This is a genomic window from Thioalkalivibrio sp. ALJ21, assembly GCF_000378605.1.
In the GTDB taxonomy this organism is placed as follows: domain Bacteria; phylum Pseudomonadota; class Gammaproteobacteria; order Ectothiorhodospirales; family Ectothiorhodospiraceae; genus Thioalkalivibrio.
In genome coordinates, this window is sequence record NZ_KB905158.1 from 57,672 (window position 1) to 115,342 (window position 57,671).

General features: G+C 58.9%; 48 protein-coding genes (2 of these 48 cut by a window edge). 32 read left to right on the forward strand and 16 right to left on the reverse strand.

Going from position 1 to position 57,671, the window contains the following annotated elements; all coding sequences use genetic code 11:
* The 8 genes from F579_RS0113095 to F579_RS0113130 all read right to left on the reverse strand — a co-directional run.
* A protein-coding gene (locus F579_RS0113095) for a hypothetical protein (RefSeq protein WP_019025500.1) crosses the window boundary here: on the reverse strand, positions 1–256 show its 5' portion. 221 nt of this gene lie to the left of the window's left edge; the window shows 256 of its 477 coding nt (coding positions 1–256); the start codon lies at positions 254–256; its stop codon lies off the left edge, out of view.
* Between the two features lie 39 nt (positions 257–295).
* Positions 296–748 carry a hypothetical protein gene (locus F579_RS0113100; RefSeq protein WP_019025501.1) on the reverse strand — a complete coding sequence of 151 codons (453 nt, stop codon included), beginning with the start codon at positions 746–748 and terminating at the stop codon, positions 296–298.
* A 73-nt stretch (positions 749–821) separates the two neighbouring features.
* Entirely contained in the window at positions 822–3,434 is a 2,613-nt protein-coding gene (locus tag F579_RS0113105; RefSeq protein WP_019025502.1) for a type II toxin-antitoxin system HipA family toxin, read from the reverse strand.
* 459 nt (positions 3,435–3,893) lie between these two features.
* On the reverse strand, positions 3,894–4,991 hold the full coding sequence (locus F579_RS0113110; protein ID WP_019025503.1) for a tyrosine-type recombinase/integrase: 1,098 nt from the start codon (positions 4,989–4,991) through the stop codon (positions 3,894–3,896).
* A gap of 104 nt (positions 4,992–5,095) precedes the next feature.
* Positions 5,096–5,407 (reverse strand): hypothetical protein, encoded by a 312-nt coding sequence (locus tag F579_RS0113115; RefSeq protein ID WP_019025504.1) that lies wholly within the window; start codon positions 5,405–5,407, stop codon positions 5,096–5,098.
* A gap of 1 nt (position 5,408) precedes the next feature.
* Positions 5,409–7,454: a DEAD/DEAH box helicase gene (locus tag F579_RS0113120; protein WP_231365831.1), complete on the reverse strand. Its 2,046-nt coding sequence runs from the start codon at positions 7,452–7,454 to the stop codon at positions 5,409–5,411.
* A gap of 134 nt (positions 7,455–7,588) precedes the next feature.
* A complete protein-coding gene (locus F579_RS0113125) occupies positions 7,589–8,683 on the reverse strand; it encodes a hypothetical protein (protein ID WP_019025506.1) in 1,095 nt (364 codons plus the stop codon).
* Positions 8,680–9,279: a hypothetical protein gene (locus F579_RS0113130; protein WP_019025507.1), complete on the reverse strand. Its 600-nt coding sequence runs from the start codon at positions 9,277–9,279 to the stop codon at positions 8,680–8,682. Before F579_RS0113130 ends, F579_RS0113125 begins: the two co-directional genes overlap by 4 nt.
* A 94-nt stretch (positions 9,280–9,373) precedes the next feature.
* Between F579_RS0113130 and F579_RS0113135 the strand changes: the two genes are divergently transcribed.
* Positions 9,374–9,937, forward strand: coding sequence for a hypothetical protein (locus tag F579_RS0113135; protein ID WP_019025508.1), 564 nt, complete (start codon positions 9,374–9,376; stop codon positions 9,935–9,937).
* A gap of 429 nt (positions 9,938–10,366) precedes the next feature.
* On the opposite strand, the gene F579_RS0113140 is transcribed toward F579_RS0113135, so the two are convergent.
* Entirely contained in the window at positions 10,367–10,855 is a 489-nt protein-coding gene (locus F579_RS0113140) for a hypothetical protein (RefSeq protein ID WP_019025509.1), read from the reverse strand.
* Positions 10,856–10,977: 122 nt separating this feature from the next.
* Here F579_RS0113140 and F579_RS0113145 point away from each other — a divergent pair, with 122 nt between their 5' ends.
* Genes F579_RS0113145 through F579_RS0113170 form a run of 6 tightly spaced genes read left to right on the forward strand, consistent with a single transcriptional unit; the run spans position 10,978 to position 17,763 of the window.
* Entirely contained in the window at positions 10,978–11,544 is a 567-nt protein-coding gene (locus F579_RS0113145) for a hypothetical protein (RefSeq protein WP_019025510.1), read from the forward strand.
* Between the two features lie 17 nt (positions 11,545–11,561).
* Positions 11,562–12,782 (forward strand): hypothetical protein, encoded by a 1,221-nt coding sequence (locus tag F579_RS0113150; RefSeq protein WP_019025511.1) that lies wholly within the window; start codon positions 11,562–11,564, stop codon positions 12,780–12,782.
* Complete coding sequence (locus tag F579_RS0113155) at positions 12,779–13,876, forward strand: hypothetical protein (protein ID WP_019025512.1); 1,098 nt, start codon at positions 12,779–12,781, stop codon at positions 13,874–13,876. Before F579_RS0113150 ends, F579_RS0113155 begins: the two co-directional genes overlap by 4 nt.
* Positions 13,877–13,882: 6 nt before the next feature.
* Complete coding sequence (locus F579_RS0113160) at positions 13,883–14,941, forward strand: hypothetical protein (RefSeq protein ID WP_019025513.1); 1,059 nt, start codon at positions 13,883–13,885, stop codon at positions 14,939–14,941.
* Between the two features lie 41 nt (positions 14,942–14,982).
* Positions 14,983–16,257, forward strand: coding sequence for a hypothetical protein (locus F579_RS0113165; RefSeq protein WP_019025514.1), 1,275 nt, complete (start codon positions 14,983–14,985; stop codon positions 16,255–16,257).
* A 39-nt stretch (positions 16,258–16,296) separates the two neighbouring features.
* On the forward strand, positions 16,297–17,763 hold the full coding sequence (locus F579_RS0113170; RefSeq protein ID WP_019025515.1) for a hypothetical protein: 1,467 nt from the start codon (positions 16,297–16,299) through the stop codon (positions 17,761–17,763).
* A gap of 48 nt (positions 17,764–17,811) precedes the next feature.
* Here F579_RS0113170 and F579_RS0113175 read toward each other — a convergent pair whose 3' ends face one another.
* From F579_RS0113175 to F579_RS0113190, 4 genes are all read right to left on the reverse strand, one after another.
* The gene (locus tag F579_RS0113175; RefSeq protein WP_231365832.1) at positions 17,812–20,238 is read right to left on the reverse strand and encodes an AAA family ATPase; all 2,427 of its coding nucleotides are present in this window, start codon (positions 20,236–20,238) and stop codon (positions 17,812–17,814) included.
* A 164-nt stretch (positions 20,239–20,402) separates the two neighbouring features.
* On the reverse strand, positions 20,403–20,813 hold the full coding sequence (locus F579_RS0113180) for a hypothetical protein (RefSeq protein ID WP_019025517.1): 411 nt from the start codon (positions 20,811–20,813) through the stop codon (positions 20,403–20,405).
* Entirely contained in the window at positions 20,797–21,912 is a 1,116-nt protein-coding gene (locus tag F579_RS0113185) for a ParB/RepB/Spo0J family partition protein (RefSeq protein ID WP_019025518.1), read from the reverse strand. The genes F579_RS0113180 and F579_RS0113185 overlap by 17 nt, the downstream gene beginning before the upstream one ends.
* On the reverse strand, positions 21,905–22,813 hold the full coding sequence (locus F579_RS0113190; protein WP_019025519.1) for a ParA family protein: 909 nt from the start codon (positions 22,811–22,813) through the stop codon (positions 21,905–21,907). Before F579_RS0113190 ends, F579_RS0113185 begins: the two co-directional genes overlap by 8 nt.
* Positions 22,814–23,052: 239 nt before the next feature.
* Here F579_RS0113190 and F579_RS0113195 point away from each other — a divergent pair, with 239 nt between their 5' ends.
* The 15 genes from F579_RS0113195 to F579_RS0113265 all read left to right on the forward strand — a co-directional run bounded on the left by F579_RS0113195 (position 23,053) and on the right by F579_RS0113265 (position 43,872).
* Positions 23,053–24,375, forward strand: coding sequence for a replication initiation protein (locus tag F579_RS0113195; RefSeq protein ID WP_019025520.1), 1,323 nt, complete (start codon positions 23,053–23,055; stop codon positions 24,373–24,375).
* Between the two features lie 3,171 nt (positions 24,376–27,546).
* Positions 27,547–28,410 carry a hypothetical protein gene (locus tag F579_RS0113200; RefSeq protein WP_019025521.1) on the forward strand — a complete coding sequence of 288 codons (864 nt, stop codon included), beginning with the start codon at positions 27,547–27,549 and terminating at the stop codon, positions 28,408–28,410.
* A complete protein-coding gene (locus tag F579_RS0113205; RefSeq protein WP_019025522.1) occupies positions 28,407–29,876 on the forward strand; it encodes a replicative DNA helicase in 1,470 nt (489 codons plus the stop codon). The genes F579_RS0113200 and F579_RS0113205 overlap by 4 nt, the downstream gene beginning before the upstream one ends.
* 58 nt (positions 29,877–29,934) lie before the next feature.
* Positions 29,935–30,705, forward strand: coding sequence for a DotI/IcmL/TraM family protein (locus F579_RS0113210; protein WP_019025523.1), 771 nt, complete (start codon positions 29,935–29,937; stop codon positions 30,703–30,705).
* A gap of 14 nt (positions 30,706–30,719) precedes the next feature.
* The gene (locus F579_RS0113215; RefSeq protein ID WP_019025524.1) at positions 30,720–31,712 is read left to right on the forward strand and encodes a DotH/IcmK family type IV secretion protein; all 993 of its coding nucleotides are present in this window, start codon (positions 30,720–30,722) and stop codon (positions 31,710–31,712) included.
* Positions 31,712–32,896 carry a DotG/IcmE/VirB10 family protein gene (locus F579_RS0113220; RefSeq protein WP_019025525.1) on the forward strand — a complete coding sequence of 395 codons (1,185 nt, stop codon included), beginning with the start codon at positions 31,712–31,714 and terminating at the stop codon, positions 32,894–32,896. Before F579_RS0113215 ends, F579_RS0113220 begins: the two co-directional genes overlap by 1 nt.
* A 12-nt stretch (positions 32,897–32,908) precedes the next feature.
* A complete protein-coding gene (locus F579_RS0113225; RefSeq protein WP_019025526.1) occupies positions 32,909–34,456 on the forward strand; it encodes a hypothetical protein in 1,548 nt (515 codons plus the stop codon).
* Between the two features lie 40 nt (positions 34,457–34,496).
* The gene (locus F579_RS0113230; protein WP_019025527.1) at positions 34,497–35,078 is read left to right on the forward strand and encodes a hypothetical protein; all 582 of its coding nucleotides are present in this window, start codon (positions 34,497–34,499) and stop codon (positions 35,076–35,078) included.
* Positions 35,079–35,166: 88 nt separating this feature from the next.
* Entirely contained in the window at positions 35,167–35,559 is a 393-nt protein-coding gene (locus F579_RS0113235; RefSeq protein WP_019025528.1) for a hypothetical protein, read from the forward strand.
* On the forward strand, positions 35,540–36,220 hold the full coding sequence (locus F579_RS0113240) for an HNH endonuclease (protein ID WP_231365833.1): 681 nt from the start codon (positions 35,540–35,542) through the stop codon (positions 36,218–36,220). Before F579_RS0113235 ends, F579_RS0113240 begins: the two co-directional genes overlap by 20 nt.
* A 22-nt stretch (positions 36,221–36,242) precedes the next feature.
* Complete coding sequence (locus tag F579_RS0113245; RefSeq protein ID WP_019025530.1) at positions 36,243–37,505, forward strand: hypothetical protein; 1,263 nt, start codon at positions 36,243–36,245, stop codon at positions 37,503–37,505.
* A 331-nt stretch (positions 37,506–37,836) separates the two neighbouring features.
* The gene (locus tag F579_RS0113250; protein WP_231365834.1) at positions 37,837–40,755 is read left to right on the forward strand and encodes a hypothetical protein; all 2,919 of its coding nucleotides are present in this window, start codon (positions 37,837–37,839) and stop codon (positions 40,753–40,755) included.
* Between the two features lie 37 nt (positions 40,756–40,792).
* Positions 40,793–42,136: an ATP-binding protein gene (locus F579_RS0113255; RefSeq protein ID WP_019025532.1), complete on the forward strand. Its 1,344-nt coding sequence runs from the start codon at positions 40,793–40,795 to the stop codon at positions 42,134–42,136.
* A 6-nt stretch (positions 42,137–42,142) separates the two neighbouring features.
* Positions 42,143–43,264, forward strand: coding sequence for a hypothetical protein (locus F579_RS0113260; protein WP_019025533.1), 1,122 nt, complete (start codon positions 42,143–42,145; stop codon positions 43,262–43,264).
* Between the two features lie 35 nt (positions 43,265–43,299).
* Entirely contained in the window at positions 43,300–43,872 is a 573-nt protein-coding gene (locus F579_RS0113265) for a PH domain-containing protein (RefSeq protein ID WP_019025534.1), read from the forward strand.
* 24 nt (positions 43,873–43,896) lie between these two features.
* Here the strand turns inward: F579_RS0113265 and F579_RS0113270 are convergent, their stop codons facing one another.
* On the reverse strand, positions 43,897–44,493 hold the full coding sequence (locus tag F579_RS0113270; RefSeq protein ID WP_231376173.1) for a hypothetical protein: 597 nt from the start codon (positions 44,491–44,493) through the stop codon (positions 43,897–43,899).
* Positions 44,494–44,542: 49 nt separating this feature from the next.
* Here F579_RS0113270 and F579_RS0113275 point away from each other — a divergent pair, with 49 nt between their 5' ends.
* Positions 44,543–45,025, forward strand: coding sequence for an endonuclease domain-containing protein (locus F579_RS0113275; RefSeq protein ID WP_231365835.1), 483 nt, complete (start codon positions 44,543–44,545; stop codon positions 45,023–45,025).
* The gene (locus F579_RS0113280; RefSeq protein ID WP_019025537.1) at positions 45,022–46,803 is read left to right on the forward strand and encodes a DHH family phosphoesterase; all 1,782 of its coding nucleotides are present in this window, start codon (positions 45,022–45,024) and stop codon (positions 46,801–46,803) included. The genes F579_RS0113275 and F579_RS0113280 overlap by 4 nt, the downstream gene beginning before the upstream one ends.
* On the opposite strand, the gene F579_RS0113285 is transcribed toward F579_RS0113280, so the two are convergent.
* The gene (locus F579_RS0113285) at positions 46,800–47,750 is read right to left on the reverse strand and encodes a hypothetical protein (RefSeq protein ID WP_019025538.1); all 951 of its coding nucleotides are present in this window, start codon (positions 47,748–47,750) and stop codon (positions 46,800–46,802) included. The two genes, F579_RS0113280 and F579_RS0113285, sit on opposite strands and share 4 nt — an antisense overlap.
* A gap of 82 nt (positions 47,751–47,832) precedes the next feature.
* On the opposite strand from F579_RS0113285, the gene F579_RS0113290 reads away from it, so the two are divergent.
* The 8 genes from F579_RS0113290 (at position 47,833) to F579_RS0113325 (ending at position 55,221) form a co-directional block, all read left to right on the forward strand.
* Positions 47,833–48,204, forward strand: coding sequence for a hypothetical protein (locus F579_RS0113290; protein ID WP_231369429.1), 372 nt, complete (start codon positions 47,833–47,835; stop codon positions 48,202–48,204).
* Positions 48,205–48,260: 56 nt separating this feature from the next.
* Positions 48,261–49,007, forward strand: coding sequence for a TIM barrel protein (locus F579_RS0113295; protein ID WP_019025540.1), 747 nt, complete (start codon positions 48,261–48,263; stop codon positions 49,005–49,007).
* Positions 49,004–49,789 carry a phosphatase PAP2 family protein gene (locus F579_RS0113300; protein WP_019025541.1) on the forward strand — a complete coding sequence of 262 codons (786 nt, stop codon included), beginning with the start codon at positions 49,004–49,006 and terminating at the stop codon, positions 49,787–49,789. Before F579_RS0113295 ends, F579_RS0113300 begins: the two co-directional genes overlap by 4 nt.
* A complete protein-coding gene (locus F579_RS0113305; protein WP_231365836.1) occupies positions 49,779–50,786 on the forward strand; it encodes a hypothetical protein in 1,008 nt (335 codons plus the stop codon). Before F579_RS0113300 ends, F579_RS0113305 begins: the two co-directional genes overlap by 11 nt.
* 10 nt (positions 50,787–50,796) lie before the next feature.
* Positions 50,797–51,879, forward strand: a complete 1,083-nt coding sequence (locus F579_RS0113310; RefSeq protein WP_019025543.1) for a hypothetical protein — start codon at positions 50,797–50,799, stop codon at positions 51,877–51,879.
* A 159-nt stretch (positions 51,880–52,038) separates the two neighbouring features.
* Positions 52,039–52,860, forward strand: coding sequence for a hypothetical protein (locus F579_RS0113315; protein ID WP_231365837.1), 822 nt, complete (start codon positions 52,039–52,041; stop codon positions 52,858–52,860).
* A 54-nt stretch (positions 52,861–52,914) separates the two neighbouring features.
* Complete coding sequence (locus F579_RS0113320) at positions 52,915–54,159, forward strand: ribonucleotide-diphosphate reductase subunit beta (RefSeq protein WP_026301144.1); 1,245 nt, start codon at positions 52,915–52,917, stop codon at positions 54,157–54,159.
* Positions 54,160–54,180: 21 nt separating this feature from the next.
* The gene (locus F579_RS0113325; protein WP_019025242.1) at positions 54,181–55,221 is read left to right on the forward strand and encodes a hypothetical protein; all 1,041 of its coding nucleotides are present in this window, start codon (positions 54,181–54,183) and stop codon (positions 55,219–55,221) included.
* A gap of 195 nt (positions 55,222–55,416) precedes the next feature.
* Here F579_RS0113325 and gyrA read toward each other — a convergent pair whose 3' ends face one another.
* A protein-coding gene (gene gyrA, locus F579_RS0113330) for a DNA gyrase subunit A (protein WP_019025243.1) crosses the window boundary here: on the reverse strand, positions 55,417–57,671 show its 3' portion. It continues 235 nt past the right edge of the window; only the last 2,255 of its 2,490 coding nucleotides appear in the window; its start codon lies off the right edge, out of view; its stop codon occupies positions 55,417–55,419.

Consider the following 57,671-nt stretch of genomic DNA (forward strand, 5'->3'; position numbering starts at 1 on the left):
CAAGCCGGAAGCGGACCTGGGGATCGACATCCTCTGGAAGCGAGAACTCGATTTCCTGAGCGTCGTCCTGCTTGGCCTCAGCCTTGGGTTCGTCCGTCCATGCATGCCCCTCTAGGGCGGCTCTAACCCTCAGCGCCGCCTCGGACCCTTGCTCGGAAGATAGCGTCTGAACCCAGTCGAGCTCCGCCGCCCTGCCCACCGCAGCAGCGAGTTCACTGCGGACAACCTCCCGTTCGTCCCCTAGAAGATTCCTCATCTCACCTTCCTATGGCCACAGTTTCGAAATATGGCCTAGCTACCCAGCCACAAACCGCTCAATGCGCTTGCACCCGCGCCCGGAGTCGTAGGAAGCCGGGTCGATCTGCGAGCACTCTTCCACATGGGGGTGCACTACCAGAGACGAGCATTCACTGACTTTCGTCAATTCGTTCCCCTTGAGCGTGATCACCAAAGACCAGAAGCGGCCTTCAATGCGCGACTCCGCCCACAGCACCAGTTTCGACCCCTGAATCTCGAAGCTCGTCCAGCGATACGAAAGCAGCTCATCAAACATTGGGGGAAGAACGAAGATCACTTCATTCGGGTTAACAGAGCCATCGACACAGATCCCAGTCGATTCCGAAAGCTTGTCTTGAGCATAGAAGACGCCCTGACCCTTCTCGTCAGCGTCCGCGACCACATACTCACTCTCGACCATCATGACGAGAAACGCTTCTTGCCTTGAAAAACCTTCGTTTTCTCTCGACATTATTCGTGCTGCTCCTGAATCTGGCATTTTGCCCTCCCTTAACTGATGCAAGCTAAATAACTGGCTGCGCCGATCAGCCTCCTTTTTTATGGATTACGTTGGCGAGGTTTTCCTCGAGCCTGTAGGGGTTCATCAGTCCGTCCGGACCAAACACCCCCTCCATAACCAGGTCTGCATCAGTCGCCTCCTCCGCATTACTCTGGAGGCGCACTTTATCGGCGCTACTCTCGGTGTCCCTGTTACCCAGGAATCGCCCAAACTTCTCCGAAGCGCCGAAGAGATGTACCTCTTTATCGGCGCCGCTTTTTTCTGTGTCGGGCTGAAAATTTGGCCCCAAAATCTTCTCGATCTTAGATTTCGCAATAATGGCCGCCCTGCCGACGGCCTCTCGAGATGGCGCGTGCTCCTGAATGCACTTCGGAGCTGACTCGGAAATCAAATCCGCGCACGTAAAAATCCGTGAGGCCACGTCTTGGACGTGCATCCTAGCCTCAACTTCATCCATGCCGCAACCCTGTATTCCGAATTTTATCAAATCCTGACTATCGGGGTCCGTCTTTCCGTTTACCCGAAGAGCTAACTGATCCCCTGATTTCCCGAGAACTCCCGCTGTCACAACTATGTCGTAACCCGGAGACAGAATCGTCTCTTCCCACTTATTTAGTCCGTGAGAGGCCCTGGATAGCATCGAGAAGTTCTTTGCGTGGGCGTCCCCATTTCCGATCAGTGTGTTCACAATGGTTTGCCGAAAAAGCTGCCGTGCATCCCGATACCAGTTGCTCGAAGCTGACTTCACCGCTTCGGCGCAGTCTTCCATGGTTCCCCGATACTTGTGCTCCGCTGCGATACCCCTAACCGAGCAAAGATCTTCCGCCAAGAGCATGCGCCCATCTTCCGGGTTCGGAATATCAAACCGCTCAACGATTAGTGCTGGCATCGGTTCTTTGAGGGCTGGCGCCGAGCTCAAGACACCGCGATCACCGGAATCCAGGGCCGATTCGAAAATCTCTCGACCCGTCATCTCTTTTTCGCTGATCGTCCACCCATTTACTTCTGCGTCCTCCAGCCCAGGTCCCCCATCATCCGCGCACTCGGCTTTCGATAGATCGACAATGCACGACGCTGCGACGCCGATTCCAGCGGCTCTCGCGAGCTCCATTCCGTACCATTCCAATGCTGGAAGCGCGTTGTACGCACCCGGCCCCGGCAGCTTTAGGATATGGGTAAAAGGCGAGTCGATCGCCGGCTTTAGCACTCCCCGCAACGTCATGCTCATCGGTATCTTCGTTTGCGCCCCGGAGATCTTTGCTGCTGACTCAAGAGCAGCCATCTTCTGAGCCCCTAGCTCGAAATCACTTCGAGACGGGTCCGGTATTCCCTCGACCTTTCCTTGGAACTCTCCTTTGCTCGCAAGTGCAATCAAGGGCTCACCAATGTGCCGATCCTCTAGGACAATCAGCGCGCTCTCGTCCCGGTCCACGATGGACAGGTTGGACATAAGACGATTATTTCTCTGTAAGAATTGGGCCTTCGAACTGTGCGAGGGGCCCGGCTCAGGAAGAAGATTGTCGACAAACGCCGGGAATCCACGGACCGGCGATGTGTTCGCCCACATGGGCAGGACCCACCCCTTCTCGTATGAGAAACGCCATCCCCCACTCTTAGTTCCCCTGAGTCTTCCAACGTGCATGTTTGCCCACCGGACAATCATTTCAGTGGGATTACGCAGTTCCGGACGGCCATTCTGACGAGAGGGAACAACCTCGAGGTCTCGCTTGCTGGAATAAAGGAGCCCCTGGTCGGCGAGCGAATACAGCTTGCTCCTGATCCGCTCGAGAGCCCGATCGGATCGGGAATCGGACAGCTCTCTCTCAATTTGATTTACCCAAGCTTCGATCCTGGGCTCGATGGCTCGATCATCCGGCCCCAGCAGGAGCCGATTTCGCCTGAGAAGCCCTGCAATCTCCTCGTCGCTCAGGCGCGCCTCCTCGGTGTCGCGCACGAGGACAACATCGTGAAGCGTCTTGGCAAGTGTCGTTACCGGGATTTCCTGGATCAGAAACTGGCGCGCTTCGTTCGTAGAGACGCCATTCTTTGAGGCCATTGCGAAGTCCAGCACCTCCGGGTGCTCAATCAGCCGGTCGGGGGGCGACCGGTAAGCAACCTCCGCGTCCATATCGACGTCTTTCTTGTACGTCTTGATCTTGACTGGTTCGACAAGTGAAGCCACATCCGAAGCACCCAGACGACTGAGACCTTCGATGATCTCCTCGCCGAGGACTCGCTCGTGAAATCGTTTTAGATTCGGGTCTGACATGAACACGATCCCACCCCGCGGCCGCAGAAGGTAAGCCGAGGAATGGCTCACCACTGCTTCGGGGCGGTAGTAGGAAGCGATCCGAAGCGCGCAATCATGGAGGGTGCGATTGATCGCTCCAGCCGCATACTCAGGGGGCGCGGAGAGGTCCTCCAGGATCTCCCTGGGTGTGGACATGTACACGCCCGGGCAGACCTTCAGGATCTTCCCCTTCGACTCCAGCCTTCGGGCTGGTGACCGACTGATCGTACCGTCGACGAACAGCACGATCAGCGGCGTATGGGCGTCATCCTCCCACTTTTCCGTGCCTGCCGAACTCCCGCCTTCCTGGGCGTCCGGAACCAAGCTGGGATCTAGTTCTTCTGGCATCGAATGACTCAAAAATTAACTTTGCAGTTGAGACTAGCAGCCCATCACCCTCCGGGCAAGCCAAAAAACGCACCATTAGCCAGAAAACGCACCATGTGGATACCCCTAATCATTCTGGATTGACCAGAAAACGCACCATCAACCAATAAACGCACCTTGATGCTGCTGTCGGCCGCGTCACTGGATGCCACCAAGTCGGGGTGAGCGCAAAGTCAAACCAGAAAACGCACCATCAGCGCAGAAATGCACCATGAGCTGGCTCGCCACAGGGGGCCAAGGGGGATCGGCGACGACCTAGACCAATCCGAGCGACCAGCTTTCGCACCATAGGCCAGATTTCGCACCATGACGCCCCCCCCGCGCGCGCACCCCAAGGAGGGCAAACCAAAAAATGCACCTTTTGCGGATGCCGGTGACCGAAATGATTGCCGGAAACGGCGGTCAAGCGCCGCGCCCATCTCACAATGTCCTAACGACGCTCTCGAGGTCCTCGATATCCTTGTGGATGTACTGGGCGGTGGTTTCGTATCTCTCATGTCGCCCAAACTTTTGAACCACCTTATCGGGCATGTTGAGGGCTCTGGCCCGATCGGAGAAACGTGTGATCCCCGTGTGACGAAACCAATGGGGAGATGCCTCCGTCATCATGTTTGCGCGATCTTCCTCGCCCTTTGACCGAAGGATGTCTCGCGCCCGGGCGAAGACCGGCGTGTAGAGCTGATGGATTCGTCTTGACGATATCCCGGTTTCTTTGCGTGCACCTCGCACTAGCGGCGTCGAGTTCCCTGGCGAAGGAAGGCTCGGCCCACCGGCGCACCGAAGATAATCACGAGCGGCCTGAAGCAGCCGGTCACTCATGGGAAGCAGGTCCTCGCGCCCCCCTTTTCCGCGAATCCGTATCCGCCACCGCCCATCCCGGCTGCGAGTACAATCTCCCACCGCCATCAGTGCGGGCTCATGGATGCGGGCCGCGACATCAACCATTAGTAGAGTAATCAGATTCAGCCTTGCTCGGTCCTTCGCTTGCGCCACAGTCGAATGCGGCATCTCATCGATCGCCTCGAATATTGCCGACAACTGGATGTCATCGAAAATACGTTCTTGCTTGCCATGGGCGGCTGCGCTCCCCTTATTGCCCCGCCGGCGGGCCGACCTGCGCACCGCAAATGGCGTGGCAGCAAGGTAGTTCGCGTCGACCAGGAAGGCATACATGGCCGCCACGACAACGAGCGCCGTCCTCCGACTGGATGGCGAAAGGCCGCCAATAAACGGCCGCCATTCTGGATTTCGACTCCCATCAGCAAGGACTCGTGGCTTCTTTGGCCCGCACCACTTCGACCGCGGCTGGGGATCTTTTAGAAACTCTTCGTAACAACGGATATCTTCGGGAGTGAGGTCGCTGATCGACTTTCCCCTCTCTTCCGCGGCCCACACCACCAGGCGCACACACTCTTTCTCATACGAGCGAAGGGTGCTCGGCGAATCTGTGTACTCTGCGAGAAATTCCTGGATCGCTGCCAGGTCATCTTCGACATGGATGAGTACCGGCGCACCCACTTCCCCTTCTGCGCGTTTGAGATACCCACCGGCTCGAGCCACATCCGCCAACGCCCCCGCCCGACCATGTGAAGTCGAAAGCCCCCGGCCCGCAACAGGGGCCATCACGCTCTTGCTCCACCCAGGTTGTCCCTGGACCTTTCGAGCTCCCGGAGCGCTCTCGGCTTTCGATGGTCCTTTGCGCGCTGAATCAGTGCCTCCAGATCATCCGCTAGCCACGACTCCACCTGACCAAGAGCGGATGACAAGGCCTCGTCAGAGTCGAGGTCGATCATCTCGTGAATAAGAGCCATAAGCTCATCATCAGTCATGCTCAACCCCATCGGATGCGTCCTTAGCCGCGGATCGTCCGCGCCCCAGTACCAATGAAACTCGCTCTCACCACCGTCATCACGATCGTATTGCGTCTCGTCCATCTCACACTCCAGCAAGGCTCACAGCAGGACGAGCGACCCGAGCCTTCCCGGCCGCGGCCACCTTCTCCAGTAGCTCCTGCTTCACCGAGGCCTCCGCCTCCTCCTCATCCACCCCGGCCTGAGCAGAGAGCATCTCTCGCACCCGCTGCGCAGACCCCATCACCTGGTCGCTAGTCCTGCGCTTGGACTCAACGCAACGGTGCAGGTCCTCCGCAATCGTGCCCTCAGCGATCGGAATCGTGACATTCACATCTCGCGTCTGACGCATCCTCCAGGCCCGGTCCTCAGCCTGGTCTACCATCCCCGGCGTCCAAGGGAAAAGGTTGAACGTGACGTTATTCCCCCTGACCAGGTTGAATCCCACCCCCCCGGCTGCAGTGGTTGCGGAAAAGACCCTGCAGCTCTCGTCTTCCTGGAATTGGTCCATTCGGCGGGTGCGCTCTTCCATCGATGAGTCCCCGGTAACCGTAACTCCCTCGATTCCTCTCGCCCCCAGGGCCTCACTGACCCAGTCCGCGGTCTCCCGGAACTCGGAGAACACAATGAACTTCTCATCAGGCCGGAGGGCTAGATCGCGGAGCGTGTTCTCGACGACCCATTTCGCGGTCTCGCGCTCAACCAGCCGGCGCAGCGCGTTGAGCTTCGGAAGCGGGTTCTCGAACGAATCATCATTGTACAGGCGGTCGTACAGCTCCTGGCTCTCTGGCCCCAGGCTAAATCTGTTGACATTCCGGTGTTTCGCAGGGAAATGCTTGAGGACGTCGGCTTTTATCCGGCGAATCATCCACTCCGCGAGCACCTCACCCAGCCGCTCCCGAAGGGGGGCTCCCCCTGCAAATTCCTGCTCAAACCGCTGCCGGTCAAGTGCACCCAGCGGATGCCCGCACACCTTCAGGAGCGCGTGAATCTCTCGTTCCCGGTTCAGGATTGGCGTGCCCGTCATCGCCAGAACATTGCCAATGATTGCGGACACTTCAGCCGTATGCTGATACCGCTGACTCTCTTCTTCTTTCAGGTAGTGAGACTCATCGAGAACAATCTTCCCAAATCGCCCTGGATTCTGGCGGACGTACTCCTTGATGAGATCCATCTGCTCGTAGTTCGCAATGACCCAGCGACTATCTGTCAGTATGCCGTCGCGCTTGCGCTGGACCACCTCAACCCGGAACGCCTCATCTACATCAACGATCTCTCGCCGCCAGTTCTCTTTCAGGTTTGCCGGGCACACCACCAGGATATCTTTCGGCGTAGCTCCGGCAGCGACCACGGATTGGCGGGTCTTTCCGAGACCCATATCATCCGCGATCAGCGACGATGTGAACTCTGCTCCATGCCGAGCCCCTTCAATCTGGAAGTCTTCTAGGGTTGCCTTTCGAGCAAGGCGATCGAACTCGGCCTGGTCATAGTGCGCCGGGCGACGGGGCGTGGAAACGATCTCGATTACTTTTCTTCGGCGATACTCGCTGACGATCTTCGGCGCTACAGGGAGTTCGTCATCCGCGCTACAGAGGGCTCCGACATCGATCCCCACGTACTCATCATCAATGAGCTCGGCCGCTTCCTGCAGCGAGAGGGCCCGAGGGTGGACATGCTGCAGCTCCCTACGGATGCCGGCCTGCTCAAGCTCCTGCGACACCGTGGCGAGATTGAGCCCCCACCTCAGCCAGCAACTACCTGCCTCGTCCCACTGCCACCCCATCCTTTTGAGGTCCGCATTCACCCAGCGGTCGGATTCCACGCTCACGGCATAAACGTCGCAGGCCAGGCTCTCATCGCGAACCACGAACACCCGCGTATTCAGGTATCTCACGATCGCTTCCGGCTTGGGCGACTGGACCGCCCTTTCGACCTTGGTCAGGGCAGCATTCTTCGAGAAGTAGAATGCCGACCTGGGAGGCATCATGGAGAATTCGTACTCGATCCTGTCGAGCAGGCCCACCACCTGGTTAGGCGGATAACACCACGCTCTTCTTGGCCCGAAGAACCCACCGCCAAACCTCGGATCCTTCAGTGCTGGCAGCAATTGCTTCACATAATCAAAGTTCATGACCATGCGCCGACCATCCCACACGACGGCCTTCAAAAAGGGGCGCTGCCTCGTTTCTGGCTGATCGCCGGTCCTTAGGGGGGCGCTCGGGGGCGCAATCTCACCGATACCGAGCGATTCCGACGAGAACATCCCTAGCGGCCTTTGCTTCTCTTGTGTTTCAAGTAATCATCGAATGCGGCCTTGAGCGAGTCCACAGCCTTCCTGATGCAGGGCTCATCAAGCCCCTTTCCTGCGGCCTTCTCAGCGAGCAAGTGCGCTCGGATAGCAGCCGCTTCAGCCGAGGCAGTCTGCCTTCCAACGTCATTGAGGACGTAATAAAGCCGCCGGCTCTCGAGCTTGACCCACGGTATAAAGCTCGTCGACATTTTCCCCCCGTAGTGGAGGCTCATCATATAAGCGAGCATGGTGAAGACGTACGCATGCCGCTTCTTGGCTTCTTGCGCGTACTTGGAGTCGCCATACTCCTTCAGAACTTTCGCAACCTCTGAGTTAACGTCTTTCTTGGAGAATTCGCCGGCATAGCAAGCCCCCATGTCGCCCTTGAGCGTGTCCCAGCGGTCTTTCTGTTCGTTCACCTTCAGCAGAAGCACCGCCATGACCCAGCGCTCGGGGTCCGTCATGTCGTCGTACCCAGTGAAGCGCTTCCCGAGTTGTTTTTGCATGACCTTCTCTGCTGTCGGGTAGTCAAAGTATTCCCCAACAGCCGGGTCCTTCTTTGCCAGATGATATTTGGCAATAAACTGGATGGGCTTCAGCCTTACCGCCCAATCACCTTTGGTCAGGTCGAGGTTTTTGGAAGGGTTGTGCTTCACGAACAGCCGAGAGAACCTCCACACCTCGGTTTCCTGCTTGAGCAGGCTCTCCATGGTGTGCGCCTTGTTGAATCGATTCTTCCGGTACATCATCAAGCCCATGAGCACCACGACCAGGCCGTACAGAACGGAAGGGAACGGGTACAGCATCTGCTCGACCCGCCAGAATGCCGCGTAATCGGCCGACCCAATTGGCGACGTCCTGAAGTTTTGATGTACCTCCTCCATGGTCGCGCCCACCGATTCCGGCAGCATGAACGCCAGTTTCGACCAAACCCAGGTATCCGCCATGCGGGTTATATGCCATGGGATTGTCACTAAGCGTGGCTCAAAGTACAGAAATATAAGAAGCCCAAGAGCCAGGAGGGTCCACATCCAAAACGTGTTCTCCTGAAGAGAGAGATCGCCCTTCATTCGCCGCGCTCCATCGGGCGCTCTACGTTCCTTTCACTCTTGGCTTTCGCTCGAGCGAGGGTCAGACTTGGAATCCAATCTTTAGGATTTGTGTACCAGTCCAAGAACGGAACCAAGCTGCGCTCGCGAATCTGCAGGGCTTGCCAGCTATACCTGGAGGCCATCAAAGCGGTCGAGGTTAGAATTAATAGAAGACCAATGACCGTTACGATCTGAAGACCGCTCGCGATACTAAAAATCGGGTGAATCACCGGGACACCGTTCTTTGCCACATACAACGTGAATGCCGCAATCAGGGCGGACCACACCACGTTCATCCAGAACCCGATAATGATTCTGCCGTACATAGTCGCAAGGTCCTCATCCGTTAGACCCTCCTCCCGCACCCTCCACTCGAACCGCTCTCGGTCATTCTCGATCGCGAGCGCCCTGGAGTCGGCCTCAGCCGTCTTCCTGGCGAGGCTATCGACCGCTTCTTTGCTGGTCGAAAGAATCGATCCGGATCCCTCTGGAAGGACCCCTGATCCCAGCTTCCTGTGAAAATAAGGGGACGCCAGCCAGCCAAGGAATCCTCCACGTTTTTCTTCTGATGACATTGCGTAAGTGACCCCTTGCATAAAGTGAGTATGTCTTATAGGCTATCTTCTCACCATGCCAATTTTTCGTCAACGTGTTTAGGAGTTGTTGCTGATGAGCGAAGTTCTCGCAAACGAAGCCCTCGAGTCGGGCGCGGAAGACGTTTCTTCTGGCGCCCTGGTGGAGCGCTACCGGGAGGGCTTGAGCTCGGAAGGCTCCTATCCCGCTGCACGCATGCTTTCGGTAACCATGCGCTCCGCGCTCGTTACAGGCCAGGATCGATCCCACGCGATGACGCGCGAGATGGTGGAGGAGATTCGCAATGCGGCGCTTCTCGCCGCCTCGGAGGCAGCCGACAAGTACGGCCTCTCCCTTGATGACGTGGACACCCAGTTCGGGGAGAGGGAGGCTGAGCTCTCCTTCAGGATCTCCGCGGTAGATCTCCTCGGCATGGATCGGTATGCCCGCATGCTGCTTTCCGACTACGCGAATGCTGGGCTTGAGGCCAGCGACTTTGGCCGGGAATTCCACCACCAGGGGCATCGATTCGTCATCACGGGTCTGCGCGATTCCTCCCGGCCTGGCCTCTTTGAGGTCCGCCTATTCGACCTCGAGAGTCAATCCATCTCGTTCGTGGCAAGCGCGGCGGTCGCCAAGGTTATCTACGGCACCCAGTAGTCGCTCCCTTCCCGAAAATTACGGGATCGCGAGAAGGCCGGGCAGGTACGCCCGGCCTTTTTGTTTGCGCCTGCGACTCAGTCACAGCAATCTCATCGCCGCATGGCTGCCCGGGTTTTCGCCACCCCGGGGCCAACCGCCGACGGTGACCACTGCAGCGCTCCCCTTTCTGAGCGCAGCTGATCGGCGATTTGCTCCGGATCCGCATTCGGCCCAGCGGATCTCGCCACGGTTGCCGACCTGCTCATCCGCTCCCTGTAAGCGTCGGACAGCCCCTTTTCCCTTAGTGGGTGCCCTTCCGCCAGTCGAGGGGCCACCTCAGCCTCGAAAAATCCCGGATCAGCCCGGAAACCCTCGCCTGTCGAAACCACGGTTTCCCCGCCCTTGAGTCTCACCCCCACAAAACCACCTCCTTTCAATTGCCAAACGTTAACGATGGCTCAGCGGCACATTCCGCCGCTCCTGCACAATCGCCTTTTCACGAGACATCAGACAGAGATCAACCGATCGGGTGTTTGCGTCCCTTATAGCTCTCGTCACCGCCGGGGAGCAGCCAACCCTGATACCAAGCGTCCGAGGCTCATCGTCCATATAGGTATCCGCCTGGAGGACCAGTGCGCGCGGCTCGATGGCCACCGACCGCCACTCCACATCCGCCAGAAACGGGGCCTCCTCTTCTGGCGCCACAATGAAGAGGCGCCCGCCCTCTCGAACCCCAACGCCAAAGACACTATTGGCTTCTCCGCGCAGACAGAAGACGCCCTTCCCGTCTGTTGTGGCGAACCCCGTCTCCACAAGGGCCGCGACGTACTCTTCGAGCAAGGTCTTGCCAATCGCAGCGCGCAGCGCCGCCTCGATCCCATCGTTCAGCGCCCCCGAGGGTCGGCGCGCGCCCTGCTCGGCTTTTAGATTCTCCATTTCGCCCCTGTCCTCGGTTATGTGAGCACTCCGAGGTGTGCGCATTCTCACCTAAATCTTGCCTACCTCGAGAGGTCGTGTAGAATACAAGAACACGATCACTTTGGAAATTAGGAGCCATCATGGCGTCCGTCAGCATTCCCTCTGAAGTTCGCCAAACTCACGCCCTCATCGCGCGCCTTATGGTCCCTGAGGGTGGCTCCCCGCGCATGATCGAGTCGACCCTCGATGAGCCGTCCTCCTCCGTAGAGCCGAGCGACAAGCTGATCCGGATCGCCTCCTATATGACCAACGAATACAGCATCGCACTTTTTGGCGATGCCGCATATGACGTTGATTTTGTTTCCAATGGAACAGAGATCGAGACGCCAAAGTTCCTTCGCAACCGTGATTTCGCAGCCTTCGACTCGAGCATCGAAATCTCCCTTGGCTACGAAGCCTGGCGAACGATCCTTCCATACAGCCCTGAGCTTAACGCTCTTGATGGGCGTCCCGCTGAGCAGTGGTGGGACGATCTGGCCATCGCGGCAGGGCCCGGCGCAAAGCTCGTCCAGGGCGAAGGTTTTGCGTCTATGGTCGCTGGTCAAGCGAGTCTATTTACGCACATTGACGCGGAAACCCTTATGGCTTCGCTCGCGGATGACACCTTGCCCCATATCTTCCCTCGCGCGCCCTCAAGGGCCCTGTAGAAGACCAAGAGAGCACCATGGACAGCGAACACAAGCAGTCGGCCGACCCCTTTACTCCGGCGCGAGAGTTTCAAGCGGAGCGGTTTGCCCGCAAGAACGATGGCGAGACCGAGAATGAGGCGCCGCGCACGAGACGACGCGCACGCAAGAAACAACGAGGGGACACCTCTGGCGGCACCGCGTCTTCGTCCTCTGTCTTTGAGCACATGAAGCGGCGCGCTGAAGAGAACCAGTCGGCTGACGAAATGGCCCCTCCCTCCCACGAATCAAGCGTGAGCCGGGAGGCAGATTACGCGAGCCGTGTCTGGCTTACGGCTCTCGGCACCCTTGAGCCCCTACTCCGGTCCACCATCGCCCGGCCTGGCTCAGGCGAGACCGTTGGGGATCGAATCTCAAGTCTGAAGCCGCTCATCCGCGAGTCGGACTCGCTGGCTTACAACATTGCGCACAGCCTTCAAGAAAACGCGTTCGACCCTTGGGCCGAAAAGAACCGATGGTCGCTGAGGAAGATTCTCCGGATGGCGTCGGAATCAGTGGGCTTCAACTGGGAAAGGCATGAGACCGCCGACCATAGGCCCATTCTGGGTCAGTATCAGTTTGTCATCGAGGGCCTCAGCGAGAACCTGCCGGGTAAGGGGGAGCCGGAGCGCGCGCATGAGAGCACGGGCGACCTATTCGCCGGATTCATCAAGGAGGTTGCGAGCGAGTCTGGCAATGCGAACGAGCACTTCACTGCAGATGCGAAGGCACGCCTCCAGCTCAGCCTGCTCGAATCCATGCGCCCGGTCATCAACGAGATCAATCGTTTCGCGTTCTTTCAGGACCGGAAGCAGCTTTCTCACGATGCAGCGAATCGTGTGGCCGCTGGGGCGATCTGGCTTTTCAACAAGCAGTCGTCTCCCGCAATGACTGCCGACGGTCGACTCACTCTCCTGCAGGGGTCGCTACGACACGCCGGCGACCTGTACTCAAAAGCTTGGGCGACTTGCGCCACCCAGGCGCTCAACCGCATCCTCGCCGCCAATTCGGAAGAGGAGCGGGAGCAGGCGAAGAGCGCCATCATTGCAGAAGGCAACCCTCTGGAGCTTGTTCAGAAGCACTTCGACCGGTCAGCGGGCTATCTCGCCTCCGCGGCGGAAGCGGCATCTGACCACATCCAGCGGGCTCTCAATTCTCGCCTCGAGTTCAAATCCAGCTCGGCGCAGGTGGGATCCCCCCCGGGCGGGGAGCGCAAATGAAGGCGCGCCGTCACGCCCTATCTTGGCTCCTAGGTCTTGGTATGGGGTCCGCCTCCATGCTCTTTGCGTCTCCGGCTCACGCCGCTGCGGCGAGCTGCCGCCCGGTTACGAACGCAATCATCGAATACCTCAACGTCTACCTCCCTGAGCAGATCGAGTTGTACATGGACAACCTCGAAATGACCATGGAGTACCTGACGGAGGCCTCAGGAGACCAGGATAGTGCGCAAATCGGACGCGCAGGTGACGCCATCATTGACGGCATCACCCAGCAGCACAACCACAAGGTTCAGCTCGAGACGGAGCCACGCCCCTCCGCATGCACAGACGCCAGAACCCAGGCAGCCCTGGAAACGGTCAGCCAAGCCGCAGAGGCCGAGAAGGCACACCTCATCGCAGAAGAGATGTGCCGCGTGCAGACCCAGAACCATACCGAGGCCCGAAAGGACCGGGTGGATCGACATCGGCAACTCCGCGAGTTTGAGGATGTTGGCTTCTCGGATATCGCTGCCGAGACCCTCCTCAATCCTGTCGGGTATCGCTACCCCGAGCTTGCTCAGGACTTTATTCATAACCTTCTCGGCGAGACAGCCCATCTAGCCCGAGAGGGCCTTGACGAGCGCACCGCTACGCCCCGCGAAGCCGCCTATAGGCACAACCGCGACGTCTACCAGATCCGTGTTGCGACCATTCTTGATGCCGTCTACACGATCTTCACGGATCGCCTTCGGTCCCCCGCTGCCGGGCAGGATATTTTCGACACGGCGACCCCACACGAAAACGCGATCCTGTCGGATATGGGGGTTGAGCGTGACCAGGGATTTTCCGTTCTCGACATCTACGAGTTCGAGATCAGACGGACGTACGGGAGCATCGAGTGGCGTGACCGGATCGCGCAGTACGGCGCATCCACCCCCGTGACAAAAGAACTTGCACGCCTGAAGAGTATCGGCCGACAACTCCAGGACCGCCTGGCTTCCCAGGAGAGTCAAAAGGCGGTGCTGGAGTCTCTCCTGGGGATGTCCGAGCTTGAAGATAAGGCCCCTGGCGAAAGGCCCTCCTCCCCTCGCTCACTCGAACCCGTTGGAGGCTGACCAGGCATGGGTATCTCACGAAAGAAGAACCCCTCCAGGCGCGGCGCCCTGCGTTACCTCGTTGGAGGGGCCGCGGGCTTCTTGGGTGTGCTCGGATTATCCAAGCAGTCCAAGGCAGATATGTGCCCATTCAACCCGTTCCGCATCGGCTTCGAAGTTGGAACCGAGGTTGCGGAGGAGTTTGCCGAGGATCTGTGTGAGCTGCAGAGCACGACCACCGAGTCGGAGCAGGACGCTGCCGATCAGCGTAGTCGCGCCATAGGTGAGTTCGCCGACAGCATCAACCAGGCCATCATCAATGCCCACAATTCCGATGTCTATCGAGACTCCGAGCCCAATCCCAACGAATGCCAGCAGGCCTCTTTCGCCAAGGCAAACCTCGAGTCCGGGAACGCATTGCGCAACCAGATCCGAGTCGACCATCTAGCGCACATCAAGGCCCGAAACTCTAATGTCTATGGCGACCGCGACCAGGCCTACGATCAAGCGGTAGCGCGAGGAGAAGTTTGTGGTGGCTCGTTCCCCGGGCATCTGTCTCCCTCCATGGTCACGAGCGATCACAATCTCCCCGACGAGATCAAACAAAGCGCGGACGAGTTCGAGCGCCTAATGAGTGACGGGCTTTTCCAGGTTCCGTACGAGGTTCCGCAATCACAAACGGATAGCGGACGTGGTGAGCTCTATCAAGGCGCTCGCATCCGCCAGATGTCCCGCCAAAGCGCTCTCTGGTACGTCGTCCAGAAAAACATGGCCCGTCGAACATACGGGAGTGAGAACTCTCCCCGCGCCCTGGAAAGGGCTGAGGTCTTCGCTGCGAGTCGCGAGGAAAGCATCAGCGCCCTCGACCAACTCGGCTCTCCAGTACCGATTTGGAAGCACATGCTCTCCCTGCAGGCATCCATCAATCATCGGGAATACCGTCGCCTGGAGGCTATGAAAGAGCGCTCCGTACCGGCCGCCATTCGCTTCATGGTCTATTTCGAAGACCGCGCTGTGGATGAGGAGCAGGACCGCCCGGCTCCCGTCACGATTCGCCCCGCAACCCGCGCCCTATCTCCGCGATAGCGCTAGAGAAACGGACTGAACGTCTAGGAAGACACGCATCTATGAAAACCATCCTGAATCGCCTAAATCCCTTTTCGTCCGGCGCGAGCGCGAACACCAGCGGCGCGGATGAAACGGGAGTTATGGGCCCCAGCCAAGACCAGGACCCGGCCACCGAGAAGTCATCCAAGATCTTGTTGCGGGAACGGATTGCCGAGAGTGTTGCCCACGAAAGCAGCGACCAGGAGGCCCACGGCGCACCCACCCCATCATCCGGCCACGAGGCAGGCACAGGGGCGGAGAAAGACGACGCCGACTACGGCGGCTCCGTCCTCGCCGGCGCTGCCGCTATTGGAGCTGTTGCGGCGCTATCGGCCGCACCCAAAAAGGCGGAAGCCGCTAGCCTCGACCTCATTGGTGAGATGGTTCTTGCCTTCTTCGAGGGTCCCTTTCAGAGCATGGTGGATGCCTTCCTGGGCGACATGACGGATGTTTTCGAGCAATCCGGGGACCAAACGGCGGCCTCTATTGGCGAGGCCGCAGACTCGATCATTGACACGATGATCAAGCAGACCAATAGCGAAATCTATCGCGCCACTGAACCATCCCCCATGCGATGCATGTCCGATAGCGCCGCCAAAGCAAACATGGAATCAACCGCGAAAGCGCGCGCCATGCATCGGAGTCGCTCGCGCAACAAAGCTCGCGCGGTCGTGCAAAAAGACCCGAACGACACGCACAGCCGTCGCGAAAGCCTGGTTTCCCTGCACAGGAGTCGCCGGGGCACCCAATACGAAGGGGAGGATATTTCGGCGGGCAATCTGCTTGATGGCGACCTGGACGACAACTCTCTTCGTGAGGCGGCCGAAGCGTTCATCGACAACGCCGAGGGTCAACTCCCCGACATGGCTCCGCGAATCCCCGAAGAGCGCGAGGAAACCGGCCGCGGCGAGATGTACACCGGTGCCCAGCTCACCCATGCCGCCAGGCTGTCGATCGCCAGCGAGTCGCTCGATCGGATCCTGACAAATCGGGTTTCAGCTGATTCCGACACCCCCTCACTGATGAAGACCTTCGAGCACGAGATCTCCCGGACCTACGGGTCAGAGGACTGGCGAAACGAGGTCGCCATCAAAGCTCACGCGGCACCCCTGGTGAAAGAGAGCCTCTACCTGACCGCGTTCCAGAACCGGATGCTGCTTGAACAGATCCGCCAGAACGACTCGACTCTTGCCCTGCTTGCGGTGCAGACGCTCGAGCAACTCGAGGGAAGCGGGCGTTCTGCCTCCCTTGGCTCTGGACGTGCCGCCACGCGCCGTCTCGAGCCAGTGAACTAGCCCCAGCCCAGATCGATACTCTGATAAGGAGAACACTCCATGGTCCAGCCGATCGAGCCAGTTGAGCCACCCGCGTTCGCTTTCAGCCCGAACCCAGACGATGACCCAAACGATGAGCTCAACGTCGCGAACGTGTACCACGATGTCGAGTCGCTCTCGGAACGCCGCCTAAAGCCACCGGAAGATGGGTCACCGTCGCGCGCGATCTATATCAACAGCCTCGATGAGAGCCAGAAAAAGGACCTCGAGAAGCTCGTCGATATGGCCCACACGAAGATGGACCAACAGCTTCAGGATCCCGACCTGAAAGGTGTCGACTTCTCACACTTCGACAATGCCCGAAGGCTTTGCGCGCTCACTGCGACCCGGAATGACACTTCGGTCTCGCGCGTCTATTTTCGGCCTCAGGTCTTCAACGAGGAGGAACGCCAAAACGTCAGGGATACCCTGAACAGGATCTTCCCTGGGGCGCCCATTAGCCACCTCCAAACCATGCAACTCTATATCGACCACAAGAACGGGTCGCTATACACGCAGGACTTCAACTGCGACCGACCCGTCGTAATCGAGTCCACAGAAAAGACCGAGCCCGGCGTCAAAGGCTTTACCAAGCCCAAAGACAAGGCCCAGGCCACGAACCATAAACAAGCCGCGAACGACCCCGCTCCAAAGCAAGCGAAGGAGAACGGCCCCTCTCGTGGCAACCGCCAAGAGGCTCTCAGCGAAGAAGAAAAGGCCCTCCAGGAAGAGGCCGAGAAGGGCCAGCGAAACATGAGAAAGCCGATGTATGGCGGTGGAGGCCAGGGCGGGACCGTGTTCAATCCGTTCGCAGGCCTTGGTGGCGCCATCGGAAAGACCTTCACATCGACCGGCAAAGGTATCGCGACCGCCTCGCCTATCGTGGCCGCTGGGGCTGCCAGATCAGGCAAATGGCTCCAGAACAACGACCGCTCGATCCGGATGATCCGCGAACTGCGGAGCATGGATCATTCCGCACGAGGCTACCGCGCCGCGATGGCGCGGGCGCACGCCATCAAATCCAAAGCGGTGGACGGCGATTTCTCCAAGTACGAGAAGAACCCCAAGCTCCTCAAGATGGTGGAATCCTCGGAGGTGTACCAGAGTGCGATCCAGTCCGCCGAGAAGAACTACAACAAGGTCGAGCAGAAGCTGAACTCATCGAAGAAGGCTCTAAACAAGAGCTATCACGAAGCGTTTGAGCGAAACGGAACCCCTCTCAGTCCGACCCACAAGGCCGAGATGGAGGCCCGCCTGAGGTCGATCGAAGAGAACACAAAGAAAGGGACCGCTACCGCCAAGAAACTCCCCACGATTGGCGAGGACGGAAAGCTCACCAACGAGGCCAAAAAGCGCAAGCTAGAGCGCATCCAGAAGAAGCTCAAAGAGGCGGCTCTGGCAGCAATCAATGCGCTCAAGCGTCTCGTGGGGCTTCGTCCTTCGGCGGGTCCGTCAGCAACGTCCTCCATGGCACCGCCCTCCCCATAACCGCGTAGGCCCGGCGATTTGTCGTCGGGCCCTTCCTCCAGAGCACCATTAAAGCAAGGAGCGGGCGGCGGCCAGCCTCTTCTTCCTAGCGCTTTCCACGCCCTGGATCCGCGTTCCTTGATCATTGGCCTGCCGAACCGCGATCGAGACATCAATGGGCGCCTCAGGGACTTCCACGGCATCCAGGTCCTTCCCAAATCGCTCACGCATCCTACTTTCGAGAGTCGTTACACGCGCCAGGCTCTTCACGGACTTGATTCTTTTCTCGAAGGCTTTCCCGTCACCAACGAGAACCACCCTCTCTTTCGCCCTTGTGATCGCCGTATAATCGAGGGCTCGGTCTGCAATGAGCCCATGACCATACGTGTTCGTGACCGGCATGATCACGGATTTGAACTCGGACCCTTGGCTCTTGTGGACGGTGATCGCGTAACCCAGAGAGATGTATCGCGCCTTTCCTTTCTCAATCTGGACGGGCTCCCGGTCGTCACCCTCAAATTGGATGACCAGCCTCCCATCCTCACCGATCTCCAAGACTCGGCCGAATTCTCCATTCCGGACATCGAGATCGTAGTCATTCCTCGTCTGAATGACCCTGTCCCCTTCCACAATCATCAGCCCCCGGAATCCTTTCACCTTTTTCTTTCCGTCCAGCTCGCCGGATTGAGCAATGCGCTGCAGGGCCTTGTTCATTTCCAGCATGCCGAGAGGCCCGTTATTGGAGGGCGTCAGGACCTGGATGCCGTTCCCCACCTCGAGCCCCTCCCCCATCTGCATAGGGATGATCTCGTGCAGAATCTTGTCGCGAATCATGTTTGCCTCGGCGAGATCACCACCCTCACCTCCGCTGCACCACACCTGAGAATAGGCACTCGAGTTCGCGATCTGAGGGACCTTTCCGGCATTGACCGCATGGGCCGCCTCGATGATCGGAGACCCTTCTCCTTGCCGGTGGATCTTGTCTAGGTGAACCCGCGGAACGCTGCCGGATTTCACGAGATCCAAGAGCATATTGCCCTGCCCCACCGACGGGAGTTGATCGGGGTCGCCTACCAATACGAGGCGCGCCTCCGGGCTGAGGTTGGCAACGATCCCCCTCATCAAATGGATATCGACCATCGACGTCTCGTCAATAACGAGAGTGGAAGCGTGGCAGATCGGGCTGTCTGGCTCCACATCGAACCCGGATCCCTTCCAGCCCAGGATTCTGTGAATGGTGGAAGCGGGGATCCCCGTGCTCTCACCCATCCTCGCAGCTGCCTTTCCAGTGGGCGCTAACAGAACAACCCCGCCATCGCCCTCTCTCTTCTTGATGGTGTTGATCACACCTTTCAGAACCGTCGTTTTTCCAACGCCCGGGCCGCCAGTCACGATGGATACGGAGGAGACCACGGAATTCTTGATTGCCTCCCGCTGGCGCGGGGCCAAAGAGAATCCTTCGGCTTCTTCGAACTTGCCGATGTCTTCATCAATCTCGGATGCAACTGCCGCGCTCTCGTATTCCGCGAACCGCTTCGGCCTTTCTTTCCCTAGCCTTGCTGCGATTCTTCCCGCAATCCGTTCCTCCGCTGCGTTCGACCGCGGGTCCATAAGGAGGTCCGTGCCCCCAATCCGGCGCTCGATGAGAGCCCCCAGCTCAATGCCGAAGTCGATACCCTCTTTTGCAGTCCCGTAGTCAACACCAAGAAACTCGGACGCCGCGCGCACAACATCGGTATAACGGGCCGCCGTGTGTTGCCCCCGCGCGGTGTGCTCCTCAACCAAATGGAGCGCCCCCATGAACATCCGAACAACCGAATCTTTGGGGTGACCGAGGGCATGAGAGAGCCGATCAGCATCCAGGAAACCTGCCCTTTGCATCCCGCCGCACATAGCGTAGGGATTGTCAGCGAGAAGCTTGACGGCCGCCTTCCCGTGCCGCTTCTTGATCTCGATGGCTTTCCGCTCATCGAGCCCCATTTTCACAAGGTAGTCGGTTGTCCACATGTCCTCAGCGCGGTCAACCATCTTGCTCAACAAGGCCTTATCCGACTCAGAGAAATACACGAAGCGACGAAGCCCCCGGGAATCCCTCTTCACGAGAGGATCCCAGATCATTTCCATGGCGATGATGTCTTTTGCGGATTTCCGCTTGCCCTCAATAACGCGATGAGCGTCCCCCTCATCAGCCAGGCAGCACGTGACAAAAGCGAACCCTTGCTCGGTCGTCTTTGGGGTCCCAACCGTGATCTGAGTGGCCTCGATGCACCGGTCTCCCCGATTATCGACACCGACTGATCCCGCGACCGCAATCCGCAGGTCTCGGACCGGGTTCATATGGAACCGGCCGGCAAGCTTGATCTCTCCTCGCTCCAAAGCGGGCCCGTCCCACGCATCCGGTCGGAACATCACCACCGAGAAAAGACTTTCTGGGCTCCGGAACCGGACCTGGGTAACCACCCCTGAGAACAGCTTGTCTGCGTCTTTCTCTGACACCGTAAGGCCTTGAGCTGATGGGCGTATGAAACCTCGGAGGAGTCTACCCGGCACGCACCGAATAGTCCATACAATATCACTTACGCAACCTATCCCGCTTCAGGCGGACAAACAAAAAGCCGCGACCACTACGGCCGCGGCTTCACTCATTCTGGCTTGCCGGACTACCGGCCGCGCGGACGAAGCAAGCGCTGAGAAATTGCCGTCCGGACGATCTCAGAGATTACCCCCTCAACATACGGGTTGTCGCGACGGACTTCGGCAATCGCCTTCTCTAGCGCCTCGGCTCCAGCCGGGGACAGACTGAATTGCTTAGTCGACCCCCCCTCTGTTCCGAGGGCTGAATTCGGCGCAAAGAGGCAATCTTTCCAGTCCGGGTATTGCACGAGGTCGATCACGGCCTCATCTACCCAGCGCGAACGCCCTCTCTTTCCGTATTCTTCTTCGACCTGAGCATCCATCTCACGCAGGAGCCACGCCGGGATCACCACGCGCACTGCGCGCCCCTGGGCCTGCCCCACGATTGGCTCCGCATTGATCTTCAGCGTCCTCGGTTTCTTATTTTGCTTCGTCATCTTGGTCTTCAATCGCCTCGATCAATTTTTTCCATGCTTTTCGAATCTCGGCTGGATCCGCGCCATCCAGAGCAGACGGCTCGATGCCGATCTCAATCCCCGCAAATGCTTCTGACTCAAGGAGGGTCCGGAGAATGAAGGTCGCCTTCTTCGCTGGCACCGAGCCCAGGCTCGTCTTTTCGGTCCGTTTCGGGCCTGGCTTCTTTTCCTGCTGCGCCGCGGCACCGGCATCACCCGACTCTCCTTGGCTCTCCAGCTGAGCGATCTTCTCCAGGGCATCCCTCTCGCTGGTGGCCGCAACTGCCGAGTCGAGCATTTGCCGAAACTGAGCTCCGGGAAAAGCCTCGTGTGCAGAGGCAAGGCGTTCCAGGACCTTCTTCGACGAGATACGGCCTTCCCTCAGCTCCCCCATGACCTCTTCTGGAAGTGAGGCGAGGCGCAGAACCTGAAACCCTCGATATCGGGAAAGCCCCAAGGTCTTGGCAATCTCAGGCCCCGTAACACGTTCGCCGCCCTTCTCTCGGGACATGGTGTCCACGAGATCCCTCTGAGCGATCACCTGCTCGTAAAGGCTCAGGTCGACACGATGCACGTTCTCCACGTACTGCATCAGCCGGATCTTTGTAACCGGCGGGGGGTCAGGAAACACGTTCGCCGGAATCGTCGGGGCCCCAGCCATCAGCGACGCGAGATATCGACGTTCACCGGCAATCAGCGAATAACGATTCCCTCGGGCGTAAACCCGGATGCTCTGCACCACACCAACCGCCAAGATCGAAAGTGCGGTCTCTCGAAGGTCATCGAGGTCCTGGATCGCTCGGTCGTTCAGACTGACGCCGTCGTTGACCAGATCGCGAGCATCCAAGCGCGAAAGAACCTCAGCAAAGGACTCCTCCCCTTCTGCAAGCGATGCCAGATCACGCCGGATATCTCCCGGCTCGATCTCGAGCTGACGGTGATTGTTCGGATCAATGTCGACCAGGTCGACGCTTAGTTCGTCGTGATATGCCTGACCCGAGGCATCCGACATGACCTCCTGAAACGCCTTCTTCAGAGGATCGTTGATGCCTAGGCGCTTTTTCTGCCCTAGCTTAGCCATTGGCGTTCATTCTCCTCCAGATCTCGTCGCAGGCCGCCTGCGCTTCAACCCTTGCCGGATCGTTCTGCGAGAGCTGGAATACTGAGTCCGGGCGATCTTCTTTTGCGTTCACCGCATCAAACGCCGTTCGCAATCCAACGCTGTGAGGCAGAACATACTCACTGAGAACCGATCCCTCCCCCATCAGAGAAGCAATCATCTGCTTGGTCTGGCGGGTGTTTTTTCGCACCATGTTGGGAAGGATTCCGACGAGGTTGAGAGGCGTGTCATCGCCGCCCCGCCGGTGCTTTTCGTCCTTGTAGAAGCGGAGCATGCCATAGACGCCTTCCATCGAGACCTGGTCGAGCTTGGTCGGGATTACGAGATCCGTCGAGGCTCTCAGAACCGAGCGGGTGACCGGGCTCTTTGCCGGCGGCGTATCAATGACCACGATGTCGTAGATATCGGCAATATCCTCCGTCCAGAGGAACTCGCGCATGCGAGCGAGGATCCGGAGCTCGACCTCTTCTCGGCGGACCAGCTCGATAGTCCGGAGCTTGCTACCCCACCCCGGGAGAACATGGATGCCGTGATAAGGCGTCTCGTACGGGGTAACGCCGTAGGTCATGTCCATGTACAGGTCGGCCGAACATGACCTACCGTTCCAGCCGGCCATCTCGGGATCGTTTGGGTCGAACTCTTCAGAAACCGGTGGCTTGTAGGATCCGTCCGAGTCAGATTCCGCTTCCATCTCGAGGTAGCGAAGGGAGTACGAGCATTGCGCGTCAACGTCGATGCCCAGGACACTCTTGCCATGGACGATGGCGAAATACTCGGAGATGGCTTTCGCCATACTGGTTTTCCCAACGCCGCCTTTGTTGTTGACGACGGAGATGACTCTCAGCCCACCCGGTGCCTTCATGGTTACCCCTGTTGTTGTCTGCTATTGTTTGGCTGTTACTGACATCTTGTCAGCTAACCCATCAGGATACAACCACTGTTCCAGGTTTGATGGTTTAGCGATTAAGAACAGATAAAGACCTTTTGCGGGGAAACAGCGCCGTCAAAACAGGCATTTGCGACGGATTCGTTGGTTTCTGTAAGGGAAAAAGACCATCCTGCAATCAAGAAATTGCGGGGATAATCGGACGGAGAGTGACTGTGGGGAATACTGGACCTGTCAGCGGGAAATCCGGCAAAGGCTGGGAAATCAGCAGTATAGACTCGCACGAGAGACTTACCGCTCGGCCTCTTCGGAAGCACGTCGCGCTCGTTCACAGCAATGCCGAGAGCCTATCTCTGGCAAAGCGCAAACTGACGAACCTCTTCCTTCAGGAGGCCTCGCTGTCCAGAAGGAACGGTCAGGGTCGCACGGAAGAAGGCTACTTTCGGACTCACACCAAAGACATTGCGGCTGTGATGGGGGTCACATCCCGGAACATCACCTGGCTGAAGAACCAGCTGCGTGGTCTGCAGGATGTCGCGCTGGAGCTGAATCTGCTCCACGACGATGTTCCCGAGCTCGACGATAACAGTGACAAGGACACCGAAAGCGCAGAAGCGAAGGCTGACAAGGGCACCGCGCTATGGGAGCGCTGCATTCTGTTCCCGTCGGTTCGGATCGAGCGAAATGGGGAGGTCCTGTTCAGGGTGAACCCCGATATCGAAGACCTGGTCTTGAAGCCGAGCGTTTACGCTTACATCAACCTCCAGGAGATGCTCGCTCTTAAGAGAAAGCACGGGCAGCAGCTTTACGAGGTCCTGTGTCGATTCATTGGAACCGGGAGCACCGGTTGGGTCGACTACTCGGATTGGCTGCGTTTGTTCGCTGGGCCGAAGAAGACATCGGCACCATGGAGCTGGTTCGAGAAAGACATCCTGATTCCAGCCCTTGAGGATGTCGCTGAGCACACCGGCTTCAAGGTTCGCGTTGAGCTCAATCAACGCGGCAGGAAAGTCACATCCGTGCGCTTTCTGTTTTCCCATAAGAATTCCGGCCGCGACGCTCTTGCGGAGATCGATCCCTCTGCTCTGAGGGCCCTGAAGCGTGCCGGGCTTGGGGACTCTGATGCTCGATCGGTAGCCCAGTGCGGATCAACACAGGCCGTCATCAAGGCAACAGAAGATTTCATGGCTCTAAACGCGGCTGGAAAGATTCGCTACGCGGCGAAATGGTTACGCACGCGGGTCCAAAATCTTGACAAGGCCCCCTCCCCTTCCGGTTCTCTCGCCCCTCCCCAGGATGCACCGGGCCGCAGCACCGGCTCCGTCGGCCAGGGATCCGAACAAGATGCCGAGGACCACGTCGACTTGGAGGCGCTCCCCGAACAGCAGGTCAAGGATCTGTGGGCGAGATTCGAATCGAGTGCGTCCGGGATGACCAAGATTCATCTCGAGTCAGGAGGGGCTGACCATCCAATCATCAAAGAAGAGTTTCGCCTTTTCGTTGGGACCGTGCTGAGGCGGCAGCGCGAGGCAAAGTAGGACCTGGGGTTCTGGAATTTGCCCAGGAACCACAGTCTCTAGAGGCGGCCTCAGGCGCCCTCTGTGGGGCGATACCCGCAAAGATAGGCCAGCGCCCATCCTTGGTTGCGAACGGCCAGCATGCGCGATCCTGTGAGGTCGATTTTTCACGTCATTATAGCCTATGTCTATTCGCCGTCTATGTTCTATAGGCCGTTAGCTATCGAAAGGCTTCTGTCGCGGCGCGAAACTTCTGCCCCTGGCCTCAATGGGCCCGGGCTTCTGTGGGCGCAACACCACCCCAAACAAGAAGGCACGCCGCGACGTATTTGGGTTAGCGCGCGCTAACCGATCGCTCCTGCACTGCCGGGACCGTCACCGAATCGCCAGACTGGCGGCGCTTGACCGCGGTGACGGGCTGACGCGCCAGGACTCCATGCGCCCCACCCTTCCCCTCTGCGTTAGGTCCGGTATGAGCCTATGCAGGCCGGTTCGTGCCCATTATGCGGGGTACACCAACCCCCGGGTTCCCACCCAAATGGCCCATCCTGGGCGACTGATGGGCTTCGTCGGCCGCCTCTTGGGGCTATCTTGCGGACGAACTATTGGTTGCAGCGACAAGGTCACGGACGCAGTTGACCTGGAATCTTTGTGGCGCCCCACCCCCTTTCGGACAGTCACTGCTAGGGTTAGCGCGCGCTAACTCTCCCGCCCACGGCCGATCAATTACCGATCAAGATGCCGACTCCCACGCGCAATCCTCGCTTCCACGCGTGTCCGATCGCCGGGAATTTGCCCGGCTTCATCGTCCGCCTACCCTGGTTAGCGCGCGCTAACCCCACCCCGGATACGAAGCGTATGGCGTGCACCCCTAAGGGTCTGTCTGCCCCACCGAGTTAAGCGTTTGGGCCGGGTGGATGAGAATGCGCAGGTACAAGATCCGCCCTATTGGCCGGGCCGTCATCTGCCCGCGATAACCTACCGCCTCGACTCACCGCATTTCGAGAAGACCTCTCCTTGAAAGGATCTGATCGTGAACTCCCGGCTTGTTAGTGGTTTCGTTTACGCACGGTTAGCGCGCGCTAACCACCCGGACTTTTCGGTAACGGAAGGCTTCGTCTTGCCCGGCTAGGGGTTGCCGCGAGGTCGATTGGGCGATATGCAACGCAAGCCGAAAAAGGCTTAAATGCCGGCTCATCGGAATCAAGATTTGTAGAGCAATCATCCGCTCCAGGCCCGCAATGCGTTGGCGTTCAAATGGCGCGCCATGGAGGCATGATTGACCTCCTTATAAATCCCAAATTTCGAGCGCCATAAGTGATTGAAAATAGACGCCCGTTTGCCCCCCCCTTATAAATCCCAATTTCAGGCGACGCATGAAGCCTTCGAAGGCCGGGTCAACAGGCCTCGGTTGAGGGTTAGCGCGCGCTAACACCCATGCGGGCATTTGGTTGTTGCGTCACGCTCCTTGTGCTTCCCCTCATGGATCGCCGCGCATGATGAGCACGGCGAGACACTCTCGAATAACAGCAATCACTGACGAAAGAATGCTGGACACCGAGTGGAATCCGAAAGAGGGTTAGCGCGCGCTAACCGTTCGGACAAGGTATTCAGTGGTTCCGTCCGCAGCAGAAGACGAGCTCTCGATGTGCTCCGAGCGTGAGATCACAGTGGAGGCCTGGTTAGCGCGCGCTAACCAAGATCACCTCGTTCTGGCCGGAAAGACCCATAAACTGAAAGAGGGGCGCGAGGCCAAAAATCAGGGCAGGGCGACAAAAGAGCTGCGGCTCTTTGCACACACTGCATAACCGAAAGACGAGGGTGCGGGCGCGTGAACAGATTCACTGGTCAGGATATTCGGCTTGTCCATGCCACACCGAACGTCAACTGACAGCAGGTTGGACGCTCGAAGGCGATCTGAGATCGCGCAGTCATCCCTGGGACAGCGCTCCGGTTAGCGCGCGCTAACCGCGAGAAGGGTGGGGCGATCACAGGAAACCACATCGCAACGACCCGCGGATCTCGCAGCTTGTCGCGTCATCTATCGAGTGGCTCAGCCGTGGCGAATAAACATAGTGAGCTCTGGCCTGACCGAATCATCCGGCCGTCAGAATCATTCGGACCAGCGCCAGTGACGCAAGAGGGTTAGCGCGCGCTAACCCTGTATCAACGCGATCCAAGATCTAATTCTGAACCCGCTGAAACCCACGCGCCTGGAGCTGGAATTGGGACCTGTAGATCGTGCCAAGGCCTTCTCATTTCAAGAACGCTGGCCAGAAACGTCGGCGCGGAAGGGCTATGCGCTTTCAAATCAAATAGTTAAAGGCCTTAGATCTGCAGCAAGGGCCAATTGACAACGCCACGCAAACAAACATGTCGAGCGATTCCCGCTTCATCCCCCTTGGCTCATGCAGAAGGGGAGGGGGGGGTTAGCGCGCGCTAACCTTGAATCGGAAGGAAAGTCGGGAGCGCAGCCCGGTACGCCAAATTCATATCGGGACTCGTGTGCTCCCTATGCGGAAGAATCAGACTTCCGCTGTCCGACCCCACGACAGGCAGGATAGGCTCCAGGGTCTGCAGATAATAGAAGTGGTAGGGCAGGGCGAACCTATCGCTTAGCAGGGCTGGTTTTTGATTCGCCGTTTTCGACACAGGCGAAGGGTGCTTGCGAAGGGTCGATAGGACGCCACAAACAAGGGCGGCTGAAAGCGTCTGTGTTTGTGGAAGCACGAACGGCTGGCGTAGCCGGCCCCTCCTTCTTGGTCAGCCAAGGTTTTGCGGGTGATACCGTTTGTGCAGTGTCGCTCTCCGCTCGTTGGGACACTGAAACCAGGTCGATACAGCCGGATCCCCGGAAAGCCCAGCGGGCTTTTTGGAGCTCCGGTTAGGGGTATTCTTTTAGGTTCCTTTTTTCTTTTTTTTTATCCTCCCGCGGCGCAAGTCCGCAAGTCATTGTATTCACGTATTAAAAAGGACAATTTGAGGGCGCTCTGCGTAACCGCTATCCCGTGCCGTGTAACCGCTATCCCGTGCTTGGCGTAACCGCTATCCCGTGTGCTGTAACTGCTATCCCGTGCGTGCTCCGTAATTCCGTGAGGCCGCACGGATCGCTCCTAGCAGTCTTCACTCCATTGCCAAGAACGGTTTGCGTATGTAGTATTGCAATATCACGACACGGAACGATCTCTACCGATGGCAAGACAGCGGACTGTAAGCCCGGACATTTGGGGTGATGACGCCTTTCTCGAGCTCTCTTATGCGGCTCGGCTGGTCTACCTGGCTATGCGAAATTTTGCCGATGACGGCGGCGTTCTCCCGGCTAACGCAAAAACCGTGGTCTCAAAGGCTCTGCCTGGTGACGCGGAAGCGCTCCTTGCTGCTGACGGCCTCATTGGAGAGCTTGTCTCACGGGGGTTCCTGATCGAATGGACAGCAAATGACGGGAAGGTCTATTGGGCTGACGCGCATTGGTCGAGCCAATACGTCCATCGCCCAACCTATCGTTACCCGTCCCCTCCGAAAAGGGGCGAGTCTTACGACCTCGTGGGAACGTTCGGTGATGGCGAGCCCGTGCCGCAGATTTATATCCCCCTCCGTACTGGAGATGACTGGCTCGTTCCGGCGGAGGACATCCTCGCGTGGGTTGACCTATATCGCGACATCGACGTGCTGGAAACCCTCCGAAAGGCCCGCGAGTGGAACCTAGCCAATCCGAAAAAGCGAAAAACTCCCGAGGGTATTCGTCGGCATCTGATCTACTTCCTCAACACCGCAAACGGCGGCGCCGGCCCGAAACCCCAAGATGCTGCGCCATCCCCCAATGCTGCGCGACCGAGTCGGCCCCCTGCTCACAGCCCGAGGCCGAACCCTCAAGCCGAGCTCCTAAACCAGGCCCCTGCCGGCGATGCTCTTGTTGAATCCCCTGTGGCGCCCGACGTCGACTTCGCAGCTATGCGCAAGCATCTCCGTGGCGGTCGATTCGCGGGCCAGGGGCTTGGCGGGACAGATGATCAGCAACCCAATAAGCCCGCGGGCGCTCAGCGGGGTTCGAAATGAGCGGTTCCGCTTTTGATGCGCTGCAAAAGCAAGCCGTCCGCGTCGAGTCCGACGGTGCGGCTGGAATGGCTGCGTCAGTAGCCCAGCTTGCGTCATTGGAGCAGGGCGGCTCGCCGACTGAGGCCACCAGCGACAAAACGATGATGTTTGAGCGCGAGGTCCTCGCTTGCTGCATGAAGGACTCTAGCGTTATCGGTGAGGTGGTCCAGGAGGGTCTTCGTGAGACAGATTTTTCTGTCGACACGCATCGCAGGGTGTTCTCTGTGCTCATCTCTCTCGATGCTAGCGGCACCCCGATTGACCCGGTAACGGTGACCGGGGCCCTCGAGCGCGAATCACCAAAAAGCTGGTCCAGCCTTGTCGCCGACATTGCCACCAACTCCCTGGCCAGCGTGAAGAATGTTTCGCACTACGCGACAACGATCCGCGACCAGGGTCGCCGGCGCCAGGCGATCGAGATGATTGGGGGGCTTACATCCAGGATCGCGACGGATGGAATCGCGTCTATCGACTCCGTCATCCAGGATTTGATGTCCTTAACCATCAATGAGGCGACAGCTTCTCTCTCTCTGCGCGACGCTCTGTCTCAAAGCGTCGGCTATTTGGAAGACGTCATGGATCTTGATGGTGAGCTTCCTGGCGTGCCTACGGGCCTCGAGGGCTTAGATGAGGCGACGGGCGGATGGCGCGACTCCGACTTCATTGTTATTGGCGCTCGACCAGCGATGGGCAAGACGGCGTTCCTGCTCAATTCCGCGATGGGAGCCGCCACCAGGGCAGGCAAGCGGGGCCCGGCGCATGCGGGAATTATCAGCACAGAGCAGCCGGCCTCTCAGCTCGGGCTCCGTTGCATTTCGATCCGGGGTCGCCTGAGTGCGACACATCTTCGGCAGCCTCTTAAGATGACGAACGAGGACTGGTCCAAAGTAACGTATGCGATCCAGGAGATGTCTAGCTATCCCGTTTGGATCAATGAGTCCTCTAGCTTAACCATTGACGATATCTTTCGCCAAGCTCGCCACTGGAAACATCATAATAAGCTAGATATACTTTTTGTGGACTATATTCAGCGCATCAAGCCGGATAACGAAAGAGCAAATCGTTCGGAGCAAGTTGCGCAGATCGCTTCAGGACTGAAGAGCATCGCTAAGAATCTTAAGATCCCCGTTGTCGCCCTTTCTCAGGTTCGCCGAGAGGTCGAGGACCGGCCGAACAAGCGCCCAATGATGGCTGACTTTAAGGAGTCTTCCGCGATTGAGCAGGAGGCCGATCTTATGTTCACCCTGTATCGAGACGAGGTCTATAACGAAGAGACGCTCGATAAGGGGATTGCGGAGATCGCGGCTTGCAAGAATCGCCACGGCGAAGTCGGAGTCCCGATCAGGGCTAGGTGGGAAGGGAAATACCTGACTTTCCGCGATTACGACCCGGCAGAGGGCGTTTACGAGAATTTGAACAGGCATTGATGGCTTATCGAGCTCGCCTCTCGGGGCCGCGCTCTTTGTTCTAACTTGGGGGATAACGATGTTTGGCAAGAAGAAGGATGAAGGCGGTTCAAAGGTCGCCACAGAGGGCGCTGCCGCAACGGAGGGGCAGGGCGTGGGCGGTTCCGGCCCTGGCAAGGGTGCGGCAGAAACGAAGCCGGGACCGCAGCGCCGGGCGCGCAAGCAGCCGGACGACTCTGCGTTTGCGTCTGCGATTAAGAGCATCCTTTTCCGTGATTCATTCCGGGTCGCCGTTCGTGTCCTGACCGTCTCGATGGTCGTGAATGTGGTCCTGGCGCTTGGGATCATCTATGTGGGTTCTCAGGATGAGCCGGCCCCTCGTTATTTCGCCACTAACCCCGATGGCACGCTGACTGAAATGACGCCCCTTTCGCGTCCAAACCTAACGGACACGACGTTGCGTAACTGGGCTGGTATGTGCGTCACAGAGGCCTGGACCATGGGTTTCCATGATCTTGATCGCCGGATCACCCAGGCCTCGGATAAGTGCTTCACTGAGTCTGGTGCCACCGCATACCGAAATGCGCTCATCCGGAGTGAAACGGTATCCCGTATCCAGTCGGACGAGATCGTGATGAACACGACCCTCAATGGCAGCCCGATTATCGTTGACAAGGGTGAGTCCCAGGGTCGCCTGGCGTGGCAGATCCGGGTGCCGGTTGTGGAAACGATCCGTGGCGCCGACATCCGAACCCGTACGCGTGAGCGCACGATCGTCATCCTTGCTGTTCGCTCACCGACTCTTGAGCACCCGCATGGCGTCGCAATCAATCAGTTCATCTTCGAATAAGTCCAGGAACTCTAATGACCAAACCGAATCGACTGGAGCCTTTGCGGTTCGCGATCCTCGCCGCCGTCCTTGGGCTGGGGGTGTCCGGCGGCGCGATCGCCGAGGAACAAGGCTCGACCCTGAAGGCGGCCCCGGGCTCAATGGATCCCGTAGACCCGGACGTTCTGGATGCGATGCGCCCGCCGCCCTTGCCCGTGCCGGCATTCCAGGGGGCCGCCTCTGGTGTGCTCGATTTGACGCCTGACGAGATTCGGGTTTTTCGGAGCCTGGTGGAGCAGGTCCAGCGTGCGAGCTCGTCTGAGATTCGGCCAGTGAAGCCGAAAATCTCGACGACCCGTATTGATACGGATCCTTCGGCGCCGCCGCCCGAGCTCTACCTTAGGGTTGGGTATGACACGTCGGTAGCGTTCCTGGATGCCGCTGGAAACCCGTGGCCTGTGCGCCCGGTATCTATCGGGGATTCGGAGGCCTACTCGGTTCAGCAAGCCGATGAAAACGTGATCGTGCTACACGCTACGTCAGCGTTCCGCCCGTCAAACTTCACGGTCATGCTAGAAGGTCGATCCAGCCCCTTGATGATTCACCTAGTCAATGGTGAGGAGACGGTCGACTATCTTCGAACTATGACGATGCCGGAGCTCACTCCAGGTGCAATGCGGGAGCGTCTTAAGGCCGGCCAGCCCACGGACGTGCCAACCATCAATGACCCCTCGCTCACATCCTTCCTCGATGGCGTGCCGCCAAGTGACGCGCAGGTGATCCCCGTCCTCGATGCTCAAGTGCAAGCATGGAAGTATCGTAACAGGATGGTTGTGCGCACGAGATTGGATCTGCTCTCTCACGCGGACTCGATCCTTCATGGCCGCGATGGGTGGAGGGTGTACGAGCTGAAAGACATCCTTCCCTCTCTCGTGATGTCCCAAGGGGGGCAAAGCCGAACGGTTCAGTTTGTCCTCGATGACATTGATTTTGATGACTATGTCGACCGCAGAAGGAGCGCCCGATAATGAGTAAGTTCACTCAAAGCTATAAGCGCCTCAGTGGTCGCCGGAAGGCCAATTTTTGGGGCGTAATGGCGGTATTCGGGGTGGTCGTAATTGTCACGCTGAACTACGTTTTTTCGGGGTCGGGTGGCGAAGAAGAGAACCCGCATGCTGATCGAGGTGACGGCCGAGCCGTAGTGTCCGCGCCTCCGGTTTCGCGGGAGAGGGGAGCGGGTGAGCGCCCCCCTGGATACGACGAGTTCCGGCAGGAGGCTGACAATCAAGCGCGTGACGAAGCTCGAAGCTCTGGAGACTCGTTTATGCCGCGGCAGCGCCTGGAATTTGGGCGCGCCGATGTTGGGGAGGTGATCCCGGTCCGTGAGGAGCCAGAACCGGAGCCCGAGCCCGAGCCCGAGCCGGAGCGCGAACCGGAACCCGAGCCGGTCCAAGTAAGCGAGGAGCGCTTCAACGTGGCGATGAGCGCAATGTCCCGCCTCGCTGAACGAGAAACCTCCCGCGGGGAAGAGGTGGAGATTCTGTCCTCCCCTTGGGAGCGCGAGCATGACGATGGCGCGGGCCGCGATGATGACGCGGACAATGGCGGCGATACATGGCCGCCCGAGCGCCCTGAGCGTCGACATGTGCTACCTGGCGACCTGTTTGTTGGCGTTCTGGATACCGGTATCAACTCGGACACGCCATCGCCGATTAGGGTCTACATCACTGACGGCCCGCTTAAGGGTGCCCGACTAATGGGTGGATTCGAACTCGTCGGCGAACGCGTTGTAGCCCGGATTAACACGATCACGTTCGAGGACTGGACGGCGTCGGTCAACGCCGTTCTCGTCGACGCCGACCTGAAAAAGACGAGTCTTCAAGCTGACATCAATCGCCACATCATCTCTCGCTACGGCAGCCTTTTCCTGGCTGGGTTCGCATCAGGAGCCCGGGATGTCATGTTGTCTGATGGCCGTCAAACGACCGTCGTTGATGGTGCGGTTATTTCCGAGGGCCGGGAAGCCCAAACGCGTGATTACGTCATCGGCGGCCTTGGCCGGGTAGGGGACGTCCTGATCGATAACCTTGCGCAGAACTTCAATCGCCCGCCCACCATTCGCGTCCCTGAGGGCGAGATGGTCGGGATCATGTTCGCGAATGAGTTTGAGGCCGACTGGCTTCCGGACATGCGCAACCAACCGGACTACTAAGGTACGAAACTGATGAGCCGCAACGACGACAAGCAAAGACTCGAAGAGCATAACCCGCTGTTTGCGGGTATCGAGGGGAACGAGCGATCGGTGCCGGCGTCGGCGCCGGAGAACAATGGGCACAACGGCGATGATGCGCCCGGCCCGCTGGAGGCTTCAGCGGACGAAGGGGCCGAGAATTCCGCTTATCTCGCAAAGGACGTGGGCGGATCGGTAGAAAAAGAGGATTTTCCGGATCCTCTCGAGGACCTGGTTTCGTCGACCGTGGATCCCGACACATCTGCCGCAGCGGATGACATCTCAGACCTAGAGGAAGCTGTCGATGACTCCACGTTCTTTGAGCGAGAGAGCGCCAAGTCTGACAGCGAGGTAGAGCAGCCTCACGAGGTCGGACTCCCGACCGACCAGGACGACAGCGACTCAATCTTTGGGTTGTCGGAGGCCGATATCCCGGAGGCGACCGATACGGATGCGCCTGCTGATTCGTCGCTCGAAAGCAGCGAAGCTGCCCCTGAACCTCGGGATGCGCCAGAAGAGCCCGACGATGAGGGATTTTCTGACGACGAGATCGACGATTCTGGGGCTGGCCTTGACCCTTACCTGTCGAACTCCACGGAGGACTCCGACGAGTACGAGGAGCCGGCGATGGACGGCGATCCGATGGCCGAGCTTGAAGGCTCCGATGGCGACGCACCCTCAATCGAGGATGAGCTGAGCGCGATCGACAACCTCGACGCAGAGCTCGAGTCCCTGGATCAGGATGGCGCGGCCGAAATTGGTGATGCGTCCGATTCTGCTGGAGTCCAACAACGCGGCGACCTCGTGCGCAAAGGCATGATGGCGGCAGCGGTGGTTATTCCGGTGGTCGCCCTCGGGGCGATCATCCTTCCGTCGATGTTTGGTGGTGGTGGTGCTGAGCAGCAGCCTCCGCCCCTCGACGCCACAGCTGATATCGCGGCCACGGAAGAGAGCGGCGACGACCGCCCCGGGGGTGGCGAGGGATTCGATTTTTCGTCTTCCGTGGGCCCCATTGCGGACAGTCAGGAAGAAGACCGGGTGCCGGCAGGCGACGACTTCGGTTCTTCTACGAACGGCATGGTCGATTCGGAAACGATTGAGGCACTCATTGAGGAGCGCCTGCAGGAGCGCCTTGCGGAGGAGCGTTCGCGCTTGATCCGCGCCATGAGTGCTGAACTCGATACGCGTTTTGCAGATGTCGACCTGTACCTGGCCGATGGCCAGCGCGGTGTCTCGAGCGAAGAGGGCGCTTCGGAATCCCAGGACCAGCCGACCAAAGAGCCCAAGACCGAGCCGAGCCAGGCGGCAGCCAGCGAGTCGGTCAATGATCGCTTCCCACTGGAGCGTGACCTTGTGGTCATTGGGGCCACACAGGGAGCGGCGATTATCCGCGAGAACCGGTTCGGAGAAGAGATTCAGTTCCCCCTGTATGAGGGCGAGAACCTGGTCCGTTTCGGACGCGTCGCATCGATCGATTCTAGCGGTTGCATCTACTTCGAGAATGATCGCGAACCCCTCGGGGCTCCTTCCTCCGAATGCTGATGCGCACTCACCTTACCGGACTTCTCGAGGGTAGCTGTCAATGAACATGACCAATCTTTTGGCGGCGATCTATGCTGGTGGAGCGCTGGCCGTCGCGGTGGCCTTCGCGCTCGGGATGATCCTATTCGTCATTGGGTTCGTTCGCCTCAGGAGTCATGCGGGTCACGGGAGAGGGCAAAATCCATCCTGGACCGCGACGATCATGTACTTCGTTGCCGGCACGTTTCTGATCTATCTGTTCTCTTTCATTGCGGCCACGCACCACACGGTGTTCGATTCGGACGGCAGCCTCCACCCTGCAGGGGCCGAAATGCCGACCAGCTGGCAGCCCAACGCGAGCATCTCTAGCGGCCTAGAGGGCAACGAGATGCAGCTTCGGGCTCGACTCATTGTTGACGGGTTCGCTCTAGTGGGTCTGCTGTTTATCATCAAAGGCATCATGAAGATGCGGATGATTGGTAGCGAATACTCCCAGCCTGGAGACGGCAAGATCAGCACAGTGATCGCCCATATTGCGGGTGGAATCATCCTTATCGACATCATACGGGCGGCTGAGCTACTGGGGTGGCTCTTCCCCTTCTTTGACGACGTAGCAGAGTTCTTGAAGGGAGGGCATACCTAATATTATCCAGCTGAATATGAACTTCCTTGATTCCGTAACTACGCCTGTCTTATCTTTATAAATGAACTAACCAAAAGGAAACCAACCAATGAAGTCGCTCTATCGTTATGGTGTTTCTGGCGCTCTTGCCGCTACCGCTGCCGCTCTCCCGTCCACCGCTTTCGCGCAGTCCGGGAACACCGGGGGGCTGGTCGGGATCTTCAACAACCTCATCGAGTTGTTCCAGGGTCTCGGTATGGCAGCCGTCGCGCTGGCCTTTGTGGTCGGCATCATCTTCTTCGTGATCGGCTTCTTCACTCTGAAGAGCATGGGTGGCCGCGGCGCTCAGGAGCCGGGCAAACTGGGCCTTGTGGTCGTCTACTTCGCCGCCGGCGTCGGCCTGATCTATCTGGGCTACATGATCCAGGTTGGTGGTGACACCATGTTCGGTGGTGATCAGAGCCAAAGCGGATCAATCGAGGATGGAGCCTTCGGTCTCTAACATGGCCTCGGCCTCTCTTTTTATATCGGTCGACAGAGGGGCGCCCGGCGGGCGCCCCTCTTCTGCGCCAGACAAAGAGAAGTATTCCCAGGCGAGGGCCAAAGTCCTCCAGAGGGATGACTTCACCTGCACGTATTGCGGGTTTCGAAGCCAGAAATGGCAGGAAGTGCACGCGAAGGACAAGGACATAGGGAACCTGTCCCCCTCCAATCTGGAGACATGCTGCCCTCTGTGCCGGCAGGTCCTAAGTCTGGATTTCGTCGCAAAGCATCAGTCTGGTGTTTTGGCGTTCATACCTGAGCTGGAGCAGGGCGACGTCAACCTGCTTTTCCATGCTCATGTGATGCTTGGCTCGAGCGATGACAGCTACCTTGTCGAGCAGAGTGAACGGCTGTGGGGTGCGCTTATTCAGCGGCATCACCTCATGTTCGAGCTGTTCGGTGCGGAGATGTCTACCCCGGAGGGTATGGCCAAGTCGCTCCATTCGATCGAGCACAAGCTCTACGACTACAGGAGCCGTTTCCTGGGTGGCGTACGGGTTGTCCCACTTCCTGAGTCGCCGATTTTTTCCCAGCAGATTGACTACTGGATGTCTAAGGTCTACCGGCAGTATCCGGAAGGCTCATGGGGGAAGATAGCTGAGCAGTTCTTGGTGAAATAGGCGAGGAGGCTGGGCTCTGCATATGCACCGGATCGATGACGTTGGGCCTTCTCGGACCCCGTTTGGGGTTGTTCTTTTCGATACCCCCTATAAGCCATCGGGCGGATGGGCCTCCAAGGCTGGTGGCGATGCCTTCCGAGTGAATGGGCGTCAGGACCTACCTTCTGACCACCTTTGGGTTACCAATCTAGGCGTTCAAGACTTCCCTTCTTATCGCTCGATCGGGGGGAATCTGAGGCGCAGCAACTTCTTTCGAACAGACCTTTCGGCCATTGCGGACGAGCTCGGCCTGCCCCGGGACAACCCTTTCGACTCCGTCCCTTTGCTGTCTGAAATCGCTGATAGGGCTTCATCGATCGCTTACAACGAATATGAATTTTCGCGCATTGGGCTAAGTCTGCGCGACACCATTGCGCCCGCGGTTACCGAGAATCTGGTGACCCCCTCGACGTATGGCTCGAGGGTGGCGGATCTGGCGCTGATCAACGCTCACAAGACGCATCACGTCTGCGCCATGCGCGGCACGCTCGGCGCGCGAGCGGTCCGGTTCCGTTGGTCTCGCTCCCAGCATGCTGACACGCTCATGAGGATGCCAATCCCGGATGGAGCGTGGTCTCAGTACACTGGGGAGCCCCCGCCTTCAGCGAAGCGCGATTCGGGCGGGGGAGATTCGGCCCTTTATGCATGGCTCGACGAGGTAGGGACCGAGCAACCAGCCCTCATTCGTTTGTCTTTTGAGGCCTTTGATGCGACCGCTGATTCTCTACTGCAGCCCAGCGGGGAGGAGGCCGTACGCGAGTGGGTGCCGGTCCACGAGGCGATGCTGATGGTTCAGCATGGTCGCGTGTCTATACGGGGGGTGCTCGTCGGGCAGGGGTACACGTCGATTATGCCCTTTGCTGGCGTTCGGCCGCCCGCGAACGGCCTGGCGGGATCGGTCAGTCTTTCAAATGGAATTGTCGCCGAGAACTACTGGATGGTTCTCGCTTCGCTGCGCTCTGACTCAACGGCGGGAACCCGCCATCGGATCCCAGCTCCGATGTCGATTTGGATGAGGGCCTGGGACCGCCTGATCTGCTTCCGCGCCGCTCAGGCCTTCCAGAGGGCTGGGATCCCTGTTCAGTCTTACGGGGGTGGCGCCGTGAATGTCTCGCTGACGCCCCGCAAGTACCAAGAGGCCCTGGATGTCTGCATGCAGCAGGGGATGACTCCGCCCATGTGGCTCATTCGGGATTCCAGCATTTCCAAGAGGAAGCTTAACCGGCCTGTCGGCGCCCCAGCATAGGAGGCAGCCAGTTGTCACGCTCTTCAAATGCCCGTATGTCCGATCTTGTATCGGGCGATCTTTCTTTTTTGTCCCCGTATGGTGCCAATTATGGCCTTGAAGGGAAAATGACATCTTATGGTCATCGTGGTATCGTAATTACCCTCGACCGTGTTATGGACCTTAGCTCTGATAAGGCCCGAAAAGTCGCACTCAACAACATCGCAAAAGAGCTTAGCCAATGAGTCTTCTACTTCGCCTAACGACTGCTCTTCTGAGCCAGCAGGTCCATAACTCTATCGCTCTCGAGGATATTGCGGACTCGCATACTTTCGTCTGCAAAGATCAATCCATGATGACCTTGATTATGGTGTCTGGGCTAACGAAAATCCCGGGCGACGATGAGATCGAGGATACCAACGCCGTTATCGAACAGATGTTCGACACGATCTTCTCGAAGCCGGGGCACTCTATCTCTTGGGGATTTCTTCAGGACCCCGCGCGGACCCGGAGTGACGTTGAGTACACGATGCGGGCGGCCCGCAAGTCCGCAAAGGCCATGGGCCTCGACGTGGGCGATATTATCGATGAGAACGTGGACGTCGTAAGCCGGCTTTGCGTGCACGAAGAGAACTACATCGCCATCTGGACCCACCCGAGCGCGATTGAGCCCGAAATCCTAAAGATGGATGCGAAGAAGTCGGCGGAAGCGAAAAAGAAGATTCCCTTTATCTATCCAGATGCGCCAGACCCCCTAAAGGTGGTGTCCGATATCTACGATAGCCACAGGGGTGTCGTTTCCTCGGTGCTCGCGTCTCTTGAGGATGCAGACCTCGTGGCTCGCGAGATGGAGGTCCACGAGGCGGCGAACACCATCAGGTCCCAGATCGACCCCAGCTTCACCTCTCATGATTGGCGCCCAACGCTTCACGGAGACCGCATCCATCCGCGTGAGACTGACTGCGACATTCCAGAGCGCGACCACTCGGACATGCTGTGGCCGCGGCTGGACTGGCAGCTTGCGCGGACCCCCCATGACCCGGTTCCGCATGAGCCGACCTACGTGCGCGTAGGGGATGTTTATTACTCGCCCATGCTGTTCGAGCTCTTCCCCCAGGACATTCACCGCTTCGGGGTGCTGTTCAATCGGATCCGGGATGCCGGCATCCCGTGGCGCATTACCTTTCACATGCAGCAGGGGAAGGGGCACGACGTTACGTACAAGAACCTGGTGACCGGGTTCCTTGCGTTCCTTCACAAGGAGAACAAGCTCATCCGTCGCGAGATCGAGGCCATGGATGACCGGATCCTCGAAGGAGGGTCGCCGATCAGAATGAAGGCGGTTGTGGCAACGTGGGCCCGGAACCTCGAGGAGCTCAAGCGCAACCAGGCGAAGCTGACCCGAGCGGTCCAGAGCTGGGGCAACCCGGATCTAGTGCACGATGTCGGGAGCCCTTCTGAGGCGCTTGTGTCGTCTTCGGTGGGGGCTACCTTCAAGTGCCCCGCGACGGCCGCGTACCCACCCTCCCATGATGCGGCGATGTTCATGCCCACCTCGAGGGCGGCCTCCAGCTGGGAGACGGGTGCGGTCATGTTCCGGACGCAAGACGACAAGATCTGGCCGTATCAGCCAGGGTCCTCGAAACAGACCACCTGGATCGACCTGTTCTTCGCGAAGCCCGGCATGGGGAAGAGTGTTCTCTCGAACGCTATCCTGATGGGCCTTGCCATGAAAGCCGGTATCAAGCAGCTCCCTTACGTCGCCGTCATTGATATCGGTCCCTCGTCACACGGCCTGATCAAGCTGCTGCGCGACAACCTTCCGGAGGGTCGCAAGCACGAGGCTGTGCATCACAAGATGACGATGAGGGCGGAGGATTCGGTGAACCCGCTGGATACACAGCTGGGGTTGCGGTTCCCGCTCCCGCATGAGCGGTCGTTCATTGTGAACCTGCTGACGCTCCTGGGAACCCCGGTCGGGCGTGAAAAGCCGTACGAGAACCTTCCAGAAATGATCGGCGTCATCATCGATGAAGCCTACGCTCAGAAGGCCGATCCATCGACTGCTACGCGTTATCACCGTGGGATCGACGCGGACGTCGATAAGGCGATGGATGAGTACCTTCCCGACTACGATTACGATGACAAGACTACCTGGTGGGAGCTGGTCGATGCACTGTTCCAGCGAGGCCTTCCGCTAGAAGCCAAGAAGGCTCAGCGGCACGCGGTTCCTCTCATTGGGGACCTTGGCAGCATTGCCTCCCAGTCGCCGACGGTATCTGACATGTATGGGGAAAAAGCCGGAGTGTTTACGTCCGGGGCCGGGGGTGAACCGCTGAACCAGGCGTTCAGTCGCATGATGTCCTCGGTGGTGCGCGAATTTCCGCTCTTCTCCCGCCCGACCACGACAGACTTCTCGTCTGCGCGTGTCGCGGCGATCGACTTGAACGACGTCGCGCCGTCTGGATCCGACAATGCGGATCGCCAGACCGCTGTGATGTATATGCTCGCTCGGCGCCTGCTGGCGTCCGACTATTACCTCGTGTACGACCACCTCCGTCTCTTCCCGGAGGAATACCAGAAGTACCACGAGAAGCGCATTCGCGAGATCTCCGAATCCGATCGGCGCGTCGTGTACGATGAATTCCACCGTACCCGCAAGGCTCTCGCCGTTCGCCAGCAGGTTGCCCTCGACATGCGCGAAGGTCGTAAGTGGAATGTCCAAGTGGCGGTGCTCTCCCAGAACGTACAGGACTTCGACGCAGACATGGTTCGCATGGCGACGAACATCTTCATCCTGGGTGGGGCAAACGCGGCCGAGATCGAATCCATTCAAGACATCTTTGGTCTCTCCAGGACCGAGCTCAATCTGATGAAGAACAATTACATTCATGGACCGAAGGCCGGCGGCTCATCCATGATCTTCCGGCACCAGACTAAGACTGGGTGGAACTACCAGCTTCTCAAGTTCGCCAAGGGACCGATGGAGCTGTGGGCGTTTTCGACCACATCGGAAGATGCCAAGCTGCGAGACGAAATGGGGCGCAGGATTGGCGACAAGGAGGCCCGGCGCGCTCTGGCGGCCCGCTTCCCGAGCGGTTCTGCGAAAAACGAGATCGAGAAGCGGATGGATAGCGACAACCAGAGCGAAGCTGGGTATCAGAAAAAGAGCGAGTCGATTATCGGTGACCTTGCGGATGAAGTGATCGAGTGGTGGCACACCGAGCAGCACCGCATGCAAGTCAAAGAGAGCATCGCCGCAGCATCGTAACCTGAGCGCTACCCAGGACTAACCAAGGACACAGCTGATGCACTTCACTCTGGGAGTCGATGCGCACGCGAAGAAGCGGGGGCAGATCGAGACCGTTGGATGGGACTTCGAGACCGTGGTCAATCCGCACATGCTCATTATGGGGATGAGTGGTGCGGGCAAGACCCACACGATCCGCTCGATCATTCGCGGGATGCTGAACACATCCGAGGGAATGACCCGGATGCCTCGCGTTCATCTGTTCGACGTGCACGGCGACCTTGCCAGCCCAAAGGCGTCTAGTGCGCGGATCTCGGAGCAGTCCCCATACGGGCTGAATCCATTGAAGATTAATCCGGACCCTCATTTCGGGGGGCCCCGGAAGCAGATCCAGTTTTTCCTCGACACCATTAATCGGTCTACGCGCCGAATGGGTGACCGGCAGGAGGCTTGTCTGCGTAGCATTTTGGTCGACCTCTACGCCGCGAACGGTTTCTACCTGGACAAGGTGGAGAGCTGGAAGCTGGATGATGGGCGGTCGCGCAAGTACCCGAAGAAACACCCAACGCTTCATGACGCCCAGCGTTTCGCGTACCACAAGCTGAAGTCCCTGTATCTCGGTGGCGACAACAAGGCCACTGCTTCACTTGAGCAGCTCAACAAGAAAGTCGCCAAGCTGAATCGACTCAGAAAACCGGACCCGAACGGAGAAATCGAGCCTGAAGACCTCGACAAGACCAAGGCCGAAGTGATCGATACCTATTCGCAGTATGTCGAATCGATCACCACTGGGCGCGAGCTAGAGCAGTACATCCGCTACGGCTCCAAGGATGTCCTGAGGTCCATTTCCGACCGCCTAGAGAACCTTGCTGCCTCGGGCATCTTCAAGAACGAGACCCCTCCCTTTGATGATCGCGTCCCAGTCTGGCACTACGACATGACAGCGATCTCGAACGCGGAGCAGAAGATGTTCACGCTGTTTCGCCTCCAGGAGGTGATGGAGGAGGCGTACACCAGGGGGCCGACTAAGGATCTCGTCGACATCGTTGTCATCGATGAGGCGCATCGCTATATGTCCGGGGATTCCGAGAACATTATCGACACGATCGCGAAGGAAGGGCGGAAGTTTGGGGTTGGTCTGATGGCCGCGAGTCAGTCCCCGAGCCATTTCACCGACGACTTCCTTTCGTCTGTGGCCACAAAAATCATTCTCGGCCTTGATGAAATGCACTGGTCTACGGGCGCGCGCAAGCTCAGGATCGACGAGAAGCTCATGACTATGGTGATCCCTCGTCGCCGCCTTCTGGTCCAGGTTAAGCGCTCGACCACCACGCAGAATCGTTATCACCTCACGCTTCCGCCGCAGGAGCAGAACGCTTCAGGCGTGGCCTCTGGGTCGTGACGCCCCATGGCACCCGCTGGTAGCGAGGGACCCCTTGAGATCTGCCGCGAGTCGATAGCGCGGGGGCTTTCAGCATTTCGTCCCGATGCCAATCCTTTCCCGTGCTCGGATCCGGACGACCTCTTCATCGAGATCCTTGACCGGCGGCGTGAAGCTGACGATGGCGATCTTTTTACGCCGCTCCCCGCAGGTATCCCGATCCTCACCTCGTTCTCTCATACTCTTCTCAGGGTCAGCCGAAAAGGGTGGAAATCGAAGAGGATCGTGCTCTGGAACAGCCTGGGGCAATGCCCGGAGGCAGTGGCGTTTTCTCCGGGGCTGTTCGGCGAAGGGCTAATCCACGGCTTCCAGGCAGCTCGCGTCAACGCAACGCCGAAAGAAGGTGGGGCCGCCTGGTCCTGGTCACCGAACCGACCGGCATTGGGCGATGGTTTGCGCTTCTGCGTGATTGACCGCTCGACTTACCTTCACCCCATTTCCAGGGCAAAGATGGGCCCCGGCTGCCTGGCCGGACTCCCCGAAGCTGAAAGCTTTTCAGAGCAAGCCAAACCACTGCCGGATGCTTCAGACCGCATCTTCAGCTCGGACACGAAGAGGGGGCGGGGCTGGTTATCAATTGACCTTGACGAGCACCAGGCTCAGTTCGCCGCAGGTGCTTCAAATCATCTTGGACGGTCGGTCGACTTCGTTCTCGCCTTGAGCGACAAGGCTGACTTACAGGCCGTTTGCCAGGCGAATGGAGCCCGAACAGAGCCGTCGTTCCTGGAGGAGTGCGCGAAGGCCCTGGGCTTCCTCCTGACACAAAAAGACGCGCAGATCGCCAGGCAGAGTTATCGGACCTCAATTCCTTGGGCGCTTTATGCGGACTCCCTGAATTGGATCCTGCAGCGGTCTCGGGCTCCTTCAGAGACCGTACTCCGCAAGTGTCTGCGTGGATTGCACGGGACCCGCGTTTCCTCGGGGCGCAATGCCAATGAAGAAATCGAGGCGATCGAGCGATCCCTCTCCGCGCTTCGCTCCGAGATTGACCGCGTGATTGGTCCGGCGGCGAATATGCCGATCACAAGGAGCGAGCTCTCGACGCTGATTGGAACCGGGATCGACACGGTCGACGAGTTGCTTACCTAGGCCTCGAACCCGACAGACACAGGGCAGCACGATACATGATCACCGACAAAGACAACGAGCTTGCCTTCAAGGCTCATGCGGGTACGCCTCAGTGGGCGGACGGCCCCTCACAGATCACGAATCTCGGCACCTATTTGCTGATGCTAGCCCTCTTTGGGTTGGCCTTCTACGCCAGCTCTGCGTGGCCTGCTGAGTGGGTCGCTGACACCCTGCCATTCACGGGGGTCACCGAGAATCATGTTGCCGTGGTTTACTCCGGCCTGATTCTGGCGCCTTTGACGTGGGCCTTTTGGTGCTACCTGGTCGTGTACTTCACTCGGTACACCGTGACGGATCAGAAGATCCTCAAGAGGGTCGGCGTCCTCAATGTGCAGATCGACTACGTCGAGCTCTATCGAGTCAAAGACTACCAGCTGCAGAAGCCCTTGCTGCTCAGGATCTTCGGCCTGGGGACGGTCCGAGTCCAGACGTCCGATCGGTCAAGGCCGCTATTTCACCTCGTCGGGATCCGAGATTCCGAGAACGTGGGGATGTCGATTCGTACGCTGTCTGAGGCTAAGCGCCTCGAGCGTGGGGTGCGGGAGCTGGATGTGTCTTCGGCCGGCTAAGAAGGCGGGGTGAGCGAGATCCCGCTAGATCTCCTGGATGGGGGACTCTCTCGCTTGCTGCATATCCTCGCTTGCTGCGACCTGCAGGATTTCCCTGGCTGATGGATTCCGCCTCATAGCGTTCATGCTGCGCAGGCCGGTGACGATGGCAGGCAGAGCCAGGAACGAAACCAGCCATGTGGTGATCGCCCCCAAGGCCAACACAATTCCGACCACGGCCAGAGACAGCCACGAATTTCTCGCGTTTTTCGACTTGTAAGCCTGGACCAGGCCGGTCTCAAAGATCCCCTCATGCGGCGTCTTGACGCCGCATATCACCTTCTCCCCGCCGCCCATGCGCGCAACGATCAAGCGCAACTCCTGATGCTTCTGCGGCCGCCATATGTCGCTCTTTACCTTTGCGTTTTTTATGACCGTCGAGGTGAAGCCTTTCCCCCCTCCATTACTGAGGATAACCTCCTCTAGATGGGTCACTTCCGAGCTTTCCTTTGCGCCCACCGCGCTTTCGAAAGTTCCGATAACCAGCTCAACGGACCCAGGCTTTAGCTCGCTGTACGTCATTGACCAACCCCTGCACATTTGTGATATTATTATTTCATTGATATTATGCTCTTTAAGCATTCTATCATTCGTTTGTGGTCCCGTCTGTGCATCGATAAATGGAGGCCCCTTGCCTGTTCGGGTGACGCTTAAGCAAGCCATGAAAAATGGCTGGATATCGGACGAGGACAAGCCCTCCAAAACGGGGGCTGATCGCTCACTCAAGCGGGGCCTGAAAAGTGACTTGGCGTCTCCGCTGCTGAGTCATGAGCCGCAGGCCATCCTGTGGAGGTGCATGGCGGGCAGGTGGCCGGATCTCGTAGGGAAGGGGCTCTTGGTTTGGGAGGCGGAAGGCCTCATTGAGGGGCGCAAGTTCCGGGTGGATATCGCGCTTCAGGCGCCCCGAATAAATCTCGCGATCGAACTCGATGGCTGGCAGTTCCACGGGAAGCACAAGGCGGGGTTTCATCGTGACCGCATGAAATCCCGACTTCTGGTCCTGAACGGCTGGACCCCTTTTCCCTTTGCGGCGAAGGAAATTTTGAAGGACCCCGAAGGCTCCGTTGACCTCATTGAGCAGGCGGGCTGGGGAAGCGTAAGGAAGAGAAGATGATGCTGCAGCCGCAGGTGACGGAACGACCCCTTGACCACGATCGGTTGAGAGCGGCCAAAGCGCTGGGATTCTCCCCGGCCGTGACGTCCGTTCTTGCCCGCAGGGCAACGGCAGCGGGCGTCGAGCCCGACAGTCTGGTGAACCTCTCCCTGAGGAACCTCGAGGACCCGTCAGGGCTTTCCGATATCTCCCAAGCCGCTGGACGGATTGCGCATGCCATCGCGCAGGGCGAGGTGATTGGCCTGGAGACTGATCATGACGTGGACGGGACTTCGTCGCACGCTGTCATGCATCGGGCCCTAACAAAAGCCTTCGGCCACCCGGAGCACTTGATCCGCCATTACATTGGCCTCCGCCTGCACGAGGGGTACGGGATCTCTGACTCGCTTTGCGATCGGATCCTGAATGACTCGCCGCGTCCGTCGCTGATCATCACGGCAGATAACGGCTCGAGCGATGAAGACCGAATCGCCCGCATGAAGGCGGAGGGCGGGATCGACACCGTGGTCACCGACCATCACGGAATGGAGGATGGATTGGGGCCGCCCAGCGCATTTGCGTGCGTCAGCCCCTTGCACCGGGAATCGAAATACTCTGATCGCGCAATTGCCGGCGTCATGGTGGCCTGGTTGCTCATGGTCGAGACCCGCAGGTGCATGATCACCCGGGGCCTCCTCCCCGGGGATGCCCCCAAGCTCGGGACGTTGCTTGATTACGTATCGGTAGGCACCGTGGCCGATTGCGTCAGCTTGTCCCGCAGCCAGAACAATCGAATTGTGATCCGGGCTGGGCTCAGCCAGATCAATTCCAATCGGCGGCGCGTGTGCTGGGATCCTTTGATCGCTGCGAATCAGGAGGCAGGGGGCGGAGCGCCCATTCGGGCTGAGGATCTGGCCTTCAAGGTGGGTCCGCGGATCAATGCGGTCGGGCGGCTGGATGACGCCATGAAGGCGGTGACGTTCTTTCTGTCCGAGGAGCCGTCCAGCGCCAGCGATGGCTACGACCTTCTGTCCACCATGAACTCCGAGCGCCAGCGAATCGAGAGGGGCCTCACGGAGGTCGCGTTAGCGATGGCGCATCACCAGCACGATCAAGGCCGAAAGCTGTTTGTGCTCCTTCTTGAAAGCGGGCATGCAGGGGTTCACGGCATCGTTGCAAGCCGCGTTGTGGAGGCGTTCGGGCATCCAGTGATCTGCCTTTCGCCCCACGCGGGCAACCCGGACCTCCTCGCGGGGTCCTGCCGCAGCGTCCCCGGATTTGATATGCGGGAAGCTCTCTCGCGAATCGCAAACCACCGTCCGAATCTGCTAACGAAATTCGGAGGGCACCCTGGGGCGGCCGGTTTGACGCTACCGCGCGATCATGCCCAGGAGTTTATCGAGCTATCAGAGGTGCTTGCGCGCCCGATGATGAGCGGCGCCACTTTGGGCCCCGTGCTCGAACATGATGGAGATCTCGATCCGAACGAGATCTCCACCAACCTGGTGAATGAGCTCTCAAGCCTTGAGCCATTCGGGCGTGAATTTGAGCCGCCGGTTTTCCGTTCGGTGATGAAGGTGGCCACTTTGCGCTCGATGGGGGCAGAGGGTAAGCACTGGCAGCTGGGTGTTGAGGCCGGAGTGGGTGGCACCATCCGAGGGGTCTGGTTTGGTGCTGGTACCGAGCCTCCCGCGGAGGAGGGGCAGGCGTATGCCTTCCTTTACACGCCTTCGATCAACCACTGGAAGGGATACCAGAACCTCCAGGTGGTGATCCGAGGGATTGATCCGTCCATCTAAGGCTTGGGCAGCCCCATCTTCCGGGCTGCTTCCTCGTTCACCTCTTTTGCGCTAGGGCTGCGCGCCTTGCGCGTCGACCGCTGAATGCCGACCATCATCTGCTTTCCGATGGACAGGGACTCCTTGCCCGGCTCAGCGGGACCGTGCGCCTCGACATGGCGGCAGAGGATTTCGTGTTTTGTGTGGGCCTGCGCTCGACTGAGCTCAGCCTTAAATCCCTTGTTAGCCTGGAAGGTCGCGACATCTTTGTCGGGCGCATCCACAACCTCATCCCATACCTCATCCCAATGTTTACCTCCGGGGGCCTTCTCAATACGGAATCGGCCACACCCCTCGATCTCCAGGGATTGATTGGTGATGAGGTTGCTCATCCAGAGGGCTTGAACAACCTGGACAAGATCCTGGGCGCCGACGCGCGTCATGTTCATCCGAGCCCGCAAGGTGTCGACTAGAGATGCTTCACTCGAAATGGCCGCCACGGGGGCCGCATTAAGAGCTTCCGTGAAGGACACCGTTTCATCGTCTTTGTGGTAGAGCTTCTGGTCGCGCATCGACTTGGAGAAGTTGCGCTTCCTTTTCGACTCCATCGACTTCTTGAATCCTTGGGATGGCTCGAAATGAAGGGTTGTCTGGAGCCGAGTGGTTTTTCTCCGGCTCGCTCTGGTGTCAGCATCTTGAGACCACGGGCCGAGGTTCAGTCCGCCACTCAGATGCATTGGCCCCTCGAGCGGTCCAGACTGGTTTTTGACGGGTGTGATCACCCCGATTGCTCCGAGGTGGACTGCACGGCCGCCGACAAGCTCGTGCTTGATGGCGTTCACAACCCCCGCGTGCAGGTTCCTCGCCTCCAGTCGAGACACCCCGTATCGCTCGGCGAGCACCTTTTCGACCTCATTCCTCGCTTTGGTTGTCGGGTCGGAGGGCCCCCCGTCCTTCTCCTTGGGCATTCTCGATACCGTGCTTTAGTTGACCATTGAGAGCCATAAGTAGTATCGTGTATTCACTTACATGTCCAGCCCGGCTATTTCCATGAACCCCTCCAGAAAGCGCTTTGACCCGTTCTCTCGTCTGTTCCTCGACACCGTCCTCACCAGCGTTATCGTATTAGGTACGGTATGTGCAGGCGTATGGATGGCCTTCAGGGGGCCGGAGTCGGTCCTGTTCGGGTGGCTGTTATGGGTCCCCGTGGCGGCATTGACCGTGACGGCGGGAGAGCTGGTTCTGCGTCGGCGGTTTTGGCCGCAAGGCCAGATCCCGGAAGCGTGGAGCGAGCGCATTAAAACGATCTGCTTCCCCGGCCTTGGCATCTTGGCGGGCTACTGGATGGTGTTCTCTGGCCTGTACGCAGCTATTGCTGGGGCGACCCTGTATTTCGTTGCATCCCAGGGCGTCGCGTCGTGAAGGGGGCCCCGTACTTCACGCTCGCATGTCTGCCTGGCCGAACCCCCTGGGGCGCCATGGCCTACGCCTTCGATCGGCGTGCGCACGCAGTCGATCCCTGGTTCGGCTCGCTGTCGTTCGACCACATTCAGATCTGCCCTCAAAACTGCCTGGGGGAGCTGACCGTAGACCGGGCGCTGCAGATGGCAGCCGATTACCCGGATACGCGGTTCCGGTTGCATGCCAACGTGCGCCTGAGTGGAAAGCACTCGCTCCGGAGAGACGCCAACCGAATCCATCTGGATCAGGCCTATATCGACGAAATGCAGCAGGTGACTCGGGCCCTCGGGGCTCCCGCCTATGTCCTCCACCCGGGCCGCAGAGCGAAAGGTGAGCCCGAGCGAGCGATCCAGCGGGTCTTTCGCAATACGCTGGATCTCGAGCAGCGCCTCGGCATCCCCGTCGGGATTGAGGGGCAGTACCCAGTCACCTCCCCGCAACAGCATTGGTTCCATGACTGGGAGGGCTACCGCGCGCTCCTTGAGGGGCCGTGCCACTTCGCCATCGATTTGTCGCACCTCAACATCGTGGCCTCCAAAACCGGGCGCTGGGATTGGGCGTTGCTGCGGGATCTTGTGCAGAGCCCGCGCTGCATCGAGGTTCATGTGTCGGACAACGATGGAACCCGAGATCAGCACTCTCCGATGGATACGGCAGCGCCGCCTGCATGGGGCTCGGTCTTGTCATCGGTCCAGCCTGGTGCTGCCATTTTCTACGAAGGGGTCATGCGCACGCTGGAGCCGACAGGTGAGGTGATCGCATGACCCGCACGGCCAAGCTCGTATCTCTGGTGTGGGTGGCGTTTGCGGCCGCGGGGCTAACGATCACCGCCTCCGGAGGCAGCAAAGAGCCTGGACTCTTGTCCGAAAGCGAGGATCTACGTTTCGCGGACGAGGACTGGTCCCCATACGTCCTCTGGTACAAGAACGAAGTCGCGAACACGTACCTCTCCAAGGAGGAAACCTTTACCGTGGACCCGCCCCCTCGGTCGCGATCGGTCAGGACTCGATCCGAGATCAATGACCTTGTGGCCCTGCACTCTGAGCGCACGGAAAAGACGCTGCGCGAGATCGCATATGAAGACCGGGTCGGGTCGCTTGAACGAGCGTTCTCAAGGCACGGGCTACTTGACCATGCGGTTTTCGCCCGGCCGGCTCTGGAGCTCGCCCGCCGAGTTTCGACTACTGATGGAATCTACTTCGTGTTCGAGGAGAAAAAGCGCCACGCCCGGCCACGCCCCCGGCACCTTAGCGACGATGTTCGGCCGGTCATCGACATGCCTGGGCACCCGGCGTACCCCTCTGGCCACGCAGCTCAGGCGCACATCATTGGGCTCATCTTGTCCGAGATCGACCCAGATCATGCGGAGGCATACATGGGGCTGGCCCGAGATATCGGGATCCGCCGCGAGATTGCGGGCGTCCATTACCGTTCTGACACATTGGCGGGCATCGATATGGCCGAGCAGGTCTTCGAGCGCCTGATGGAGCATGACCAGTTTCAATCCGACCTGGCATCTGCGGAGAAGGCGTTCCATGATCGATGAAAACCGCGAACCCCCAATGACCCTCGATCAATTTGCCGAGCGCCTCCTTGATGGTGACGCCATTGTTTTTACGTTTTCAGGAGGTGGCGACAGCGGCGGGGTCGATCGCGTCGCGATTACCCGGAAACTTAAATATGACGATGTGATTTCCAGCGAAGGAGGGGATGCTCAAGCACTGGACATAGATGGACTGATGGCGGAGGGCACTGAGGTGCCCGAGTTCCCTCGGGACGCAGGGGGGCAAGGGCTTAGCGATCGAATCGGCCAAGAGATGGTTCATGTGGGCGTCGACTGGATCAACAACGAGGGCGGTTCCGGCGGGGGGCTTCTGGCTGTGCATCCAGATACCCTTGAGGCAACGGTAGCGGCTTATGCGGACGAATACCCTCCGAACACATACACCTCTATCGAATACGATCCCGATAGCGAATCGTCGCCCCCCTGGGGAGACCTCGACCTCGACCACTTCCTGAATCGGCTCTCCATGAGCGGATCCGCGCTTTCTAAGTGGCTCGAAAAAAATATCCCCGACTATAGCCCCTTGGCCGAACTCGCTGTCACGTTCTCAGAGGCGCTGGTTGATCGCGAGATGGTTACCGAGGCCACGGTATCCTGCAACCGTGACACGATCCAGCTTGGAGACGAAAACCACTCTGAGGCTCTTGAAGACCTCCGTTCCGCTCTCATTCTTGACGCGGCTAGCGAAGCGATCGACTGGGAGAGCGTAGATCCCGAGAGCGATTTCGTTTTGAACATCCGGCGCCCCCTGGGCTCCGCAGAGTTCGAAGCGAGCGGAAGGATCTCGATTGAATTTCAGTGCGAGCTTGTTTCTGATCAGGAATCGGTTTGCTCTGATTCAATGGTGACCAGTTTTTCGCTCCCACCGGAGATCGAAAATGCCTGTCTCCGAATCAAGTCTCAGCGCCTTGCGGAACGCCTCTCCCAGGACGTCACCCCACCATCGGATCAAACGGCGCGTCCACGGCCGCGGATGTGAGGAGGGCGACATGCTAAAGCCAACTCGGCCCTTGTTTACATGCTACGAGGAATCTTGGGATGCTCGCATTCCGGCAAAGGAAACCTACGCAGCCCTGACAGACGGCGCGCTAGTCTGCGCGGTAGGGGTGGTGGACCCGAACACGGGTGGTCGACGCTTTCAAAAAGCCTGGATCGCGAACGAGTGTGAGGCGGGCGATTCAGACCACGATAGAACCTTGGCGTACATCTCCCATGCGCACGGAATCGATCCAGAAGGGTCATTTCTTGTGCACATGGACGATGCCGCCGGCTGGCATTGCGATGTTGCGGACGAATCTTTGGGCGGCCGATTTGAGCTGATGATCTATAGTGACCCGGCTGCGCGGTCTTTCGCCCCCGGCGAACTCTCAGCGACGCGATCCAGGGCGCCTGAGGCGCACGATCTTCCGCAGCCAAACACCGGCTTGTATCTGGAGGTTTGCGAGCGCCCGAACGTTGCGTCGACGTACTCGATCGAGAAAACGTTGGACGAGCGCGAATGCCGCCTCCTGGCAACATTAATTCAAGCGGCGCAGGTGAGGGCCGAGCAAATCGGCCCTGGTGGCGAGCTCGAGATTGCGGCCTCCGTTCCAGATCAGGAGGTCGGCCGGCTCTCGCTTGCATCGTGGGAAACTGAATCCGGAATTTGCGGCCGGGTCACGCTGAACGGCCCCGAAACCTCCACCGGGGACGGGGGCCGCTTTGACCGCGCTTCCGCGGCGCTTCTCGCGGCAAGCGATCGCTATGCATTTTCACCCCAGAACCGAGATCCGGATAGCGTTTCGGCTACAGCGGATCAGTTTCGCTTCAAAGCGACCGTCAATGATCGCCTCGAGGTTGTCGCGGCCCGCGCGTCGATACGCGTTCACAGCCTGGCGCCAAGCCGCGAGCCCAATCACCGAATCATTTCCATGAGCACGCTCGCTACCCGGAATCATGATATGGCGAAGGCTTCGGCCGCTATTGAGCCTTTCCAGCGATCGAGAATGCTGGAAAGCGAGGCGGACGGAGTGAAGCGTTACCTGATGACCCCGAGTGCGCCGTCTTCACAACGGCGACGCCCACGTATGTGAACTCACGATAAGGATCCTGCGCGGATGCCAGACATCAACCGACCATTCTCTTGGGAAATGTCCAGGCGCCTTCTCTCTGGCGAAGAGGCACGTGTCTTGTTTGTGGGGCAGGGCGATAGCGGCGGGGTTGCAGGTGTCGAGATGAGCCGTGGCGGTCCCATGACCGAGGACGACCGCGAAGTGCTGGTGTGGCTGGCACACGAGGCCCTGCACGAGAACAGCGGCTTTGGCGGATACGAGAACGGCGAGGGGGCCGAGGTGACCGCGCGCATCTCCCTTCCGGACCCCGAGGGGCTTGGCCCGAATGCTCAATTCGAGGTTGCCTTGGAATGCCGGAACGCATGCCTGGATGAAGCCAGCGACTTGGAGACTCGCGAAGTGTTCGTTTCCTTTGATCAGGCAGAGGATCGGGCCACGATTTCGAGTGAAGGCCAAGGCGCCCTGGACGACCTCGTGGACGTTATGGTTTCCCATCTCCCGGAGGACCTGAAGCAGGAGGAAGGCTACACTCCTGCCGGGGTGATGCTACAAATCGAAGAGGGCCCGCTCGGCGACTGGCGAGACGCACATGGCCGTGTCTTCCTCGCCCCATCCGGCCAACAACCCGGGACCATGCATCGCAGATCGCTTGTCCGCTTCTCGATCCCACCCGATGCCTACAAAGAGCCCGTCGACAGGCTCTTTGACGCCTTCCTTGGCGCCTCAAATCCAAGAGTCAGGGATCGCTATCCAGACGCTTCCGAGCGCCCGCTTCGGCCTGGCTATCTTAATCTTCGCGCCAAGACTCTGCGTGATCCCGAAATGCTGGTATTGGTCGAACGTCGCCCCACTATCGAGGGGGCTTTGAAGGAGGAATCGGTACGCGTTCCGATTCCGGAAGCGGTGCGCTTCGGCTTCCAGGCTGCCATCAGTCACGATGCTGCCACGCGGGAAGTCAGCTGTCCGAGTGCGCCTCTTGATCGCCCGAGACCCCGACTTTGACTGACAAAACCGTATTACATAGGATTATTCCCTCACCAACAAGGAGCCTGAACAATGCCGAACTCGACACCCGCAACTCTCGGTGACTGGAATAACCCTCTGGGTGAAGCCACACCTCTGGCGGACGACGGGCCCGGCACCGATCAGGCCGATCACCCGGGAATCGCAGACAACGAGTCGTTGATGAAAACCGCCGGGGATGCCCCTTCGGTCAACCCGAATCCGGAAACCGGAAGTGAGGAGGTTCTGGCGGGTACCGGCCTCGAAGATCTCGAAATGGGGGCCAATCGCATCCGCGTGGATGACAAGAAGATCATCAACTGCCACGCGGACCTCAACCAGCTCGTGCCCTTCAAGTACAAGTGGGCCTGGCAGAAGTACCTGGACGGCTGCGCCAACCACTGGATGCCGCAGGAAATCAACATGACTGCGGACATTGCCCTGTGGAAGGACCCGAATGGTCTGACCGAGGACGAGCGCACTATCGTCAAGCGCAACCTGGGCTTCTTCTCCACCGCCGACTCGCTGGTGGCGAACAACCTGGTGCTGGCCGTGTACCGCCATATCACCAACCCCGAGTGCCGCCAGTACCTGCTGCGCCAGGCCTTCGAGGAGGCGCTGCACACCCACGCCTACCAGTATTGTGTCGAGTCCCTTGGCCTGGACGAGGGCGAGATCTTCAACATGTACCGCGAGGTGCCCTCCGTGGCCACCAAGGCGGAGTGGGCCCTGCCGTTCACCAAGCACCTGGCGGACCCGAACTTCCGCACCGGCACGCCGGAGGCGGACCAGAAGCTGCTGCGCGAACTGATCGCCTTCTACGTCGTGTTCGAGGGCATCTTCTTCTACGTTGGCTTCGTGCAGATTCTCTCCATGGGCCGGCGCAACAAGATGACCGGCGTGGCCGAGCAGTTCCAGTACATCCTGCGCGACGAGTCCATGCACATGAACTTCGGCATCGACGTGATCAACCAGATCAAGCTCGAGAACCAGCACCTATGGACCGAGGACTTCAAGAGCGAGATGCGCAGCATGATCGCGGACGCCGTGGAGCTGGAGGCCCAGTACGCGCGAGACACTATGCCCCGGGGTGTCCTGGGCATGAATGCCAAGATGTTCGAGGAATACCTGCACTTCATCGCTAATCGCCGCTGCGTCCAGATCGGCCTCGATGAGCTGTACCCCGGCGCGGAAAACCCGTTCCCATGGATGAGCGAGGTGCTCGACCTGAAGAAGGAGAAGAATTTCTTTGAGACCCGGGTTACCGAGTACCAGACCGGCGGTGCATTGTCCTGGTGAGGGGGCTCCCGGAGAAGCCCCATGACTGATGCGAGCGATAGAGGGCCGAGCCGCGAGGCGGTCTTTGAGGCGCTGATTGAGATCTTGGTCCCAGGCGGGCGTTTCTCATTCGATTTCCACGGAAGCGGGGACTCAGGGGATGTCACTGAGCTATCGGTGACACTCCCCAAGACCTTTCCGGAAGGATCCCAAATCGGTCTTGCCGCCGAAGTCTTGCTGGATCTCAACCATGAACCCTCCGTGAGTCCCGGTCGAGTCTGTGAGCTCAATGAATCCGCCTCGGGGGTGCTTTCGGGATTCGCAAACGAGCTGATCAGTCGTCAGTTTCCCGGCAGCGAAATGGACGCGGGAAGCCAGGGCTCCTGCCAGGTTCTGCTTGAGACTTGCGCTGAGATGGGAGTGGACCCTGAAACCATGGCGACGGCCGCCCCCCCAATCGCTGGAAAATCTCTCTTTGTCGATTCCGAGATTGTTTATAACCGGTCTGAGCCCCCTCCGGACTTGAACATCGAGTTTGAGGTCAAACCAAGCAACGACCAGTTGCTTTCATTGTTCCGGTCTGCCAGAAGGGCGTGCGGTTCGGATCGGCTCGACCTCGGGGAGGAGATCCTGGGGGTCATTACTGGGGATGCCCGAGGGGACACATTCCCGGAGGCTCGCTTTGCAGTGGCTTTGCATGAAGAAATTCGGGGCTATGACGCACGCGTGTCCCCCCATCTTGGCAGCAACTCCATCGGGGCTGAGCTAAAGGAGGCGGAAGAATTAGGTGCCAGTCCCGGTGATGCCATCGACCTATGGGTGGAAGAGAACAGAGGGGCCGAAAGCCTTCGCGTTGGGCTGTCCATAATTGGCAGCCATCGACCCATGGCCTGGACCACGACAGAATCCGAGCCAGAAAAGCGCACGACCTCGATTGAGGAGAACCTCTTTAAGCCGGCCGGCCTCGAAATCCTGTCGAAAATGGCGGCCAAGGTCCAGGCTCGCATCCGTGCTGTGGAAATGAGCAAGGCGGCCACTCCAAGCCCTCCATCACCGGGGCGCCCGCAGCGTCCGCGCATGTAATCGAGAAATGAGACTCCGATGAGCCACCTTCTCTACAGCATCAGGGTATTTCTGATGGGCCCGGATCCGATGGAGCCAAAGCGTTCGGTGTACCCATCGAAACGATAGGCCTGGCCTCGCCAAACCGCAAAACCAAAAAGGGGCGCTAATTGCGCCCCTTTCCTTTGGTGCCACCAGATGCCGGCAGCTGATTTGCTATTCGGGCGCAGCGTCTAGAGCGACGTCCTCATCCGCCTGCTCCGGCACAGAGACAACATTTCGAACCCGTCCGTTCTTGATGATGCTGGACCCTGCCGTGGCCCGGCCGCTGCGCGGGAGATCGCCACCGGAAATTCGATTGGCGCCGCCTGCGTCGTTGAAGATCACGACATCCATGCCTTCGAACAAGACCGTGGCGGCAGCAATGTCACCCGACCGCTTGTTCGGTGCATGAGCGGTGACCCCTTTGCCGGCTCGCGCCTGCATCCGGAAATCTCCGATGGGCGTGGCCTTGCCGATCCCCTTGTCGGTCAGCACGAGAAGGGCGGCCTTGTCGATCTCGTCATTGCGTACCAGATCCGCCGAGATGACGCTGTCTGGGTCACCCATCTTGATCCCGCGCACACCCTTCGAAGTCCGGCCAATGGCCCGCGCCTCGCTGAGCGGGAAACGGATCGCATGGCAGTTGTCGGAGGCCATCACCACCGATTCGTTTTCGGCATCGAACGAGAGGCGGGCGCATACGATGGCGTCGTCCTCCTCCAGCGTGATACCGCACGTCCCTCCTTTGCGTGTCGCGCTGGAGAAAAGGGATAGGGTCGTGCGCTTCACCAGGCCTTTGCGAGTGAAGATCACGAAGCTCTTGCTCTCGTCACTCAGCTCCGGTGTCGTCACCATCGCTACCACACTGCCCTCGAGGCCCTCGAAGACGTTCCTGTAGTGGCGTCCGCGGTTACCAATCCCGGTATCAGGGATGTCGTAGGCTTTGACTGCATGGACCTGCCCCTGGTCGGTGAGCGCGACCAGGTAGTCGTGGCTATTCCCGGTATGGAACGTCGTGACGACATCATCATCCGCAATCTCGATGATCGACCGCCCCTTGGTGCCTCGGTTCTGCCGCTTGAGCGCGTCGGCTGAGACACGCTTCAAGTACCCCTGCTGGGTCGCCACAAGGACCACCTGCTCTTCCGGGATCAGGTCGGCCGCAGAAACCCGAGACAGTGATGTGTCGATGGTCGTGCGGCGCTCGTCACCATGCGTGTCCACGATAGCCTGTAGCTCGTCTTTCAGGAGCCCCCGCTGGCGCTCATCGCTGGCCAAGATCGAGCGCAGTTCTTCAACCTTTGCTGCCAGGCCTTCGTGCTCCTCCCGAATGTCCTTGATCTGCATGCCCGTGAGCCGCTGGAGTTTGAGATCCAGAATGGCTTGAGCCTGTGTTTCATCAATCGCAAGCAGATTCACAAGCCCCAAGCGCGCCTCTTCCGCATCCATGCTGGCGCGGATGGTCGCAATGGTCTCGTCCAGGCGATCCAGCGCCGCGAGGAATCCCTCGAGGATGTGCAGCCGATCAAGAGCCTTGTTCAGATCGAACCGAGTCCGACGCTGAATGACCTCGATGCGGTGTTTATAGAACTGATCGAAGACATCGCGAATGCCCATCTGGACCGGCGTCTGACCGATCAGAGCCCGCACGTTGTACGATTTCGTGTCCTCGAGACGGGTCTTTGCGACGAGCTGGATTGCGATCAGCTCGGGCTCGTATCCCGCCTTGATGTCGAGCACGATCCGAATGCCTTTCTTGTTTGACTCTTCTCGCAGATCCGCCACACCTTCGATCTTTTTCTCCCGGATCAGGTCGGCGATCTGTTCGACTAGAGAGGCTTTGTTGACTCCGTACGGGATCTCCGTGATCACCAGTCGTTTCGCGCCGCGCTTGCGGTCTTCGATCTCCCACCTGGCGCGCAGTTTTACGCTTCCAGATCCTGTCTCAAGCGCCTGAATGTACCCATCGAGGTCATGAACAATGCCGCCGGTAGGGAAGTCCGGGCCCGGCATGATTTGCGCAATCTCGCGCGTGGAGATCTCAGGGTTGTCCATCCACGCCAGGAACGCATCCGATGTTTCGCGGAGGTTATGCGGCTGGACCCTTGTAGCCATGCCGACTGCGATCCCATCGGACCCATTGACCCACAGATTTGGGTAGGCGAGGGGCAAGACCGAAGGTTCGCTCTCGGTGCCATCAAAGTTGTCGCGGAAATCGACGGTGTCTTTGCCGATGTCGTTGAACATCTTCCCGCCCATTTTCGACAATCGCATTTCGGTGTATCGCATGGCGGCCGGGTTGTCGCCGTCCATCGAACCGAAATTGCCCTGGCCATCGATCAGCGGGTGCCGCATCGACCACGTCTGCGCCAGTCGAACGGCTGCCTCATAGGCAGCCGAATCCCCATGGGGGTGGTACTTACCGATCA

What these genes read in the sequence shown, in the direction of transcription:
- F579_RS0113100 (WP_019025501.1), bottom strand. Translation starts at nt 748, where the DNA reads ATGTCGAGAGAAAACGAAGGTTTTTCAAGGCAAGAAGCGTTTCTCGTC.
- F579_RS0113105 (WP_019025502.1), bottom strand. Translation starts at nt 3,434, where the DNA reads ATGCCAGAAGAACTAGATCCCAGCTTGGTTCCGGACGCCCAGGAAGGC.
- F579_RS0113115 (WP_019025504.1), bottom strand. Translation starts at nt 5,407, where the DNA reads ATGGACGAGACGCAATACGATCGTGATGACGGTGGTGAGAGCGAGTTT.
- F579_RS0113120 (WP_231365831.1), bottom strand. Translation starts at nt 7,454, where the DNA reads ATGAACTTTGATTATGTGAAGCAATTGCTGCCAGCACTGAAGGATCCG.
- F579_RS0113125 (WP_019025506.1), bottom strand. Translation starts at nt 8,683, where the DNA reads ATGAAGGGCGATCTCTCTCTTCAGGAGAACACGTTTTGGATGTGGACC.
- F579_RS0113130 (WP_019025507.1), bottom strand. Translation starts at nt 9,279, where the DNA reads ATGTCATCAGAAGAAAAACGTGGAGGATTCCTTGGCTGGCTGGCGTCC.
- F579_RS0113135 (WP_019025508.1), top strand. Translation starts at nt 9,374, where the DNA reads ATGAGCGAAGTTCTCGCAAACGAAGCCCTCGAGTCGGGCGCGGAAGAC.
- F579_RS0113140 (WP_019025509.1), bottom strand. Translation starts at nt 10,855, where the DNA reads ATGGAGAATCTAAAAGCCGAGCAGGGCGCGCGCCGACCCTCGGGGGCG.
- F579_RS0113145 (WP_019025510.1), top strand. Translation starts at nt 10,978, where the DNA reads ATGGCGTCCGTCAGCATTCCCTCTGAAGTTCGCCAAACTCACGCCCTC.
- F579_RS0113150 (WP_019025511.1), top strand. Translation starts at nt 11,562, where the DNA reads ATGGACAGCGAACACAAGCAGTCGGCCGACCCCTTTACTCCGGCGCGA.
- F579_RS0113155 (WP_019025512.1), top strand. Translation starts at nt 12,779, where the DNA reads ATGAAGGCGCGCCGTCACGCCCTATCTTGGCTCCTAGGTCTTGGTATG.
- F579_RS0113160 (WP_019025513.1), top strand. Translation starts at nt 13,883, where the DNA reads ATGGGTATCTCACGAAAGAAGAACCCCTCCAGGCGCGGCGCCCTGCGT.
- F579_RS0113165 (WP_019025514.1), top strand. Translation starts at nt 14,983, where the DNA reads ATGAAAACCATCCTGAATCGCCTAAATCCCTTTTCGTCCGGCGCGAGC.
- F579_RS0113170 (WP_019025515.1), top strand. Translation starts at nt 16,297, where the DNA reads ATGGTCCAGCCGATCGAGCCAGTTGAGCCACCCGCGTTCGCTTTCAGC.
- F579_RS0113180 (WP_019025517.1), bottom strand. Translation starts at nt 20,813, where the DNA reads ATGACGAAGCAAAATAAGAAACCGAGGACGCTGAAGATCAATGCGGAG.
- F579_RS0113185 (WP_019025518.1), bottom strand. Translation starts at nt 21,912, where the DNA reads ATGGCTAAGCTAGGGCAGAAAAAGCGCCTAGGCATCAACGATCCTCTG.
- F579_RS0113190 (WP_019025519.1), bottom strand. Translation starts at nt 22,813, where the DNA reads ATGAAGGCACCGGGTGGGCTGAGAGTCATCTCCGTCGTCAACAACAAA.
- F579_RS0113200 (WP_019025521.1), top strand. Translation starts at nt 27,547, where the DNA reads ATGGCAAGACAGCGGACTGTAAGCCCGGACATTTGGGGTGATGACGCC.
- F579_RS0113205 (WP_019025522.1), top strand. Translation starts at nt 28,407, where the DNA reads ATGAGCGGTTCCGCTTTTGATGCGCTGCAAAAGCAAGCCGTCCGCGTC.
- F579_RS0113210 (WP_019025523.1), top strand. Translation starts at nt 29,935, where the DNA reads ATGTTTGGCAAGAAGAAGGATGAAGGCGGTTCAAAGGTCGCCACAGAG.
- F579_RS0113215 (WP_019025524.1), top strand. Translation starts at nt 30,720, where the DNA reads ATGACCAAACCGAATCGACTGGAGCCTTTGCGGTTCGCGATCCTCGCC.
- F579_RS0113220 (WP_019025525.1), top strand. Translation starts at nt 31,712, where the DNA reads ATGAGTAAGTTCACTCAAAGCTATAAGCGCCTCAGTGGTCGCCGGAAG.
- F579_RS0113225 (WP_019025526.1), top strand. Translation starts at nt 32,909, where the DNA reads ATGAGCCGCAACGACGACAAGCAAAGACTCGAAGAGCATAACCCGCTG.
- F579_RS0113230 (WP_019025527.1), top strand. Translation starts at nt 34,497, where the DNA reads ATGAACATGACCAATCTTTTGGCGGCGATCTATGCTGGTGGAGCGCTG.
- F579_RS0113235 (WP_019025528.1), top strand. Translation starts at nt 35,167, where the DNA reads ATGAAGTCGCTCTATCGTTATGGTGTTTCTGGCGCTCTTGCCGCTACC.
- F579_RS0113240 (WP_231365833.1), top strand. Translation starts at nt 35,540, where the DNA reads ATGGAGCCTTCGGTCTCTAACATGGCCTCGGCCTCTCTTTTTATATCG.
- F579_RS0113245 (WP_019025530.1), top strand. Translation starts at nt 36,243, where the DNA reads ATGCACCGGATCGATGACGTTGGGCCTTCTCGGACCCCGTTTGGGGTT.
- F579_RS0113250 (WP_231365834.1), top strand. Translation starts at nt 37,837, where the DNA reads ATGATGACCTTGATTATGGTGTCTGGGCTAACGAAAATCCCGGGCGAC.
- F579_RS0113255 (WP_019025532.1), top strand. Translation starts at nt 40,793, where the DNA reads ATGCACTTCACTCTGGGAGTCGATGCGCACGCGAAGAAGCGGGGGCAG.
- F579_RS0113260 (WP_019025533.1), top strand. Translation starts at nt 42,143, where the DNA reads ATGGCACCCGCTGGTAGCGAGGGACCCCTTGAGATCTGCCGCGAGTCG.
- F579_RS0113265 (WP_019025534.1), top strand. Translation starts at nt 43,300, where the DNA reads ATGATCACCGACAAAGACAACGAGCTTGCCTTCAAGGCTCATGCGGGT.
- F579_RS0113270 (WP_231376173.1), bottom strand. Translation starts at nt 44,493, where the DNA reads ATGCTTAAAGAGCATAATATCAATGAAATAATAATATCACAAATGTGC.
- F579_RS0113280 (WP_019025537.1), top strand. Translation starts at nt 45,022, where the DNA reads ATGATGCTGCAGCCGCAGGTGACGGAACGACCCCTTGACCACGATCGG.
- F579_RS0113285 (WP_019025538.1), bottom strand. Translation starts at nt 47,750, where the DNA reads ATGCCCAAGGAGAAGGACGGGGGGCCCTCCGACCCGACAACCAAAGCG.
- F579_RS0113290 (WP_231369429.1), top strand. Translation starts at nt 47,833, where the DNA reads ATGAACCCCTCCAGAAAGCGCTTTGACCCGTTCTCTCGTCTGTTCCTC.
- F579_RS0113295 (WP_019025540.1), top strand. Translation starts at nt 48,261, where the DNA reads ATGGCCTACGCCTTCGATCGGCGTGCGCACGCAGTCGATCCCTGGTTC.
- F579_RS0113300 (WP_019025541.1), top strand. Translation starts at nt 49,004, where the DNA reads ATGACCCGCACGGCCAAGCTCGTATCTCTGGTGTGGGTGGCGTTTGCG.
- F579_RS0113305 (WP_231365836.1), top strand. Translation starts at nt 49,779, where the DNA reads ATGATCGATGAAAACCGCGAACCCCCAATGACCCTCGATCAATTTGCC.
- F579_RS0113310 (WP_019025543.1), top strand. Translation starts at nt 50,797, where the DNA reads ATGCTAAAGCCAACTCGGCCCTTGTTTACATGCTACGAGGAATCTTGG.
- F579_RS0113315 (WP_231365837.1), top strand. Translation starts at nt 52,039, where the DNA reads ATGACCGAGGACGACCGCGAAGTGCTGGTGTGGCTGGCACACGAGGCC.
- F579_RS0113320 (WP_026301144.1), top strand. Translation starts at nt 52,915, where the DNA reads ATGCCGAACTCGACACCCGCAACTCTCGGTGACTGGAATAACCCTCTG.
- F579_RS0113325 (WP_019025242.1), top strand. Translation starts at nt 54,181, where the DNA reads ATGACTGATGCGAGCGATAGAGGGCCGAGCCGCGAGGCGGTCTTTGAG.